The sequence below is a fragment of the Leifsonia sp. PARNA 1/14 genome (genome assembly GCF_055720965.1).
On record NZ_JBVQSP010000002.1, the window covers coordinates 419,291 to 474,250 of the forward strand.

Annotated in this window: 58 protein-coding genes and 3 tRNA genes (1 of these 61 running past the window's edge); 30 read left to right on the forward strand and 31 right to left on the reverse strand. The window is 67.4% G+C overall.

All coding sequences use genetic code 11. From position 1 onward, the window contains the following. Both AC0HS0_RS06990 and AC0HS0_RS06995 read right to left on the reverse strand, forming a co-directional pair. On the reverse strand, positions 1-605 hold a 605-nt coding region (locus AC0HS0_RS06990), incomplete at its 3' end, for an ROK family transcriptional regulator (RefSeq protein ID WP_472962741.1). 105 nt (positions 606-710) lie between these two features. Continuing rightward, the gene (locus AC0HS0_RS06995; RefSeq protein WP_472962742.1) at positions 711-1,646 is read right to left on the reverse strand and encodes a LysR family transcriptional regulator; all 936 of its coding nucleotides are present in this window, start codon (positions 1,644-1,646) and stop codon (positions 711-713) included. 72 nt (positions 1,647-1,718) lie between these two features. On the opposite strand from AC0HS0_RS06995, the gene AC0HS0_RS07000 reads away from it, so the two are divergent. From AC0HS0_RS07000 to AC0HS0_RS07010, 3 genes are all read left to right on the forward strand, one after another. Continuing rightward, positions 1,719-2,702 (forward strand): DMT family transporter, encoded by a 984-nt coding sequence (locus AC0HS0_RS07000; protein ID WP_472962743.1) that lies wholly within the window; start codon positions 1,719-1,721, stop codon positions 2,700-2,702. Between the two features lie 179 nt (positions 2,703-2,881). Continuing rightward, positions 2,882-4,069, forward strand: a complete 1,188-nt coding sequence (locus tag AC0HS0_RS07005) for a MarP family serine protease (RefSeq protein WP_472962744.1) — start codon at positions 2,882-2,884, stop codon at positions 4,067-4,069. A gap of 33 nt (positions 4,070-4,102) precedes the next feature. Further along, complete coding sequence (locus tag AC0HS0_RS07010) at positions 4,103-5,122, forward strand: NADPH:quinone reductase (RefSeq protein ID WP_472962746.1); 1,020 nt, start codon at positions 4,103-4,105, stop codon at positions 5,120-5,122. On the opposite strand, the gene AC0HS0_RS07015 is transcribed toward AC0HS0_RS07010, so the two are convergent. Next, positions 5,106-6,416, reverse strand: coding sequence for an MFS transporter (locus tag AC0HS0_RS07015; protein WP_472962748.1), 1,311 nt, complete (start codon positions 6,414-6,416; stop codon positions 5,106-5,108). The genes AC0HS0_RS07010 and AC0HS0_RS07015 overlap by 17 nt on opposite strands. Before the next feature lie 90 nt (positions 6,417-6,506). Between AC0HS0_RS07015 and AC0HS0_RS07020 the strand changes: the two genes are divergently transcribed. From AC0HS0_RS07020 to AC0HS0_RS07040, 5 genes are read left to right on the forward strand one after another with little or no spacing between them, the layout of a single operon-like run. Next, on the forward strand, positions 6,507-7,070 hold the full coding sequence (locus tag AC0HS0_RS07020; RefSeq protein ID WP_472962750.1) for a TetR/AcrR family transcriptional regulator: 564 nt from the start codon (positions 6,507-6,509) through the stop codon (positions 7,068-7,070). 10 nt (positions 7,071-7,080) lie between these two features. Next, a complete protein-coding gene (locus AC0HS0_RS07025; RefSeq protein ID WP_472962752.1) occupies positions 7,081-7,821 on the forward strand; it encodes an AzlC family ABC transporter permease in 741 nt (246 codons plus the stop codon). Further along, positions 7,818-8,123 (forward strand): AzlD domain-containing protein, encoded by a 306-nt coding sequence (locus AC0HS0_RS07030; RefSeq protein ID WP_472962754.1) that lies wholly within the window; start codon positions 7,818-7,820, stop codon positions 8,121-8,123. Before AC0HS0_RS07025 ends, AC0HS0_RS07030 begins: the two co-directional genes overlap by 4 nt. Positions 8,124-8,174: 51 nt before the next feature. Next, a complete protein-coding gene (locus AC0HS0_RS07035) occupies positions 8,175-8,579 on the forward strand; it encodes a hypothetical protein (protein WP_472962755.1) in 405 nt (134 codons plus the stop codon). Between the two features lie 5 nt (positions 8,580-8,584). After that, entirely contained in the window at positions 8,585-9,085 is a 501-nt protein-coding gene (locus AC0HS0_RS07040) for a DUF6328 family protein (protein ID WP_472963533.1), read from the forward strand. Here the strand turns inward: AC0HS0_RS07040 and AC0HS0_RS07045 are convergent. Beyond that, entirely contained in the window at positions 9,057-9,740 is a 684-nt protein-coding gene (locus AC0HS0_RS07045) for a GntR family transcriptional regulator (RefSeq protein WP_472962756.1), read from the reverse strand. The genes AC0HS0_RS07040 and AC0HS0_RS07045 overlap by 29 nt on opposite strands. Positions 9,741-9,844: 104 nt before the next feature. Here AC0HS0_RS07045 and AC0HS0_RS07050 point away from each other — a divergent pair, with 104 nt between their 5' ends. Continuing rightward, positions 9,845-10,495, forward strand: coding sequence for a GntR family transcriptional regulator (locus AC0HS0_RS07050; protein WP_472962757.1), 651 nt, complete (start codon positions 9,845-9,847; stop codon positions 10,493-10,495). 164 nt (positions 10,496-10,659) lie between these two features. Here AC0HS0_RS07050 and AC0HS0_RS07055 read toward each other — a convergent pair whose 3' ends face one another. The 4 genes from AC0HS0_RS07055 to AC0HS0_RS07070 all read right to left on the reverse strand — a co-directional run bounded on the left by AC0HS0_RS07055 (position 10,660) and on the right by AC0HS0_RS07070 (position 16,159). Continuing rightward, positions 10,660-11,751 (reverse strand): substrate-binding domain-containing protein, encoded by a 1,092-nt coding sequence (locus AC0HS0_RS07055; protein ID WP_472962758.1) that lies wholly within the window; start codon positions 11,749-11,751, stop codon positions 10,660-10,662. Positions 11,752-11,808: 57 nt separating this feature from the next. Further along, positions 11,809-13,158 carry a multiple monosaccharide ABC transporter permease gene (gene mmsB, locus AC0HS0_RS07060; protein WP_472962759.1) on the reverse strand — a complete coding sequence of 450 codons (1,350 nt, stop codon included), beginning with the start codon at positions 13,156-13,158 and terminating at the stop codon, positions 11,809-11,811. After that, entirely contained in the window at positions 13,158-14,720 is a 1,563-nt protein-coding gene (gene mmsA / locus AC0HS0_RS07065) for a multiple monosaccharide ABC transporter ATP-binding protein (protein WP_472962760.1), read from the reverse strand. The genes mmsB and mmsA overlap by 1 nt, the downstream gene beginning before the upstream one ends. Before the next feature lie 248 nt (positions 14,721-14,968). Further along, complete coding sequence (locus tag AC0HS0_RS07070) at positions 14,969-16,159, reverse strand: ROK family transcriptional regulator (RefSeq protein WP_472962761.1); 1,191 nt, start codon at positions 16,157-16,159, stop codon at positions 14,969-14,971. Positions 16,160-16,284: 125 nt separating this feature from the next. Here AC0HS0_RS07070 and AC0HS0_RS07075 point away from each other — a divergent pair, with 125 nt between their 5' ends. From AC0HS0_RS07075 to AC0HS0_RS07090, 4 genes are all read left to right on the forward strand, one after another. After that, entirely contained in the window at positions 16,285-17,100 is an 816-nt protein-coding gene (locus tag AC0HS0_RS07075; RefSeq protein ID WP_472962762.1) for a shikimate 5-dehydrogenase, read from the forward strand. Positions 17,101-17,208: 108 nt separating this feature from the next. Continuing rightward, positions 17,209-17,622: a MerR family DNA-binding transcriptional regulator gene (locus AC0HS0_RS07080; protein ID WP_472962764.1), complete on the forward strand. Its 414-nt coding sequence runs from the start codon at positions 17,209-17,211 to the stop codon at positions 17,620-17,622. Positions 17,623-17,762: 140 nt separating this feature from the next. Next, positions 17,763-17,984 (forward strand): hypothetical protein, encoded by a 222-nt coding sequence (locus AC0HS0_RS07085; protein ID WP_472962766.1) that lies wholly within the window; start codon positions 17,763-17,765, stop codon positions 17,982-17,984. A gap of 55 nt (positions 17,985-18,039) precedes the next feature. Beyond that, a complete protein-coding gene (locus AC0HS0_RS07090) occupies positions 18,040-18,615 on the forward strand; it encodes a dihydrofolate reductase family protein (RefSeq protein ID WP_472962767.1) in 576 nt (191 codons plus the stop codon). Here AC0HS0_RS07090 and AC0HS0_RS07095 read toward each other — a convergent pair. Genes AC0HS0_RS07095 through AC0HS0_RS07105 form a run of 3 tightly spaced genes read right to left on the reverse strand, consistent with a single transcriptional unit; the run spans position 18,596 to position 21,037 of the window. Beyond that, positions 18,596-19,159 (reverse strand): hypothetical protein, encoded by a 564-nt coding sequence (locus AC0HS0_RS07095; RefSeq protein WP_472962769.1) that lies wholly within the window; start codon positions 19,157-19,159, stop codon positions 18,596-18,598. The two genes, AC0HS0_RS07090 and AC0HS0_RS07095, sit on opposite strands and share 20 nt — an antisense overlap. 37 nt (positions 19,160-19,196) lie before the next feature. Then, positions 19,197-20,600 carry an MFS transporter gene (locus tag AC0HS0_RS07100; protein ID WP_472962770.1) on the reverse strand — a complete coding sequence of 468 codons (1,404 nt, stop codon included), beginning with the start codon at positions 20,598-20,600 and terminating at the stop codon, positions 19,197-19,199. Continuing rightward, a complete protein-coding gene (locus AC0HS0_RS07105; RefSeq protein WP_472962772.1) occupies positions 20,597-21,037 on the reverse strand; it encodes a MarR family winged helix-turn-helix transcriptional regulator in 441 nt (146 codons plus the stop codon). The genes AC0HS0_RS07100 and AC0HS0_RS07105 overlap by 4 nt, the downstream gene beginning before the upstream one ends. 70 nt (positions 21,038-21,107) lie before the next feature. Between AC0HS0_RS07105 and AC0HS0_RS07110 the strand changes: the two genes are divergently transcribed. Then, positions 21,108-22,385, forward strand: a complete 1,278-nt coding sequence (locus AC0HS0_RS07110) for an APC family permease (protein WP_472962773.1) — start codon at positions 21,108-21,110, stop codon at positions 22,383-22,385. On the opposite strand, the gene AC0HS0_RS07115 is transcribed toward AC0HS0_RS07110, so the two are convergent. The 3 genes from AC0HS0_RS07115 to AC0HS0_RS07125 form a co-directional block, all read right to left on the reverse strand. Next, on the reverse strand, positions 22,375-23,892 hold the full coding sequence (locus AC0HS0_RS07115) for an FG-GAP repeat domain-containing protein (protein ID WP_472962775.1): 1,518 nt from the start codon (positions 23,890-23,892) through the stop codon (positions 22,375-22,377). The two genes, AC0HS0_RS07110 and AC0HS0_RS07115, sit on opposite strands and share 11 nt — an antisense overlap. A 38-nt stretch (positions 23,893-23,930) precedes the next feature. Next, positions 23,931-25,517 carry an FG-GAP repeat domain-containing protein gene (locus tag AC0HS0_RS07120; RefSeq protein WP_472962776.1) on the reverse strand — a complete coding sequence of 529 codons (1,587 nt, stop codon included), beginning with the start codon at positions 25,515-25,517 and terminating at the stop codon, positions 23,931-23,933. Between the two features lie 162 nt (positions 25,518-25,679). Further along, positions 25,680-25,763 (reverse strand) — tRNA-Leu (locus AC0HS0_RS07125). 154 nt (positions 25,764-25,917) lie between these two features. On the opposite strand from AC0HS0_RS07125, the gene AC0HS0_RS07130 reads away from it, so the two are divergent. From AC0HS0_RS07130 to pknB, 7 genes are all read left to right on the forward strand, one after another. Continuing rightward, a complete protein-coding gene (locus tag AC0HS0_RS07130; RefSeq protein ID WP_472962777.1) occupies positions 25,918-26,631 on the forward strand; it encodes an FhaA domain-containing protein in 714 nt (237 codons plus the stop codon). Beyond that, entirely contained in the window at positions 26,628-27,233 is a 606-nt protein-coding gene (locus AC0HS0_RS07135) for an FHA domain-containing protein FhaB/FipA (RefSeq protein WP_472962778.1), read from the forward strand. The genes AC0HS0_RS07130 and AC0HS0_RS07135 overlap by 4 nt, the downstream gene beginning before the upstream one ends. Positions 27,234-27,236: 3 nt before the next feature. Next, positions 27,237-28,481: a PP2C family protein-serine/threonine phosphatase gene (locus tag AC0HS0_RS07140; RefSeq protein WP_472962780.1), complete on the forward strand. Its 1,245-nt coding sequence runs from the start codon at positions 27,237-27,239 to the stop codon at positions 28,479-28,481. Further along, positions 28,468-29,862: an FtsW/RodA/SpoVE family cell cycle protein gene (locus AC0HS0_RS07145; protein ID WP_472962781.1), complete on the forward strand. Its 1,395-nt coding sequence runs from the start codon at positions 28,468-28,470 to the stop codon at positions 29,860-29,862. The genes AC0HS0_RS07140 and AC0HS0_RS07145 overlap by 14 nt, the downstream gene beginning before the upstream one ends. Positions 29,863-29,865: 3 nt before the next feature. Further along, entirely contained in the window at positions 29,866-31,320 is a 1,455-nt protein-coding gene (locus AC0HS0_RS07150) for a peptidoglycan D,D-transpeptidase FtsI family protein (protein ID WP_472962782.1), read from the forward strand. After that, complete coding sequence (locus tag AC0HS0_RS07155) at positions 31,317-33,026, forward strand: protein kinase domain-containing protein (RefSeq protein ID WP_472962783.1); 1,710 nt, start codon at positions 31,317-31,319, stop codon at positions 33,024-33,026. Before AC0HS0_RS07150 ends, AC0HS0_RS07155 begins: the two co-directional genes overlap by 4 nt. Positions 33,027-33,132: 106 nt before the next feature. Beyond that, positions 33,133-34,827 carry a Stk1 family PASTA domain-containing Ser/Thr kinase gene (gene pknB, locus AC0HS0_RS07160; RefSeq protein ID WP_472962785.1) on the forward strand — a complete coding sequence of 565 codons (1,695 nt, stop codon included), beginning with the start codon at positions 33,133-33,135 and terminating at the stop codon, positions 34,825-34,827. 25 nt (positions 34,828-34,852) lie between these two features. Here pknB and AC0HS0_RS07165 read toward each other — a convergent pair whose 3' ends face one another. Genes AC0HS0_RS07165 through AC0HS0_RS07175 form a run of 3 tightly spaced genes read right to left on the reverse strand, consistent with a single transcriptional unit; the run spans position 34,853 to position 36,459 of the window. Continuing rightward, positions 34,853-35,491, reverse strand: coding sequence for an anthranilate synthase component II (locus AC0HS0_RS07165; RefSeq protein WP_472962787.1), 639 nt, complete (start codon positions 35,489-35,491; stop codon positions 34,853-34,855). After that, positions 35,488-35,646, reverse strand: coding sequence for a hypothetical protein (locus AC0HS0_RS07170; protein WP_472962788.1), 159 nt, complete (start codon positions 35,644-35,646; stop codon positions 35,488-35,490). Before AC0HS0_RS07170 ends, AC0HS0_RS07165 begins: the two co-directional genes overlap by 4 nt. 3 nt (positions 35,647-35,649) lie before the next feature. After that, positions 35,650-36,459, reverse strand: coding sequence for a class E sortase (locus AC0HS0_RS07175; RefSeq protein WP_472962790.1), 810 nt, complete (start codon positions 36,457-36,459; stop codon positions 35,650-35,652). Positions 36,460-36,567: 108 nt separating this feature from the next. Here AC0HS0_RS07175 and AC0HS0_RS07180 point away from each other — a divergent pair, with 108 nt between their 5' ends. Next, positions 36,568-36,828: a cell division protein CrgA gene (locus tag AC0HS0_RS07180; protein WP_208038690.1), complete on the forward strand. Its 261-nt coding sequence runs from the start codon at positions 36,568-36,570 to the stop codon at positions 36,826-36,828. 172 nt (positions 36,829-37,000) lie between these two features. Here the strand turns inward: AC0HS0_RS07180 and AC0HS0_RS07185 are convergent, their stop codons facing one another. Further along, positions 37,001-37,852, reverse strand: coding sequence for a rhomboid family intramembrane serine protease (locus AC0HS0_RS07185; protein WP_472962791.1), 852 nt, complete (start codon positions 37,850-37,852; stop codon positions 37,001-37,003). 46 nt (positions 37,853-37,898) lie between these two features. Beyond that, complete coding sequence (locus AC0HS0_RS07190) at positions 37,899-38,438, reverse strand: peptidylprolyl isomerase (RefSeq protein ID WP_472962793.1); 540 nt, start codon at positions 38,436-38,438, stop codon at positions 37,899-37,901. Positions 38,439-38,562: 124 nt separating this feature from the next. Here AC0HS0_RS07190 and AC0HS0_RS07195 point away from each other — a divergent pair, with 124 nt between their 5' ends. Then, the gene (locus tag AC0HS0_RS07195; protein ID WP_472962794.1) at positions 38,563-39,117 is read left to right on the forward strand and encodes a hypothetical protein; all 555 of its coding nucleotides are present in this window, start codon (positions 38,563-38,565) and stop codon (positions 39,115-39,117) included. 87 nt (positions 39,118-39,204) lie between these two features. Next, on the forward strand, positions 39,205-39,408 hold the full coding sequence (locus AC0HS0_RS07200) for a PspC domain-containing protein (RefSeq protein WP_472962795.1): 204 nt from the start codon (positions 39,205-39,207) through the stop codon (positions 39,406-39,408). A gap of 7 nt (positions 39,409-39,415) precedes the next feature. On the opposite strand, the gene AC0HS0_RS07205 is transcribed toward AC0HS0_RS07200, so the two are convergent. Beyond that, complete coding sequence (locus tag AC0HS0_RS07205; RefSeq protein ID WP_472962797.1) at positions 39,416-39,856, reverse strand: NUDIX hydrolase; 441 nt, start codon at positions 39,854-39,856, stop codon at positions 39,416-39,418. A 48-nt stretch (positions 39,857-39,904) separates the two neighbouring features. Between AC0HS0_RS07205 and AC0HS0_RS07210 the strand changes: the two genes are divergently transcribed. Then, positions 39,905-40,768, forward strand: a complete 864-nt coding sequence (locus AC0HS0_RS07210) for an Fpg/Nei family DNA glycosylase (protein WP_472962798.1) — start codon at positions 39,905-39,907, stop codon at positions 40,766-40,768. On the opposite strand, the gene AC0HS0_RS07215 is transcribed toward AC0HS0_RS07210, so the two are convergent. Further along, positions 40,769-41,203, reverse strand: a complete 435-nt coding sequence (locus AC0HS0_RS07215) for a rhodanese-like domain-containing protein (protein WP_472962799.1) — start codon at positions 41,201-41,203, stop codon at positions 40,769-40,771. Positions 41,204-41,296: 93 nt separating this feature from the next. On the opposite strand from AC0HS0_RS07215, the gene AC0HS0_RS07220 reads away from it, so the two are divergent. Beyond that, complete coding sequence (locus tag AC0HS0_RS07220) at positions 41,297-41,758, forward strand: Lrp/AsnC family transcriptional regulator (RefSeq protein WP_472962800.1); 462 nt, start codon at positions 41,297-41,299, stop codon at positions 41,756-41,758. Positions 41,759-41,780: 22 nt separating this feature from the next. On the opposite strand, the gene AC0HS0_RS07225 is transcribed toward AC0HS0_RS07220, so the two are convergent. From AC0HS0_RS07225 to dnaA, 10 genes are all read right to left on the reverse strand, one after another. Next, positions 41,781-41,853: transfer RNA gene (locus AC0HS0_RS07225), tRNA-Ala, on the reverse strand. Between the two features lie 30 nt (positions 41,854-41,883). Next, positions 41,884-41,960: transfer RNA gene (locus tag AC0HS0_RS07230), tRNA-Ile, on the reverse strand. A gap of 66 nt (positions 41,961-42,026) precedes the next feature. Continuing rightward, positions 42,027-42,440 carry a DUF3566 domain-containing protein gene (locus AC0HS0_RS07235; protein ID WP_295126427.1) on the reverse strand — a complete coding sequence of 138 codons (414 nt, stop codon included), beginning with the start codon at positions 42,438-42,440 and terminating at the stop codon, positions 42,027-42,029. Then, positions 42,430-44,988, reverse strand: a complete 2,559-nt coding sequence (gene gyrA, locus AC0HS0_RS07240; protein ID WP_472962801.1) for a DNA gyrase subunit A — start codon at positions 44,986-44,988, stop codon at positions 42,430-42,432. Before gyrA ends, AC0HS0_RS07235 begins: the two co-directional genes overlap by 11 nt. 43 nt (positions 44,989-45,031) lie before the next feature. Further along, entirely contained in the window at positions 45,032-47,041 is a 2,010-nt protein-coding gene (gene gyrB / locus AC0HS0_RS07245; RefSeq protein WP_472962802.1) for a DNA topoisomerase (ATP-hydrolyzing) subunit B, read from the reverse strand. 123 nt (positions 47,042-47,164) lie between these two features. Beyond that, positions 47,165-47,611, reverse strand: coding sequence for a DciA family protein (locus AC0HS0_RS07250; protein WP_472963534.1), 447 nt, complete (start codon positions 47,609-47,611; stop codon positions 47,165-47,167). Positions 47,612-47,637: 26 nt separating this feature from the next. Beyond that, positions 47,638-48,792 (reverse strand): DNA replication/repair protein RecF, encoded by a 1,155-nt coding sequence (gene recF / locus AC0HS0_RS07255; protein WP_472962803.1) that lies wholly within the window; start codon positions 48,790-48,792, stop codon positions 47,638-47,640. 6 nt (positions 48,793-48,798) lie between these two features. Continuing rightward, positions 48,799-49,686 (reverse strand): phosphogluconate dehydrogenase (NAD(+)-dependent, decarboxylating), encoded by an 888-nt coding sequence (gene gnd, locus AC0HS0_RS07260; RefSeq protein WP_472962804.1) that lies wholly within the window; start codon positions 49,684-49,686, stop codon positions 48,799-48,801. Positions 49,687-49,721: 35 nt separating this feature from the next. Continuing rightward, the gene (gene dnaN, locus AC0HS0_RS07265) at positions 49,722-50,867 is read right to left on the reverse strand and encodes a DNA polymerase III subunit beta (RefSeq protein ID WP_472962805.1); all 1,146 of its coding nucleotides are present in this window, start codon (positions 50,865-50,867) and stop codon (positions 49,722-49,724) included. 428 nt (positions 50,868-51,295) lie between these two features. Next, on the reverse strand, positions 51,296-52,720 hold the full coding sequence (gene dnaA / locus AC0HS0_RS07270) for a chromosomal replication initiator protein DnaA (RefSeq protein ID WP_472962807.1): 1,425 nt from the start codon (positions 52,718-52,720) through the stop codon (positions 51,296-51,298). A gap of 442 nt (positions 52,721-53,162) precedes the next feature. Here dnaA and rpmH point away from each other — a divergent pair, with 442 nt between their 5' ends. The 4 genes in view from rpmH to yidC are tightly spaced (at most 23 nt apart) and all read left to right on the forward strand, a layout consistent with a single transcriptional unit that may run on beyond the window. After that, a complete protein-coding gene (gene rpmH, locus AC0HS0_RS07275; RefSeq protein WP_055922080.1) occupies positions 53,163-53,300 on the forward strand; it encodes a 50S ribosomal protein L34 in 138 nt (45 codons plus the stop codon). Positions 53,301-53,323: 23 nt separating this feature from the next. Continuing rightward, entirely contained in the window at positions 53,324-53,740 is a 417-nt protein-coding gene (rnpA, locus tag AC0HS0_RS07280) for a ribonuclease P protein component (protein WP_472962809.1), read from the forward strand. Beyond that, positions 53,737-54,048 (forward strand): membrane protein insertion efficiency factor YidD, encoded by a 312-nt coding sequence (gene yidD, locus AC0HS0_RS07285; protein WP_472962810.1) that lies wholly within the window; start codon positions 53,737-53,739, stop codon positions 54,046-54,048. Before rnpA ends, yidD begins: the two co-directional genes overlap by 4 nt. A 9-nt stretch (positions 54,049-54,057) precedes the next feature. Continuing rightward, a protein-coding gene (yidC, locus tag AC0HS0_RS07290) for a membrane protein insertase YidC (RefSeq protein WP_472962811.1) crosses the window boundary here: on the forward strand, positions 54,058-54,960 show its 5' portion. The gene runs 66 nt beyond the window's last position; only the first 903 of its 969 coding nucleotides appear in the window; its start codon is at positions 54,058-54,060; its stop codon lies beyond the right edge, outside the window.

Consider the following 54,960-nt stretch of genomic DNA (forward strand, 5'->3'; position numbering starts at 1 on the left):
CTCGCGACGGCCGCGCTGATCACGTCCTTGGCCACCAGCGACGGCAGTCCGGTCGCGCTGGTGAGCTCGTCGCGCAGGTGGAAGTCGTTCCAGCCCGGGATCAGCGGAGGACGCACCACCACCCCGGTCTCGGCGTCGATCGGCCCCGGCGCCGCGACTCCCACCCCGATCACGCGGCCGGGATCGACACCCGGCGTCGCGAGCACGGCCCGGATGGCCTCCAGGATCACCGCCAGTGTCGCCTCCGCGTCACCGTCCGGAGGCGACGGCCTCCGCTCGTGCTCGACCACCTCGCCCTCGAGGTCGAGCAGCACGCAGGTGATCACGGTCGGGTCGAGATGCACGCCGACGGCATAGGCGCCGGCGGGGTCGAGTCGCAGGAGCGTGCGCGGCTTGCCGGGGCTGCCCTCGCTCTGCTTGCCGGCCTCCCGGATGAGCCCCTGCGCGAGCAGCCGGCGCGTGACATTGGTCACCGTCTGCGCCGACAGTCCTGTGACCGAGGCGAGCTCGACCCGGCTCAGGCCGCCTCCGGAGCGGCGCACCGCGTCGAGCACCACCGTCTCGTTGAACGCGGCGATCGCGGGGAGGTTCGCTCCCTTGGGCACGGCTCCTCCTCCGCGTGGGGCTTCGGGCACCCGGCGCTTCCTCGTAATATACCCACGCGCCGGTCGGTCTCTGCGCGCGGGCTCAGCAGCGGGGCAGCAGCGGGCTCAGCGGCGGGCGGAGGTCCGCTCCCGCTCGGCGAGCACGCGGCCCGCGGTCTCGGCCAGCAGTGCCCGCACGCGTGCCAGCCCGGGGTCGGTCGCGGAACCTGCCCGGATGACCGCGTAATCGTTGCGTACGACCGGGACCGCGAGCGGGAGCAGTCGCACGCCCTCGGGGACCTGCGCGATGGTCAGCTCGGGCACGAGCGCGACGCCGACGTCTGCGCCGACGAGCGCGAGGAGGACGGCGAAGTCGGTCGCCTCCGCCACCGACCGCGGCGCGAACCCGGCGAGCCCGCACGCCCGCTCGGTCATCTCGTAGCAGGTCCATCGCCGGTGGGGAACGACCCAGTCGTACTCCGCGAACGCCCGGAGGTCCGCCGGGCCGCTGGTGACGGCCGGATGACCGTCGGGCACCGCGAGCCAGACCGGCTCGACCGCGATGAGCGTCGCGACGAACCCGGGGCCGGCCGTCTCGCCCATGTTCGAGTAGGCGTGCGTGAGGGCGACGTCCACTTCGCCTGCGGCGAGCGCCGACAGCGCGTCGCGTGGTTCGAACTCGAGCAGCTCCATCCGGAGGCCGAGGTCGCCGTCCCCGCGCAGCGTCCGCCAGGCGTCGGCCACCACGGTGCGCGCGATCGAGGGGAACGCACCCACCCGGTACGTCCCCACCGCGCCGTCGCGCAAGGCGGCGACCTCCAGCTCGGCGAGCGAGAGCAGGTCGGAGACCGCGCCTCCGTGGGCGGCGAGCGTGCGGCCCGCCGCGGTCAGGGCGAGACCGCGGCCCCGGCGCTCGGTGAGCGGGACGCCCAGCTCGCGCTCGAGGGCCGCCAGCTGCATCGACACTCCGGGCGGCGTCAGGTGCAGTTCGGCGGCGACGGCAGCGACCGTGCCGAGCCGGTCGAGCTCGGACAGCATCCGGAGTTTCCGTGCGTCCAACACATCATTGATTCTTACGCGTTCCACCATGCAAAGTAAATGGATTTTTCTGATCGTTGCCCCGAGGGTGGAGTCATGAGTTCGGCAACCATCGCCCGCGTCCGCATCGTGACCGCCGGGATGCTCGTCGTCGTGCTGTGGGCCAGCGCCTTCCCCGCGATCCGCGCCGCCGCACCCGAGCTCGGCCCTTTCGGACTGGCCCTCGTGCGCACTGCGACCGCGTGCGTCGCCCTGCTCGCGGCCGCGCCGTTCGCCGGCGTGCGCTGGCCGGCTCGACGCGACCTGCCGCTCATCGCAGCCTGCGGCGTGATCGGGATGGCCGCCTACCAGGTGCTCCTGACCGCCGGGGAGCTGACCGTGCCGGCCGGCACGGCGAGCCTCATCGTCGCCGCCGCACCTCTCGTGAGCGTGGCCATCGCCGCCGGCGCCTTCGGCGAGCGTCTCACCCCGCTCAAGCTGATCGGCAGCGGCGTCGCCCTGGGAGGCGTCGCGATCGTCTCGGTCGCGCGGTCGGGCCTCACGCTGAGTGGGGCGGTGTGGCTGGTGCTGGCGGCGATGGTCGTGCAGGGCGTCTACCACCCGCTGACGAAGCCGCTCCTGCGCCGCTACTCAGGGCTGGAGGTCGCCACCTACGCGATGGTCGCCGGCCTGATCCCGCTGCTCGCAGCGATCCCCTGGTCTTCGCCGGCGCTGGCGTCGGCCGGCCCGGAGGCGTGGCTGGGCGCGGCCTATCTCGGCCTGCTCCCGTCAGCGGCCGGGTTCGTGCTCTGGGGTTACGCGGTCGCACGCCTGCCGATGGCGACCGCGACCTCGCTGCTCTACCTGGTGTCGCCTGTCGCGGTGGCGATCGCCGCGGTCTGGCTCGGCGAGGTTCCGCAACCGGCGGAGCTGCTCGGCGGGGCCGTGGTGATCGCAGGCGTCGCGGTGATCGGCTTCAGTCCGGCGCGCCGCCGGACGCCGTATCCTCGTCGGTCTCGGCGTCGTGGTGGCGCTGCTGCGACGGCTCGTCCCCGTCCGGCCGATCCGGCTCCTGTCCGTGCTCCGCGTCGTGCGCCGTGAGGTCGGCGCTCGTCATCTCGCGCTCATCGGGGTCCAGGTCGCCCCGTTCCGTCGGATCCGTCATCGCAACTCCCTCCGTGAACCTCGCACGGTAGACCTGAGCGACCCGGAGGAGAACCACCGCCGACTTCCACCGGCACCCCAGCACGCGCTCAGCCTGGTGGGGCAGGGTGAGTCGCGTGGAGATCGTGGTCGACGTCGTGCTGCTGGTGCTCGCCGTTCTCGCGGTGGCCGCAGGCTGGAGCAACGGCGCCATCCGGGCCGCCGGAGCGCTGATCGGCCTCGGCGTCGGCCTGGCCATCGGCCTCCTGCTGGCACCGATGGTCGTCGATTGGATGGCGTCCTCCGGACTCACCGGGGTGAGTCAGCGATCCATCGTCGCCGCCGTCGTCCTGCTGGTGTGCGCCGCCGTGGTCTACGCCCTCGCCACCGCCGCGGCGTCGGTGATCGGCAAGGTGCTGCGGCGCGGGCCGATCCGCTGGGTCGACTCGCTGATCGGCGCCGTGCTCGGCTTCCTCACGTGGGCCGTGGTCGTCTGGCTCGTCGCCGGCTTCGCGATGGCGACCAGCCTCGCGACCGTCGTGCAGGCGGCCAACTCCTCCCGCGTCGTCTCCACCCTGAACGGCATCGCGCCGCTCCCCTCCTCGACCGTCCTGGGCGCGGTCGACGACGCGCTCGCGGGGGCCGGCCTCCCGAAGGTGTTCGAGGGCGGCGAGTCGATCAAGAGCATCGCGCCGCCGGACTCGACCGTCCCTCCCGGAGTGGCGAAGTCGCAGCAGTCCGTGGTGACGGTCCTGGCCTCCAAACCCGCGTGCGGCGTGGACTCCGAGGGCAGCGGCTGGGTGGTCCAGCGCGGCCGCGTGGTCACCAACGCGCACGTCGTGGCCGGCGCGTCGTCTGTCGTCGTGCGCGAGTCCGGCGGCACCACCGTCGACCGCGCGACGCTCGTGGCCTTCGATCCGGAACGCGATCTGGCGGTGCTCGATGTCACCGACCTGAGCGCGCCCGCACTCGACATCGGCCAGGATCTCGGCGCCGGCGACCAGGCGTACGCCGCCGGCTACCCCGGCGACGGCCCGTTCACGATCACGCCGCAGCGCGTGCGCGACCAGCTCACCGCCCGCGGTACCGACATCTACCAGAGCGGGGTGGTCGAGCGGCAGATCTATTCGCTCCGCGGCTCCATCCGTCCCGGCAATTCCGGTGGCCCGCTGCTCGATCAGACCGGCGATGTCGTCGGTGTGGTCTTCGCACGGTCGACCGTCGACCCCGAGACCGGCTACGCGCTGACGCTCGACGAGCTGCGCCCGGTGCTCGGCTCGGTCGGGCCGACGCCGATCAGCTCCGGAGCGTGCACAGCGGGCTGACGGCGCGGCCTCCCGCGTGGTTGGCTTGGTCGCATGAAGGCTGTCAGCTACGCGTCCACCGGTGATTCCGACGTCCTCGAACTCGGCGAGCGCCCCGAGCCGCATGCCGGAAACGGCGAGGTGCGCGTGCGCATCCACGTCTCCGGCGTCAATCCGACCGACTGGAAGGCCCGGCAGGGTTCCGGTCCGTCCGAGCTCCCGCGCCCGCAGGTGCCGAATCAGGACGGCGCCGGGGTCGTCGACGAGGTCGGGCCCGGAGTCACCGACCTCGCACCCGGCGATCGGGTGTGGGTGTGGGACGCCGCTTATCAGCGGCCGGACGGCACGGCCCAAGAGCTGGTCGTCCTCCCGCGGAACCTGGTCGTGGCGCTCCCGGACGGCGTCGGCTTCGACGTCGGGGCGTCGCTCGGGATCCCGGCCCTGACGGCCCACAGGGCGCTCACCTCGTCCGAGTCGGTTCCGGACGAACTGGCACCGGGCGCCCTCGAGGGCCGGACCGTCCTGGTCGCCGGCGGCGCCGGCGCTGTCGGTCACGCCGCCATCCAGCTGGCCGTCTGGGCCGGAGCGACCGTCATCGCGACCGTCAGCAGCCACGACAAGGCCGAGTTCGCGCGTGCCGCCGGCGCCCACCACGTCGTCAACTACCGCGAGCCCGACACGGCGGAGGCGATCGGTGCGCTCGCGCCGCGCGGCATCGACATCGTGGTGGAGGTGAACGTCAGCGCCAACGCCGAGCTCGACACGAGGGTCGCCGGCCGCAATGCGACGATCGCGAGCTACGCGGACGCGCCGGGATCGACTGAAGTCACGATCCCGATCCGCCCGTCGATGCAGAAGAACCTGCGATGGCAGTTCCTGCTGACCTACACCGTGACGCCGGAGGCGAAGGAGGCCGCCGTGCGCGCCGTGTCTGCGGCGGCCGCCGCCGGCGCCCTGCCCGTCGGGGCGGAGCACGGCCTCCCGATCACGCGTTTCACGCTCGAACAGACGGCCGCGGCCCACGACGCCGTGAAGGACGGCATCGTGGGCAAGGTGCTCATCGACCTGACGTGACCGGCTCCATCGCTCGCGCCGAGCGGGCGAGGCGGACGATCTGCACCACCATGGCGACCGCCGCGGCCACTGCGATGGCCGCCGCGTAGCCCAGAGCGGTCGGCAGGAGGCCGATCGCCCCGATCAGTTCGCCGGCTGCGAGCGCGGGCACTCCGTAGGCCAGGTAGCTGACGAGGAACACCCCGGCGAAGAGTTCGGCGCGCTGATCGTTGGGGGCGAGCGGCGCGATGATCCGGAGCATCGCCGAGAAGCCACCGCCGAACCCCGCGCCCGCGACGACGGCGCCGGCGAACAGCACGGGGAGCAGACCGCCGGCGATCCCGACCGCGGCGATCGCGACTCCGATCATGACGGCCGCCATCGACCACACCGTGGTCGTGCGCGCCGGCGCTCGCGTCAGCAGCAGTCCGGCCACGGCGCCGACCGCGGGCGGAACCGCCACGATCGCGCCGTTCAGCAGTCCGGAGTCGAGGTGGAAGATGCCGTGCAGGATGGAGGGCGACAGTCCGATGAAGAGCCCGGCGAGCATCCAGGTCGCGATGAACAGCGGCAGGGCCGCCACGAACTCCCCGCGCGCAGCCCGAGGGATGAACAGACGCGGCGTGAGCGACCGCAGTGCGCCCGGTCGCGGCGAGACGGTCTCGGGCGACGCCACCACGACGACGATCCCGGCGACGAACAGCAGCGCGAGCGTCACGAAGACGAGCGTGGTCGGCTGCGCGGTGAACTGCACGGCAAGGCCGGTGAAGAAGGCGCCGAGCGCGATGCCGCCGACCGGGGCGGTGGACCCGATCGTGGCTCCGAGCTTCTTCTGGCGCTCCGGTGCGAGTTCGACGAGCGCCGCGGTGAAGGTGCTCATCGCCGCCCCGGTCGCCACACCCTGAACGGATCGGGCGGCGATGATCGCGCCGATGTCCTTGGAGAAGAGGAACATCAGCATGGCCGCGGCCTGGAGGACGAGGGCGCCGATCAGCACCGGGCGTCGGCCGATGTGGTCGGAGAGCGACCCGGCGACGAGCAGCGTGATCAGCAGCGTGACGGCGTAGATGGCGAACGCGACGGTCAGGAGCCACGACGGGAAGCCCCACTCCTGCTGGTAGAGCACGAAGAGCGGGCTCGGCGCGCCGACGGCCAGCGCTACGGCCACGAACGCGAGCGCGGTTCCGGTGAAGGCGGCGACCGGGCGGAGCCGGACCGCGCGAAGCCGGGCTGGCCGAGCCGCGGCCTGGGCCCGGGCGACGACGGCGATTCCGCCCGTGGCGTCGGTCGGGCAGGCGTCTCCTGCAGTGGACATCTGAGCCTCCTAAAAGCAAATTAAATTGCTTTAATGGACTATAAAGTGGGATCTGTCAAAAAGCAACAAGATTTGCTTTAAGCTATTCCCATGACAACGACCACACCGTCGAAGCGGACGGGCGGACGCAGCGCCGCGGTCATCCACAGCGTGCGCACCGCCGTCGAGGAGCTCGTCAGAGAGAAGGGCAGCGAGCGCGTCACCGTGCCGATGATCGCCGAACGCGCGGGCGTCAACCCGACCAGCATCTACCGCCGCTGGGGCGACCTCCCCACCTTGCTCAACGACATCGCCACCTACCACCTCGACCCCGACCGCCCCCTGGCCGAGCGCGGCGACCTCCGCGACGACCTCACCGACTGGGCGAGCGGGATCGTCACGCACTTCCGCAAACCGGTCAACGCAGCGCTTCTGCGCGGCGGCGCCGGCGCAGCGGGAGAGCGCACGTCCGACTGCCTGCGCAACCGGCGGGTGGAGGCCGCTGCGCTGATCGCGCGTCACCCCGAGACCTCCGTCACCGAAGACGACGTCATGGACGTCGTGATCGCGCCGATCGTCAACCGCGTCATCTTCCAGCCGTGGACGCTCGGCGACTCCACAGCGGACGACATGGTCGCTCGACTCTTCCGCGCGGGAGCGGGCGCGGCCGACTAACCTCGACAGGGTGTCCAGCCCCCGTACCTCCCAGGAGCGTGCGGCCGCGCGCTCCGGCTGGGCGGTCGGCATAGCGACCGCCCTCTACGGCATCTCCTTCGGCGCGCTCGCGACCGTATCCGGGCTCGACGTGTGGCAGGCCTGCGTCCTCAGCCTGGTGATGTTCAGCGGTGGGTCCCAGTTCGCGCTCATCGGGGTCCTCGCCTCCGGTGGCGTCGCGGCCGGGGGCACGGCGATCGTGAGCGCTGCCCTCCTCGGCGTCCGCAACTCGTTCTACGCCCTCCGCCTCTCCCGCATCATCGGCCCGGGCTTCTGGAGGCGAACAGCAGCGACTCAGCTCACCATCGACGAGTCGACGGCCGTCGCGACGGCCCAGACCGAGCCGCGCGCGCAGCGCATCGGCTTCTGGGTGACGGGTCTCGTCGTGTACATCGGCTGGAATCTCATGACTCTCGCCGGCGCCCTGCTCGGCAATCTGATCGGCGACGTCAAGGCGTACGGCCTGGACGCGGCGGCCGCAGCGGCGTTCCTCGGGCTTCTCTGGCCGCGGCTCCGCGCGCGCCAGACGCAGGCCGTCGCGGTCGCCGCCGGCTTCGTCGCCACCCTGCTGACTCCGTTCCTCATGCCCGGCCTCCCGGTGCTCGCTGCGGCGGTGGTCGCGATCGTCTTCGGCGCGTTCAACCTCTTTGGCAGACGCGACGACGGTCAGCACCCGGACCCGATCCCGATGGAGCGGGAGGTCGAGCCATGACCACCTGGAACATCATCCTGCTCGGGTCCATCGCCGTGCTCGCCCTGAAGGCCGCAGGCTGGCTGGTCCCGCCCAAGGCGCTCGACCACCCGACGGTCGCGCGCACGAGCGATCTGCTCACAGCGGCGCTGCTCGCGGCGCTGATCTGCGTGCAGACGCTCGGCGCCGGCCAAGCACTCGAACTGGACGCCCGGCTCCCCGCGATCGCCATCGCCGCGGGCCTCTACGCCCTGCGCGTCCCGTTCATCATCGTGGTACCTGCCGCGGCCGTGGTCGCGGCCCTCATCCGGCTGCTGACCTGATTCGGCAGCGCCGGTGGGACGGGTGTCGGCGGCTCTCCCTAACGTTCTGACGTGAGCGCATCCTGGCACCCCGTGGCGAACGCGCAGCCGACGGAGTGGCTGCTCAGCCAGGGCGCACTCGGCACGCCGTACGCGGTGGTGCGCCGGTTCGCGTTCGGCGATCCGAACCGCCCCGACATCTGGTTCCGAGTCGTCACCTGGGCTCCCCGATCGGAGGGTCGTGAGCTGATCGGCTGGTGCCGCACCCTGGAGGCTGCGACGGCCGTCGGATGGGACCACCGCTGCGCCGCGGAGTCCTGGCGCCACCACATGGCCAAGCGGCGATCGGACACCGCCACGATGGCCGCACAGCGTCCCAGCGCGGCCGAGCTGGTGCGCTTCTACCGCGCAGCGCTCGCGGCGCGAGGAGCGCGCACATTGCGCCCCTCGCCTTCGAGGGCGACCATGGGGCAGTGAGCGAGATGCCCGAGAGAGACGACGTCGACCCCGCCGACGGCCGCCCGGAGTCCGAGGAACAGCGGGCGGATCGCAACTGGAGCGAGATCCTGCAGGAACTGCGCGTCACGCAGACCGGCACGCAGCTCATCAGCGGCTTCCTGCTCGCCATCGCCTTCCAGCAGCGTTTCGGAGCGCTGTCTTCGTTCCAGGTCGGCTTCTATCTCGTCCTCGTGATGCTCGCCGCGGGCTGCACGGCGCTCGGCCTCGCGCCGGTCGCCCTGCACCGCCAGCTCTTCCGTCACCACGAGAAGGTCCAGTCGGTCTCCATCGCCAACCGATTGTTACGCATCACGATCGCGTTGGTCGCCTTGCTCACATCCGGAGTCGTCTTCTTCGTCTTCGATGTGACGCTCGGCCTGGTGGCAGCCCTGGTCGCCGGGGCGGGGATCCTCGTTGTTCTCGTGCTGCTGCTGCTCGTCTTTCCGGCGAGCGTGCTCAGCCGGCTCCGCCGGCGCTCGGCGTGAGGGTCGCGAGGAGGTCGCCGAGGATCCGCTCCATCAGCTCGATCGCCGAATGGTCGGAGGCCGCGAGGGCACGTGCGAAAGCGAGCACCCGCTCGCGGGATGCGGCAGCGGCGCCGACCTCGGACAGCGCGACGTAGCGGATGAACCGCGGAAGCAGCGCCTCGATCGTCTCCGCGAGCACGCGGTCGTGGATGCCACCGAGGAACGCGCTCGTCGCGCGCTGAAGCGAGTCGATCGTCGATGTGGACGACTCCCGCTCGAGCCGTTCGGCGATCACCGTCAGCTCGAGCTCGGTGTCGACGTCGAGTTCGTCGAGCGACATCCGGATGGCCGCGGGCAGCAACAGTCCCAGCACACCGATCACGCTGCGGATCTCCCCGTCGTCCAGGGGCGCCACCAGCGTGTAGCGGTTCGGCGCAGTGTGGATGAGGCCGACCTGAGAGAGGCGGCTCACCGCCTCTCGCACCGGGGTTCGCGAGACGCGCAGAGCCTCGGTCAGCTCGGCGTCTTTGAGGCGTTCGCCGGGAGCCAGGTCGCCGGCGATGATGCCCGCCAGAAGGATCGCGTAGACATCGTTTCGCAGGAGGCGCCTGTCTGCCGCGAGCGAGGGGAACCGCGCGCGGAGTTCGTCGAGGGTCATAGAGGCTCGTTTCATGAACTCAGTGTTTGATCTGGTATATTTGAAGTTTAGCAAGAGGAATCAGAACTGAGCAAACCGATCGTTCCACCCCCGATCCTTCCCCGAGGAGACCCGACCCCATGCCGATGCCCACCGATCACGTCGCCCGCATCTCGCTGTCCGACGAGGCCTATGTGAGAATCGAGGCCGCCATCATGGACGGCACACTCGAGCCGGCCGAGCGGCTCCGCGACTCCGACCTGGTCGAGTGGCTCGGCATCTCGCGCACTCCCATCCGTCACGCGCTCGACCGACTCGCCGAGCAGGGTCTGGTCGAGATGGAGCGCAACCGGTTCACGCGCGTCGCCGCTTTCGACACCGTCGGCGTGCTCGAATCGGTCCAAGTGGCCGGCGACCTCTGGGCCGGTGCGGCCCTCCGCGGCATCGCTGTGTGGGACGACGGAGACGACGACCTCGTCGGCGACATCCAGACCGACCTCGTGGAGGCCGCGACGAACGACGACGCCGTCCGCTTCGTCACGATCTTCGAGCACCTCGTCGTCGCGTTCGCGCGCATCGAGGGCAACAACGTCCGCATCCGCGCGCTCGGCAACGTCCTCCCCCAGGTACGCCGCCTGGGCCGCAAGCTGCACGGCCGGCTCGACCCGCTGGCGGTCGCCCGCTTCACCCGCGAACTGCGCGAGGCCACCGCGAAACGCGACGGCGCGACCGCTGTCACGCTCATCGACGACTACGTGACCCGCATCGGAGAAGTCCTCGCCGAGCTCTGACGGACCCGTGGCACCACGGCCCCGGCATATCCGTGACAGCCCGGATGCCACCCCTCCGCACCGGTCCTAGCCTGGAGACACGCTCGGCCAGGGGGAATGTCCAGGGGGGACGACAGAAGGCCGGTCCCAGGGGGGACCGGCCTTCTGCCTCGTTCAGACGCTGATTACTTGGTCAGCGGCTCCAGGGTCGGGTCGTTGGCGTACGCCTCCGCCGCGTTCTCCTTGGTCACGATGACCGGCTTGAGGAGGTAGGCCGGGACGACCTTGACGCCGTTGTCGTACGACTTGTCGTCGTTCGTCGCCGGCTTCTTGCCTGCCTGCAGGTCCTTGACCATGTCGATGGCCTGCTTGACCAGGTTGCGGGTGTCCTTGTTGATGGTCGAGTACTGCTCGCCCGCCATGATGGACTTGACCGACTCGGCCTCCGAGTCCTGACCGGTGACGATCGGGACCGGCTTGCCTGCACCCTTCACCGAGGTGATGATGGCGCGGGCCAGGGTGTCGTTCGGCGAGAGGACGCCGTCGAGCTCGGCCGAGCCGTAGTTGCCGGCGAGCAGGGTGTCCATACGGGTCTGCGCGTTCTGCGGCAGCCAGCCCTGCGTGGCGGTGGCCTTGAGCTCGGTCTGCTTGGAGACGACCGTCAGCGTGCCGTCGTCGATCTTCGGCTTGAGGACCTTCATGGCGCCGTCGAAGAAGACCTTCGAGTTGGCGTCGTCGGGCGAGCCCGAGAACAGCTCGATGTTGTACTTGGTCTTGCCCGGGTACTTGGCCTTCATGCCGTCGAGCAGGGCCTGACCCTGCAGCTCGCCGACCTTCTCGTTGTCGTACGCGACGTAGTAGTCGACGTCCTTCGAGTTGAGGATGAGGCGGTCGTAGGCGATGACCGTGGCGCCGGCGTCGTGCGCGGCCTTGGCCTGCGCGGTCAGCTGGCCGCCGTCGACGGCACCGATGATGATGACCTTGGCGCCGTTGGTGATCATCGACTGGATCTGCGACTGCTGGTCGGAGACACCGGAGCCACCGGCGTACTGCACGTCGCCCTTGAAACCGGCCTCCTTCAGGCCGTCGGTGAACAGGCCACCGGCGAGCACCCAGTTCTCCGACGTCTTGGTCGGGAGGGCGACACCGATCGTCGCGTCCTTGGCGAAACCGGACGCCGTCGACGAGCCGGACGAGCCGTCACGGCTCGAGCAGCCCGACAGGGCGAGCGCGGCGGCAGCAGCGACAGCCACTGTCGCGAGTGCGAATTTGCGCATTGCGTTCTCTTTCTCTGTGTTGGATGGTGCAGGGGTAATCGGGTAATGAACTGCAGGTCAGGAGGTCAGGGAGCGCGAGGAGTCCTCGGCGCTGTCCGACGTGGGGACGACGGCGGGCTGGTCCGCACCGGCGGCGTCCAGACCGGACTCCCGCTTGCGGCCGCCGCCGAAGAGTCTGCCGATCAACGACGGGCCTCCACGGCGGTGCGAGTAGACGTCGATGCCGACGGCGATGAGGAGGACGAGGCCCTTGATGATCTGCACCTTGTCGCTGGTGACGCCGAGCAGCTGGAGGCCGTTGTTGAGGACGGCGATGACCAGACCACCGACGATCGAGCCGGCGACGGTTCCGATGCCTCCGGAGACCGCGGCACCACCGATGAACACGGCGGCGATCGCGTCGAGCTCCCAGCCGAGGCCGTCCTGCGGGCCGGAGGAGACCGACCGCGCGACCGCGATCATGCCGGCCAGCGCGGCGAGCACCGACATGTTCATCATCACGTAGAAGTTGACGCGACGGATCTTCACGCCGGAGAGCTCAGCGGCGTGCGAGTTGCCGCCGACCGCGTAGATGTGGCGGCCGAAGATCGTGTTCCGCGTGACGAACGAGTAGAGGATGATCAGCACGCCGAGGATGATGCCCGAGACCGGGAACGAGGTGCCGACGCGGCCGCCCGCGAACAGGAAGGTCGCGTAGAGCACGACGGCGTCGAGCACGATGACCTTGAAGACGCTGACCCAGAGCGGCGCCTTCTCGGAGCCCATCTTGCTCTGGTTGCGACGGGTGCGGACCTCGAGCAGGGCGATGACGACCGCGATGATCAGGCCGAGCAGAAGCGTCGAGTTGTTGAAGCCGGTGTCCGGGCCCCACTCGGGCAGGAACCCTCCCCCGATGAAGGTGTAGGCGTCCGGAACCGGGATGGTGTTCGCGTTTCCGATCAGCTGGTTGAGGCCGCGGAAGATGAGCATTCCGGCCAGGGTCACGATGAAGGCCGGGACCCCGACGTAGGCGACCCACCAGCCCTGCCAGGCGCCGATCACGACGCCGACCAGCAGGCCGAGGATGATGGCGACCGGCCACGGGAAGTGCCACTCGGTCATCGACTTGGCGACGATGATGCCGACCAGGGCGGCCACCGAACCGACCGACAGGTCGATGTGCCCGGCGATGATCACCATGACCATGCCGATCGCAAGCACCAGCACGTAGACGTTCTGGTTGACCAGGTTGATCAGGTTCACCGACTCGAGCGTTTTGCCGCCGGTGAGGATCTCGAACAGCACGATGATGACGACGAGGGCACCCAGGATGCCGAACTGCCGTCCGGTGGACTGGCCGCCGCCGAACATCTTGCCGAGGTCGCGGATCCCCCCGGACTTCTTCTTCTCTGCGATCTGAGTGGTCATTATCGGGAACTACCCTTCGTGGCGGGGCTCTTCTTGGCGGAGGTCATGCTCTTGAGGAGCGTTTCGGGGGTCGCCTCCGCGATCGGAAGCTCGTTGGTGATCTGGCCCTCGAAGATCGTGTAGATGCGGTCCGAGATGCCGAGGAGCTCCGGCAACTCGGAGGAGATGACGATGACGCCCTTCCCCTGGGCTGCGAGCGCCTGGATGATGCCGTAGATCTCGTACTTGGCGCCGACGTCGATGCCTCGGGTGGGCTCGTCGAGGATCAGGATGTCCGGGTCCGTGAACATCCACCGGGCGAGGACGACCTTCTGCTGGTTGCCGCCGGAGAGGGTCGCGACGCCGCGGTCGACGTCGGGCGTCTTGATCCGCAGGCTCTTGCGGTACTCCTCGGCGACCGCGTACTCCTGCTGGTCGTCGACGACGCCGCGCTTCGCGATCTTCTTCAGCTTGGCCGCGACGATCGACTGCTTGATGTCGTCGAGGAGGTTCAGGCCGAGCACCTTGCGGTCCTCGCTCACGTAGGCGAGACCGTTGTCGATCGCCTCGGAGACGTTGCGGACCTGGATCTCCTTGCCGTCCTTGTAGACCTCGCCGGAGACGAACGTGCCGTACGACCGGCCGAACACGCTCATCGCGAGCTCGGTGCGGCCGGCGCCCATCAGGCCGGCGAAACCGACGATCTCGCCGCGGCGCACGGTGAAGCTCGAGTTCTTGACCACGAGGCGGTCGGCGATCTGCGGGTGCTGGACGACCCAGTTGCGCACCTCGAAGAGGGTCTCGCCGATGTTCGGCGTGCGCTCCGGGAAGCGGCTCTCGAGCGTACGGCCGACCATCCCGCGGATGATGCGGTCTTCGTCGACGCCGTCGCCCTTGACGTCGAGGGTCTCGATCGCGCGGCCGTCACGGATGATCGTGATCTCGTCGGCGACCTTCTCGATCTCGTTGAGCTTGTGGCTGATGATGATGGAGCTGACGCCCTTGTGCTTCAGGCCGACGATCAGATCCAGGAGGTGCGCGGACTCCGCCTCGTTGAGGGCGGCCGTGGGCTCGTCGAGGATGAGGAGCTTGACGTCCTTGTTGAGGGCCTTGGCGATCTCGACCAGCTGCTGCTTGCCGACGCCGATGTTCTTGATCTGGGTGTCGGGGTCGTCGCTCAGGCCGACGCGGGCGAGCAGCTCGACGGCGCGGCTCTTCGCGTCGCCCCAGTTGATGACGCCTCCACGACCCGGCTCGTTGCCGAGGAAGATGTTCTCGGTGATCGAGAGCTCGGGGATCAGCGCAAGCTCCTGGTGGATGATCACGATGCCCTGCTGCTCGGACGACTTGATGTCGCGGAAACGCATGACCTCGCCCTGATAGACGATGTCTCCGCTGTATGTCCCGTACGGGTAGACACCCGACAGGACCTTCATCAGCGTGGATTTGCCTGCGCCGTTCTCGCCGCAGATCGCGTGGATCTCGTTCGCGTGGACGGTGAGGGAGACATTCTCGAGCGCCTTCACGCCGGGGAACTCTTTGGTGATGTCGCGCATCTCCAGGATGACTGCGTCCGACGGCATCGTCGCTCCTTGGTGTGCTGATCGGGGTGAGCTGGCGCGTGCACGTTGTATGCATGCGCCTAAGTAGTAAACGCTAAGTTCAGTATTGGCGTCAAATAGTGAAGACAACAGATCGGTAACGGTCGGCAGACCGCACGGTACACCGATGGCGGCCAGTGGCCCACCGGATGCGACCGTCAGCAGCCTACAGCAAAATATCGACCCTCACATATCAGCGACGAACTGTAGCCGACGCTCGGCGGGGCGCCCTACTCGTTGCCGGCGAGCGCGCCCTGGATGACCAGGGCCGCCGCACCGAGGGATTCCGCGCGGTCGCCGAGCGACGAGACGCGCACCGCCGTCGTGTCGGCGATGACGGGGATGGCGTTGTGCTGGATGCCGCGCCTGATCGGATCCAGGAGAGCATCCCCGAGGCCGACCAGCGGTCCGCCGATCAGCACGAGCTCGGGGTTGATGACGTTGGCGATGTTGCCGATCGCCTGGCCGATCGCGACTCCGGCGTCGCTCACCACGCGGAGTACCGCCGGGTCGCGTTCACGTCCGCGCTTGAGGATGTCCGCAGTGCTGACGGGTGCGTTCACGCCGTGCCCGAGCGTCTCGATCATCACGCTGGTCGACGCGATCGTCTCCAGGCAGCCCCGGTTGCCGCAGCGGCAGATGACGCCCTGCTCGGTGACGGGCGTGTGGCCCAGCTCGCCCGTGATCCCGAGGAAGCCGTAGTACGGCAGCCCGTTGAGGATCAGGCCGGCGCCGATGCCCGTGCCGATCTTGACGAAGATGAGGTTGCGCACCCCACGATTCGCGCCCCACGTCACCTCTGCGAGAGCGCCGAGGTTCGCGTCGTTGTCGAGGACGACCGGAAATCGGAACACGTCCTCGAGGTCACGCAGGCGAACACCCACCCATTCCGGGAGGATGGCGCCCTGCAGCACGGTCCCGGTGCGCCGGTCGATCGGACCGGGGATCCCGATCCCGACGGCGAGGACCGCCTGACGGTCGTGTGCTCCCGCGGCGAGCATCCGGTCGAGCAGCTCTGCGGCCTCCCGCACCGCACCGGCGACGTCGTAGCCCAGCGGAAGCGGCACCTCCTCCTCCGCGATGACCTCGTAGCCGAGGGTGCAGAGGACGATCCGCACGTGCCGGCGCCCGAAGTCGACGCCCACGGCGATGTCGCCCGTGTCGGTCAACTGCACCAGCAGTGCGCGCCGGCCGCTGGAGGTCACCGGAGAGGTCTCCACGACGCCCTTGGTCGTCATGTCGCGGACGATGTTGGACACGGTGGCGGTGGACAGGCCCGTCCCGCGCGCCAGCTCAGCCTGGGTGGACGGGCCGGTGGCGAGCAGGAACTCGACGAGCCGCTCCTGATTCAGGTGCCTGAGTGCGCCCTGAGACCCGGGATTGCGTGCGCCACGCGGGGGAAGACCCGGAGTGGCGGTCATAGCGATAAGCGTGAATGATCGCTGAGTTGTAGTCAAGTTGTGAACGTAACGGTTGGGCCAGCGTTGCTTCGAGTGCGTTCAGGGAGGCAGCCTCCGCCCGCCCGGCCCCCTGTCACAATGGATCCATGCCCATCCTGAACAAGGACATGCAGGTCTGCATCTCCCTTTCCGGCCGACCCAGCAACCTCGGGACGCGGTTCCACAACTTCCTCTACGACGAGCTCGGACTGAACTTCGTCTACAAGGCGTTCACCACGGACGACCTGGAGGGCGCTGTCCGCGGGATCCGAGCGCTCGGCCTGCGCGGTTGCTCGGTGTCGATGCCGTTCAAGGAGGCGATCATCCCGCTCGTCGACAACCTCGAGCCGTCGGCGCTGGCGATCGAGTCGGTGAACACGGTCGTCAATGAAGACGGGCTGCTCACGGCCTCCAACACCGATTACGAAGCAGTGGCCCAGCTGCTCGACGAGCACGCAGTCGACCCGACGTCGCGCGTGCTCGTGCGCGGTTCCGGCGGCATGGCGAAAGCGGTCGTCGCGGCGTTCCGCGGTGCGGGCTTCGACGACCTGACCGTGCTCGCCCGCAACGAGCGGGCGGGCTCGACACTCGCGGACAAGTACGGCTATGCGTGGACGGCCCAGGAGCCGGACCCCGATTACGACGTGATCGTCAACGTGACCCCGCTCGGGATGAGCGGCGCGGAGGCGGACGCACTCGCGTTCGACGACACCTTCATCGAGCGCGCGTCCGTCGTCTTCGACGTGGTCGCGTTTCCGGCGGAGACGCCGCTGATCGCGGCGGGCCGCGCGGCGGGCAAGCGCCTCATCACCGGCGCCGAGGTCGTCGCGCTCCAGGCCGCCCGCCAGTTCGAGCGCTACACCGGTGTCGCCCTGACGCCCGAGCAGGTCGCCAGGGCGTCGGAGTTCTCGCGCGCGGAGTGATCCGCTGGTCGACCCGCCCGTCTTTCGGGCAGCTTGACCCTGCCCCACGGGTCAGGGGCTACGCTTGCCGCGGAGCGGCGTGATGGCGCCGCCGTGGAGGTACGTCCGATGCAGATCAGCGAGCTGGCCGACAGGGCCGGCGTGACGGTGAAGGCCGTGCGCTACTACGAGCGTCTCGGACTGCTGGCCCCGCAGCGTCTGGCCAACGGCTACCGCGACTACGACGACGGCCAGCTGCGGGCGGCGCGGGAGATCCGCGAGCTCGCCGCCGTCGGGATCCCGCCCAGGAAAGCGGCGCCGTTCATCGCGTGTCTCGGCTCCGGTCACGCCCGCAGCGACGAGTGCCCGGCCTCCGTCGTCGCGTACGCCGACGGGATAGCCGAGCTGGACGCCGCGATCGCCGCTCTCGAAGGGCGACGCGAGCAGCTCTCGCGCCGGCTGGCCTCCGCCACCGACGCCGTGCCTCCGTCGCCCGACCAGGGCACCGGCTGCACAGTGGTCGAGTCCCTGCTCGCGCACTGAGTCCCCCTTCGGTCCTCCATCGACCGGGGGCGGGTCATCCCTCGGGATGACCATGAGCCGACCACCGGCCGATGTCCCGACGCACCGTCCCGGCTTGACTGGAGGTCGTGGCCGAGGGGTTGGCCACGGAGGGGAACGAGATGACCACGCTGGAGCACCGCCACCCGGGGGAACTGTCGCGAGCCCGGGGGGCGCTCACGACGGTGGCGGAGAACGTCTACCTCAGGCTGTTCGCGACGCTGGTCGTCCTCGCGGCCGGCGCCGCAGTCCTCGCCTTCGTGATCGGCTTCGCGCTCGACATCGTCGTGCCGCTGATCTTCGGCGACGAACTGCGCGCGCTGGCTGCGCTCCTCCCCCACTGATCGACTGCCTGCGCTGGCCCTGTTCCCACGACGCGCCGAGGCCTAGAGTCGCGGCATGTCTCTCGTGTTCTCGGCGATCGCCTCGCTCGACGGTTACACCGCCGATACCACCGGCTCCTTCGACTGGGCGGCGCCCGACGAGGAGGTCCACGCCGTCGTCAACGCTCGCGAGCGTGACGTGTCCACCTACCTCTACGGGCGCCGCATGTTCGAGACGATGCGCGTCTGGCAGGACATCGGACTGGAGAACGGCGGTGAGGACGTGCCGTCGGTGATGCGCGAGTACGCGGACATCTGGCGCGCCGCCGACAAAGTCGTCTACTCGTCGACACTGACCGGTGTGACGACCCCGCGCACACGCATCGAGTCCGCCTTCGATCCGGCAGCGGTGCCCGCGCTGGTCGCCTCAGCGCCAGGCGATGTCTCCATCGGCGGCCCGACATTGGCGGCCGAGGCCTTCCGTGCCGGACTGGTCGACGAGGTCGCCCTGCTCCTCGTCCCGGTCTCCGTCGGCGGCGGCACCCCGGCCCTGCCGACGGACCTGATGCTGCGGCTGGAGCTGCAGGAGGAGTACGCCTTCGCCTCCGGCGTCGTCCTGGTGCGTTACCGCGTCATCGCACCCGGAGCGTGACGCTCGGCCGGTCCAGTGCGGCCTCCAGATCGTGCAGGGTGACGCCGTGCTCAGCGAGTAGCGCGACAGGGTAGAAGAACACGTCGAGTCCGGTTCCGGTGTTCGGGACGTCGATGCCATCGGCCTCGAACGGAAGCGGGTGGCCGGAAGTGCGCGTGATCAGGTCGCCGTCATCGCCGAGTTCGACCGAGACGGAGCGGGTGGGCGCACCGCGTTCGAGGAAGGCCCAGCTCATGGCGGGAAGTCGCACGTCGATGGTCGCGCGATAGACGTCTCGTTGCTCGCTGAGCAGGCCGGCAGCCCAGCCGACCGTCTCGTTCGCGCCGTGCAGCAGCATCCAGCCGTTCATCGCCGAGGTGAGAACCAACAGGCCTGCACCCTCGCCGAGGTGCGGGTTCTCGCACCACGAGAACTGTTCGTCGAGGATCTCGGCCTCCAGTTCGGCCGCGAGACCTCGCGCGGGAGCGGCGGGCAGGAAGATCCAGCTCCCGCTCGCGAACACCTCGATGAGCGAATCGCTCAGCACCGGGACGTCCTCGGACACGCGAAGATTCTATTGCGCTGGGCTGCCCAGGGTCCTGTCAATCCTCTTGGCCGGTGGCGAGTCGATCCACCCGCCGCAGCGAACGGTCGACGAGAGTGATCACGAGGAAGAGCACGGCTGCGGCGAGCATGAACCACGCCAGGTCGTGGAGGCCGGCGGTGTTCGCTGTCGTGTGGAAGAACGCCCCGGTTGCAGCGGAGGCGAGCATGGCCCCGAGGTACATGAACGTGCGCAGCAGCCCGGAGGTGGCGCCCATCCGCGCCGGGTCTGCCTGGTGGAAGAGCGTGTTCTGGATCGCCAGGCTCACGATGCCCTGCGGGACGCCGACCACCACCGCGATGAGCAGGAGCGCCCAGAGCGCAGCCTCCGCGCCGACGAAGAGCAGCAGCACCGCCATCACGACCTGCCCGAGCGCTCCGACGATGAGCTTCCAGCGGATCTCCGGCCGACGCCCGAAGACCGAGGCCACGACGATGCCGACGCCGAACGTCGGCAGCAGCACGAGCCCGGCCAGTGCAGGCGAGAGCCCGCGGCCGCCCTCCAGCCACTGCGTGAAGCCGTAGAGGTAGCAGTAGCTCACCGTCGCGGCGAGCACGGATCGCGCGTATGTGACGAGCAGCGGCACGTTGCCGGCGAACACCCGTACGTCGATGAACGGATCGGGCCGATGCAGCTCCCACAGCGCGAACCCCGCTCCGAAGACCGCAGCGAGTCCGAGCAGCCAGAGCTGCGCCAGGTGGATGTTCATGAGGAAGAGGAGCAGGGAGACCAGCGTCGCGGCGAACAGCCCGACCCCCAGGAAGTCCAGCCGTCCGCGCGTCGGACGCGTCGCGTCGAGGGCGGTCCGGCGCGGTAGGAACAGCAGCGTGAGCACGAGCGACGCGAGCGCCAGCGGGATGTTGACGGCGAAAGTCGCCCTCCACCCGCCGAACTGGATGAGCAGGCCGCCGAGGGTCGGGCCGATGACGGCGATCGTTTGGGTCGTCACCGAGAGCGCCGTCAGAACACCGGCAGGGCTCCGCATCCCCGTGCGCGTCGCTTCGCTGCGGATCAGGTACATGGCGGCGGGATAACCGGCACAGGTTCCGAAGCCCAGGATCACGCGCGCGACGACGAGCACCGCGATGTTCGGGGCGAGCACACCGATCACGCCAGCCAGCCCGGTGAGGATCGCACCGGCGATCGAGAGCCGCCGCGGCCCGAACATGTCGACCAGCCGACCGACGAGCGGCTGGCCGATGGAGGTCGCGAGATAGAGGGAGGACACCAGCCAGGCCGTCTCTGAGGCCGGTGCTCCGAGCGCCGTCGCGATCGGAACCAGCGCGACCGCGATGATCGACGAGTTGATCGGGTTCAGCACCGCGCCGATCATCATCGGCGCCAGCAGCCGGCGGTCGAAGCGATCGGCCGGACCCGGCTTGGCGGCGATCAGGTCGATCACGCGCGCACCAGCTTGTCGATCAGGGCGGTCGCCGCCAGGATGGTCTGCCGCTCGTCTTCGGTCAGCAGGTCCTCCATCGCGTGCGCGAGCCACTCCCTGCGGGCGTCGAGGTTGCCGCTCTCGGCGCTGCGCCCTGCCTCCGTGAGCGCGACGAGCTGCCGTCGACCGTCGGTCGGATCGGGGGTGCGCGAGACGAGGCCGAGCTCCTCGAGCGACGCGATCGTCGTCGCCATCGACTGCGGGCGCACCCCTTCGAGCTCGGCCAGCCGTGAGGCCGTGCTGCCCTCGCCCTTGCCGATGCGCGCGAGCGCCGACGACTGCTGCGCGCTGAGTCCGGCGGGCTCGGTCGCGACCTCGCGGAGGCGGCGCCGGAGCCGGGCGAACGCGACCCGGAGGTCGAGAGCGGCACGAACGGAGGACGGCGATGGATCGGGCATATCGACAGCCTAACTGTTCAGTCTGGACTGTGTAGTTTCGACGACAGATTTCCCGCCGCTCGGGCTCACTATGCTTGCGCCCGTGACAGCCTCCCCGAACCCGTCGCCCGGTGCGCTGGCGCGGCGCCTGAACCTCGGCGATGCGGTCGTGATCGGTCTCGGCTCGATGATCGGCGCAGGGATCTTCGCCTCCTTCGCACCCGCTGCTGCCGCTGCCGGTGTCGGCCTGCTCGTCGGTCTCGTCATCGCCGGATTCATCGCGTTCTGCAATGCGACCTCCTCAGCGCAGCTCGCCGCGCAGTACCCGACCTCGGGTGGCTCCTACGTCTACGGTCGGGAACGCCTCGGCGAGTGGCCCGGCTTCTTCGCCGGCTGGTCTTTCGTCGTCGGCAAGACCGCGAGCTCGGCGGCCATGGCGATCACGTTCGCGACCTACGCGGTGCCGACCGCCTGGGTGAAGCCCGTGGCCATCGTGGCGGTGGTCCTCCTCACCATCGTGAACACGCTCGGCATCACACGAACAGCTCTGCTCACCCGAATCCTGGTCGCCGTCTCGTTGATCGCGCTGACGGTCGCCATCGTCATCGGCTTCACCCACACTGCGGCGAGCGCCGCTGAGCCCGGCGCCCCCGTGTCCGTCTACGGCGTGCTTCAGGCGGCGGGCTTCCTGTTCTTCGCGTTCGCCGGCTATGCCCGCGTCGCGACCATGGGCGAGGAGGTCGTCGACCCGGCTCGCACGATCCCCCGCGCCATCACCGTCGCCCTCTCGATCGCACTGGTGGTCTACGCGCTGGTCGCCGTGTCCGCCCTCCACGCGCTCGGCCCCTCCGGTCTCGCGTCGGCGGCGGCACCGCTGAGCGACGTGGCCGCGACGACGGGAGCCGACTGGCCCGGGGTGGTCGTCCGGATCGGCGCGGCGACCGCGGCGCTCGGAGCCCTGCTGGCGATGATCGCGGGCATCGGGAGGACGAGCCTCGCCATGGCGCGCAACCGCGACCTCCCCTCGTGGTTCGCGGCCGTGCACCCCCGCCTCCATGTCCCGTACCGAGCTGAGCTCGCGCTTGGGCTGATCGTCTGCGTGCTCGTCGCCGTGACGGACCTCCGGGGCGCGATCGGCTTCTCGTCGTTCGGCGTACTCCTTTATTACTTCATCGCGAACGTCTCCGCATGGACGCAGCAGCGGGCCGACAGGAGATACCCGCGGATGCTGTCGGTGGCGGGCGCCATCGGATGCCTCGTGCTGGTGGTCGCACTGCCCGTCTGGTCGATCGTCGCGGGAGTCGCCGTGCTCGTCATCGGAGTCGGCTACCGGTTCGCCCGGCTTCGCGTGAGCGGCGTCAAGGGATGAGCTGGTAGATCGCCTGCCAGCCTGAACCGATCACCTTCGAGTTCTGCGAGGGGCTCTCGATCGGTGTCTTCACTGCACGCAACGTACCGTCGCCGAACGGGTTCGCCACCAACATCGTGTCTTTGCCCGAGCCATCGTAGTCGCCGAGCGTCCAGCCCGCCTCGGCGGCGAAGGCCTCGGACGTCGTCGGGACGCTCTGCGAGAAGGGCGAACCGCCCGCGGATGTCCGGTTCGGGTCGAACCAGTGCGCGGGATAGTACAAGTCGGCATAGCCGTCGCCGTTGAGGTCGCCCGCTTGGAAGCCGTCCAGGTTCTGGACGCCGGCTGCCGGCAGTTGAACCCCGGTTGTGAAGGGGACGTGGCCGGGATTCGTGGCGAAGTGGTTGAGATACAGCCACATCGTCCCGTTGTAGTTCTCCGCGACGATGTCGGCGTAGCCGTCGCCGTTGACATCCGCCAACGTGATCGGCCAGAACGCGTTCCAGCCGCTGCCGACCACGGTCCCGGAGGTGTACGGGACGTGGCCGGGATTGGAGCCCATGTTGTTGTAGTAGGCCACAAGCGTCCCGTCCTGGCGCCGGGCCAGCACTTCGGCATAGCCATCGCCGGTGAGGTCGCCCATCGCCATCGGGCTGGTTCCTTGATCGTACGACCAACCCGAGCCGATCACGGTGCCGCTCGTGAATGGGAGGCCACCCGGGTTGGTGCGGTACGCGTTCTTGTAGAAGACCAGGCGGCCGCTCTTGTCGACCGCGAGGAGGTCCCCCAGTCCGTCACCGTCGACGTCGCCGTCGTGGGATAGCCTCGCCGGTTTGGGGGCCCGAACCAGGGCAGGGCAGGGGTCGGCAGGAGCGAAGGTCTCCTGCGCGACCGGTGACCCTTGGCTGGACGTCGTGATCTGCGCTGTCAGGGAAGCGAGGTCGCCGCCGGCCACGAAGTCGAACGCCAGCGCACCACTCGTATCGGCGACGGCGGAGGTCTGGAACGGCGACGTGCCGCTGATGGACAACCAATAGGTCGTTCCGGGGACGAATCCGGTGAGTGCACCATGCACCCGGAACGACGAATCGTCGAGTAGTCCGGAGTCGGAGAGGAATCGCGTAGCGCAGACCATGTCCGCCGTGAGCTGTCCGGCAGCGGACACGCCCGAGGCGCACGCGCTGGTCGGAGCGAGGTCGGTCCATACGAGCGCCGTGGTCGTCGTCGCGCTGATGTTGTACAACCTGCCCGCCACGATCGCCCCTGTGACCGGAATGTCGATCGCTGCCGCTCCGTCCGCGTCGGCAGTGATCGGTTGTGTCGCCCCGGCGAAGGTCCTCATCGCGACGCTGTACTGGCCCCCCGGCGTCAACCCGGTCAGAGAACCGGTCACGTGCATCGACCGGTAGTACCCGTTCTGAAGCGAGGCGCAGTCGACGGTCGCCGCAATGTTGCTCGCCTCGATCGTCGTCGCGGCGGCCACGGGAGCGACGGTGGTCCCCAGCGCTGCGGCGAGAGCCAGACTCACGACAACAGCCACCCTCAGGCGCAACCTTCTCAGGTACGTCACGAGATGATCTGCCGAATCGTCTGCCAACCCGAGCCGATCACCTTCGCGTTCCCCGGCCCGGTCAAGCCCTCCACATAGACCAGAGAGCCGTCGCCGTTCGGGTTGGCGATCACCATTCCCGTGAAGATGTCCCAGGAGTTGTACCGTCCGGCGGCCCATCCGGCCCGAGGGTCGTACGTGGGGAGGTTCTTCACGATGTCACCCTGCGGCCCCTTGGCGTCGATGAACATCTGAGGACTACCCGCACCGGCACGGTTGAGGCTCGTCCAGCCGGCCGAGCTCACGATGTCGGCGAAGCCGTCCCTGTTCACGTCGGCCGCGACGAAGGTGTCGGTGCTCCCGAGTCCAGGGATCGTCAGCGGCACGCCCGACGAGAACGGCAGATGGCCGGGGTTGGTGCGGAAGTGATTGAGGTACAGCCACACAGTGCCGTCAGACTTGCGGGCGATGAGGTCGGCTAAGCCGTCGTCGTTGACGTCACCGAGGGTGATCGCCGTGAACGGCTGCCAGCCGCTGCCGATGATCGTGCCCGAGGTGAACGGCATGTTGCCCGGATTGGACTTGATGTTGTTGTAGTACGCGACCAGCGACCCGTCGGAGCGGATCGCGACGAGATCCGCGTACCCGTCTCCCGTGAGGTCGCCCTCCGTCTGCATGCGGATGCCGTACTGCGGCCCCCATCCCGATCCGATGACCAGAGGGGTGGTGAAGGGGAGACCGCTCAGTCTTAGCCAGGAGTCGTTCTCGTAGTAGAGCAGCCGTCCGCTGAAGTCGATCGCCAGGAGGTCCGATAGTCCGTCGCCTTGGATGTCCGTCGCGGTCGGTGAAGCCGGAAACGAGTTGCGCAGGGCGGGACAGGTGTTGGTCGCGACGACATTGGCCCAGTCCAGCCGCTGCGCCTGGCTCGTCGAGAAGACTTCGGCGTAGGGGCTCGCCTCCAGAGCGTCGCTCATGAAGTCCAGCTGCACCGCCCCGGTGGCGTCGGCGACCGCTGTGATCGTTGTCGGGGGCGAGGACTCGCGGAAAGCGAGGCTGTAGGACTCAGCGGGCACGAACCCGGTGAGGGTCCCGTGGACGTGTCGGGTCGTCGCCCGCTCATCGCCCATGGGCGTGAGGTAGCGCGTCGGGCAGATCGCATCGGCGCTCAGGCTTCCCTTGACCGCGACTCCCGAGGCGCAGCTGCTGAACCAGACTTGTGTCGTGAACACCTGCGTCGCGCCGGAGTAGAGCTCGACGACGCCGGAACCGCCAGAGACGAACGCCCCCGCGAGCGTGGTGTCGATCTTCGCCGCCCCCCGCGCGTCGGCCACGACCGGCGCGCCGAACGCGATGCTGGCTTGCGGAGTCGTCTGCTGCACATCACCGGTGTACTGGGCGCCCGCGGCCAGGCCGATAAACGTCCCGGTCACGTGCACCGAGTGGTAATAGCCGTCGTGCAGGGTGGTGCAGTCGGTGGTCATGCCCGCGCCGATGAGCTGGATCCCCGCAACGGCACTCGCATTCGCCGGCGCCGAAACTCCGATCACTCCCGCGATCACCGCCGCGATCGCGACGACCGCCACCCGCAGACGCAGTCTCCCCACGTCGTCCTCCTCCGCACAGAACAGGCACGGAGAGCGTAGTCACTGCCCGGCGCGATCACTCTAGTGATCGCGCACCTGTCGTTCTGCCACCCGAATGAGGGGCAATTCAGAGGAACCAGAAAGGGCCGCCCCGACATGTTGTCGGTGCGGCCCTCTCGTTCGTGCGCGAGGGGGGACTTGAACCCCCACGCCCTTGCGGGCACTGGCACCTGAAGCCAGCGCGTCTGCCAATTCCGCCACTCGCGCGAACCAAGGAAGACTAACACGACCGCGTCTCCGCCGACGAATCGGCCGCAGCCGCCAACCCGTGATCTTCACCGGTTCACCAGGCGTCCGGGGGTGTCTTCCCGGGCGTTCCGACTAACATGCATGTAGCTGGCAAGCCGGGAGCGGGAGACTAGTGGGCATTCTGGACAACTTCGAGCGGGGGCTCGAGCGCGCTGTCAACGGCGCGTTCGCCAAGACCTTCCGGTCTGGGCTTCAGCCTGTCGAGCTCACGAGCGCCATCCGCAAAGAGATGGACACGAAGGCCGCTGTGGTCGCGCGCGACCGGGTCCTCGCCCCGAACCGGTTCGTCCTGCGGATGTCCGCCGCGGATTACAAGCGCATGCGCTCTATGGGCGCCGCGCTCACCGACGAGCTCGTCTCGTTCGCGCAGAAGCACGCGACCAGCCAGCACTACCAGTTCGCCGGCGGCCTCTCCATCGAACTGGTGGAGGACGACGACATCAGCGTCGGAATGCTGCAGATCGACTCCGAGAACGTCAAGGGCGACGTGGCCTGGACGCCCGTGCTCGACGTCGACGGACGTCACTACCCGCTCACCGGCGGCCGGACCGTCGTGGGCCGCGGCAGCGACGCCGACATCACCGTCGACGACACCGGCATCTCCCGCCGTCACGTCATGATCACCTGGGACGGACACCGCGCACAGGTGGAAGATCTCGGATCCACGAACGGTTCGAAGCTGAACGGGCAGCCGGTGAAGAAGGCGATCCTCGAACCCGACTCGGTCGTGACCATCGGCCGCACCCGTATCGTCTTCCGCGTGCTCCCGCAGGCCTCGCCCTCCCCGCACTCGGCCCAGGGCGACAACTTCTGGAGCACCTCGTGAACCCGAGCGAACTCACGCTGCTGGTGCTGCGGTTCGGGTTCCTCCTGCTCCTCTGGCTCTTCGTCTTCGGCATCGTGTACGCGCTGCGCACCGATCTGTTCGGCCAGCGCGTCCGCAAGCTCCCCGACGCTCAGGCAGCATCGGCGCCGGCCTCCCCGTTCCCGGCCGCGGCTCCGGCTCCCGCGCCCGTTCCAGCCGGCGCGCCCGTTGGCGTCGCCGGACCCACCGAACCGGTCATGAAGCACGCCCCCGTGTCCAACCTCCCCGCCGGCGCGAACACCGCGGGCGGCGGCACGAACGCGAGCGTCCAGACCGCCCATCGGCTCGTCATCACGTCGGGTCCGCGCTCCGGCACGGAGCTCGCCCTCGGCCGCGAGCCGATCACGATCGGACGATCGAGCGAGTCGGGCCTCGTCATCCGCGACGACTACACCTCCACCCATCACGCCCGCCTGCTGCTCTGGAACGACGAGTGGATGATCCAGGACCTGGACTCCACCAACGGCACGTTCCTCGACGGCCGGCGCGTCACCGTCCCGACTCAGGTACCGCTCGACACACCGATCAAGATCGGGACGACCACGTTCGAGCTGCGACGGTAACCGGTGGCAGCGAACCGTGCAGCGGCCGTCTCCCACACCGGGAAGATCCGCGCGAACAACCAGGACTCCGGCTACGCCGGACGTGAGTTGTTCGTGGTGGCCGACGGTATGGGCGGACACGCCGGCGGAGACGTCGCCAGCGCGATCGCCGTCAACCGGATCCGGGAGGCTGACGGCGAGTACGAAACCGCCTCGGAGGCCGAGTTCGCGCTCCAATCCGCCCTGATCGCCGCGAACTCACTCCTCGCCGAGACGGTCTTCGAGCACCCGGAGCTCACCGGCATGGGCACCACCGTCAGCGCGCTCGTTCGGGTGGGCGACGAGGTGGCGATCGCGCACATCGGCGACTCGCGCATCTACCTCTTCCGTGACGGCGAGCTCAGCCAGGTGTCTGTCGACCACACGTTCGTACAGCGGCTGGTCGACAGTGGCCGCATCACCGAAGAGGAGGCGATGGTCCACCCCCGCCGTTCCGTGCTCATGCGTGTGCTCGGCGACGTCGATGCCTCCCCCGAGATCGACACCCTCATCCTCGCGACCCGACCGGGCGACCGCTGGTTGATCTGCTCCGACGGGCTCAGCGGCGTCGTCAAGAACGACGACCTCCTCGGCGCCCTGGCATCCAAGGACGCCCCGAAGCAGGTAGCCGACCGGCTGGTCAAGCAGAGCCTCGACGCCGGAGCCCCCGACAACGTCACTGTCGTTATCCTCGACATCGGCGACGTGAGCCGCGGCGACGTCGTCAAAGACCCGGTGACGGTAGGGTCGGCCTCCGCACCGCTGCAGTTCGGGGAGCCGAAGCCCACCACCCGCGCGGCCCGCCTCCCCACGTTGCGCCTCCACCCGGTCCGGCCGGCGACCGGACCGACCCACTTCGAGCCTGAGTCCGACGACTACCTCGATGAGCTGATCGAGGAGGACGAGCGCCGAGTGCGCCGTCGGCGCCTCACCTGGATGATCGGGCTGGCGGTGCTTGTTGTCGCCATCGTGCTCGCCGTGCTCTTCGGCTACCAGTGGACGCAGTCGCGCTTCTTCGTCGGCGCGTCCCCGGCGGGCAAGGTCGCGATCTACCAGGGCGTGCAGCAGAACCTGGGGCCGATCGTGCTCTCGCACGTGTACGAGGAGACCGACGTGCCGGTCAAGAGCCTCCCCCAGTACGACAAGCAGCTCGTGCAGCAGACCATCAACGCCGACGACCTGGCGGCTGCCCGGGCGATAGTGGATCAATTGACCGATGCCGCCAAGTGACGTGAAGGAACGCAAGCAGGCCAGGCCGGCCACCGGCCCGGTCAAACGGCTGCGCCTGCCCGCAAAGCTGCGGAACCTCGAACTGCTCCTGCTGCTCATCGCGTGCGGCATCAACGCGGCCGCGGTGGTCCTGGTGCAGCTCGGCGCCCTCGGGCACGTCGATCTGACGCTGGTCTACCTCGGCGCCGGGCTGTCCGTCCTCGTGATCGGCATGCACATCGCCCTCCGGTTCGTCGCACCGCAGGCCGACCCGTTCCTGCTGCCGATCGCCACCGTGCTCACCGGTATCGGCATCGCGGAGATCTACCGGATCGACATCCACTACAAGGACTCCGGCTGGGATAGCGCCGGCGTCAAGCAGATCGTCTGGGCGGCGCTCGCCATCGCCTGCGCCATCGCCGTGGTGATGATCATCCGCAATCACCGCGTGCTGCAGCGCTACACCTACATCTTCGGTCTGGCAGCGCTCGTCCTCCTGCTGCTGCCGATGCTCCCGGGCATCGGGCGCGAGATCTACGGCGCGCGGGTATGGATCGGCATCGGCCCGTTCAGCTTCCAGCCCGGCGAGATCGCCAAGCTGTGCCTGGCGATATTCTTCGCCGGCTACCTCGTGCAGGCACGAGACTCGCTTTCCATGGTCGGCAAGAAGTTCCTCGGCATCCGCTTCCCCCGCGCCCGCGACCTCGGACCCCTGCTGATCGTCTGGCTGATGTCTATGGCCGTCATCGTCTTCCAGCGCGACCTGGGCACCGGCCTCCTGATCTTCGGTCTGTTCCTGGTGATGGTCTACGTCGCGACGGCGCGGATCAGCTGGGTCATTCTCGGTCTGCTGCTGATCGTCGGAGGCGCCGTCGTCGCCAGCCAGCTGCTCACCTACGTCAACGACCGCTTCGCGAACTGGCTCGAGCCGTTCTCGCAGAAGGTCTACGACGCGCAGGGCGGCAGCTTCCAGCTGGTGCAGGGGCTCTTCGGGTTGGCGCACGGAGGTCTGATCGGCACCGGGCTGGGACAGGGCCAGCCGTGGGTCACGCCGGTCTCGCAGAGCGACTACATCATCGCGAGTCTGGGCGAGGAGCTCGGGCTGGCCGGGCTGTTCGCGATCTTCGCCCTGTATCTGATCTTCGTGGCCCGGGGGCTCCGGATCGGGTTCGCGGGTCAGGACGACTTCGGCAAGCTGCTCGCCGTCGGCCTCTCGTTCACCCTTGCACTGCAGTGCTTCATCGTCATCGGAGGAGTCACCCGCGTCATCCCGCTCACCGGCCTCACGACGCCGTTCCTCGCGGCCGGCGGTTCGTCGCTCGTGGCGAACTGGATCATCGTCGCGCTCCTGCTGCGACTCTCCGACACCGTCCGCAACCAACCCCGTCTGGTGGTGAGCTGAGCGATGAACCGCGAGATCAAGAGAGTGAGCACGATCGTGCTCGCCATGTTCCTCGCCCTGCTGGTGTCGACCTCCATCCTCCAGGTCGTCCAGGCGGACACCCTGGCGGGAGACGCCCGCAACACCCGGGCCCGCAACGACAGCTACGCCGCGCAGCGCGGCGCGATCCTTGTGGGTGGCCAGCCGATCGCCCAGTCCGTGCCGTCCAGCGACGTCTACAAGTGGCAGCGCGTCTACAGCAACGGGCCGCTGTACTCCGCCGTCACCGGCTTCTACCCGGTCAACGGTGAGGCGACGGGCTTGGAGGGCGCGCTCGACGACAAGCTCGCTGGCACCTCCAACTCGCAGTTCTTCGACCGCATCAACGCGATCCTCACCGGCAAGAACCCGCAGGGCGCGAGCGTCGAGACCACCATCGATCCGAAGGCGCAGCAAGCGGCATGGGATGCGCTCGGTGACTACCAGGGCGCCGTAGTGCTCCTCGAGCCGAAGACCGGCAGGATTCTCGCGATGGTGTCCAAACCGACCTACGACCCGAACGTCCTGGCGTCGCACGACACGACGGCCGTCAACGCGACGTATCAGCAGCTGCTCGACGCGTCGGGCTCCCCTCTCATCAACCGCACCATCGGCGGCAACCTCAACCCGCCGGGGTCGACCTTCAAGCCGGTGATGAGCGCTTCCGCATTCGGCACCGGCGACTACACGAAGGACAGCCAGCTCCCGAACCCGGCGTCGCTGCCGCTTCCCGGCTCGCCGACCGTCGTGAAGAACGACTCTCTCACCACCTGCGGACCCGGCGAGACCGTCTCGATCGCGACGGCTCAGATCCTCTCCTGCAACATCCCGTTCGCCGAGCTCGGAATGCAGCTGAAGCCGCAGGTGATCAAAGATCAGGCCGACAAGTTCGGCTTCAACCAGTCGTTCAGCATCCCGATCCCCGTCGAGAAGAGCGTGTACCCGCTCTACACAGATCCCGCCGAGCGGGCCCTGGGGTCGTTCGGCCAGAAGGAGGACCGGGCGACTCCTCTGCAGATGGCCATGGTGTCGGCGGCGGTCGCCAACGGCGGCAAGCTGATGACGCCCAACCTGGTCGATGCGATCCGGTCATCCGATCTGCAGACCATCGAGAGCTTCACGCCCACGCAGTTCTCCCAGCCGATGAGCCAGGAGAACGCCGACACCATCAAGCAGATGATGGTCGACGGCGTCGATCACGGCGTGGCGAGCAATGCAAGAATAGACGGGGTTCAGGTCGGCGGTAAGACGGGGACGGCGCAGAACGGGGCGAACGACCCCTACACGCTGTGGTTCACGGGGTTCGCACCGGCCAACGATCCTCAGTTCGCTGTAGCGGTTGTCGTTGAAAATGGCGGTGGACGCGGTCAGAGCGGCACGGGTAACTCCATCGCCGCGCCGATCGCGAGGAAAGTACTAGAGGCGGTGCTGAATAAATGAGACCCACAGCAGGGCTCACCTTCGGAGGACGTTACGAGTTGCAGTCGCGCATCGCGATCGGCGGCATGGGCGAGGTCTGGCAGGCGACGGATCTCGTCATCGGCCGCACGGTCGCGATCAAGATCCTCAAAGACGAGTACCTCGGCGATCCGGGCTTCCTCGAGCGGTTCCGTGCGGAGGCCCGCCACGCCGCGCTCGTCAACCACGAAGGCATCGCGAACGTCTACGACTACGGCGAGGAGGAGGGCAGCGCCTACCTCGTGATGGAGCTCGTGCCCGGTGAGGCACTCTCCACCATCCTCGAGCGGGAGCACGTCCTCAGCACCGATCGCACCCTCGACATCGTCGCGCAGACCGCCGCCGCCCTGCACGCCGCGCACGCGGCCGGCCTCGTCCACCGCGACATCAAGCCGGGCAACCTCCTGATCACGCCGGACGGCCGGGTCAAGATCACCGACTTCGGAATCGCCCGTATCGCCGACCAGGTCCCGCTCACCGCCACGGGTCAGGTCATGGGCACCGTGCAGTACCTGTCTCCGGAGCAGGCGTCCGGGCACCCGGCGTCGCCGACCACCGACATCTACTCGCTCGGCATCGTCGCCTACGAGTGCCTCGCGGGCCGTCGGCCGTTCACCGGCGAGTCGCAGGTAGCCATCGCCATGGCGCAGATCAACGAGGCCCCGCCCGAGCTGCCCGCGACGGTCGCAGAGCCGGTCCGCAACCTGGTCTTCGCGTGCATCGCGAAAAACCCGGCCGACCGGCCGGCGTCGGCCGCGCACCTCGCTCGCGCCGCGCAGGCACTGCGCCGCGGCGACATCCGCGCGGCGGCCGCCTCCGTGCCCGCAGTGCTCGGCGCCGCCGCGGCGACCGACGCGGCCACCGTGCTGATGACCTCCCCGAACGTCGCGCCCACCCAGGCCACCACCGTGCTACCCGCGGCTGCTGCAGGGCAGGCCGTGGAGGAGGAGACCACCGAGGAGCCGGTGGAGGAGAAGAAGCGTAGCCCGTGGACATGGCCGCTGATCGCGCTCATCGCCCTCCTCGCGCTCGTTCTCATCGGCACGATCATCGCGCTGCTCGCGCAGCCCAAGACGCCGGCGCCGACAACGACCACGACCTCGGCGCACACCCCGAATTCGCCGACGCCGACGCCGACGCCGACCGAAACCAGCACGACGGTCCAGATCTCCGAGGGCGACTACCTCGGCCTCACTGCCGACCAGGCCCGCCAGAAGCTGCAGGCCGCCGGCATGGTCGCCGACGTGCAGACCGGTTCGGCCGCATCGTCCGCGGGCGAGGTCAACACGGTGTATTCGGTCAACCCGACCGGCCCGGTTCAGAAGGGCTCGACCATCACGGTCAAGGTATACGGCCCGGTGACGCCGATCCCGACGCCGTCCGACACGGTGTCGGCGAACCCGCCGTCGGGGCAGGGCGCCGCCAACTCGCAGATCGCGGTCTCCTTCGGCTCGGCGACGTGCCCTGCCGGCCAGAATCTGACCGGACGCCGCCTGTTCGTCAACGGCCAGCCGCAGGCTCCCGTCAACGACACCAAGTTCACGTGGTCCCCTACCGCAGCCGGCGACTACACCCTCAGCTACTCGATCTTCTGCAACCAGGGCGAGTCGGTCGAGTCCGCGCAGTCGCCCACGGTGCCGTACACGGTCGTGGCCTCCGGCGGCCCGACGTCCACTCCGAGCCCGTGAGCGATGCCGCTCCACGCGGCCGTTGAACACCCGTGCCAGCACGGGGGAGACATCCAGAGTCGGCCCGCTACACTATCCGGAGCCCGTCACCCGAGAAGGAGTCGTCTTGAGCCCAGATAGCCGCCTGCTCGCAGGCCGATATCAGGTGGGCGAACTCATCGGCCGCGGCGGCATGTCCGACGTGCACCGCGGCGTCGACACCCGGCTCGGACGCACAGTGGCCATCAAGTTGCTGAAGCCGTCGCTCGCCACCGATCCGGCATTCCGCACGCGGTTCCGCCAGGAGGCGCAGGCCGCCGCCCGCATGACGCATCCGACGATCGTGCGCGTGTTCGACGCGGGCGAAGAGACGGTCCGTGAGCCGAACGGCCACGAAGCGCAGCTCCCCTTCATCGTGATGGAGTACGTCGACGGCGTTCTTCTGAAAGATCTCATCAAGCGAGGGCCGCTCGAGGTCGCGGAGGCCGTCCGTATCACCGAGGGCATCCTGACGGCGCTCGAGTACTCGCATCGCGCCGGCGTCGTGCACCGCGACATCAAGCCGGGCAACGTCATGATCACCACGACCGGCCAGGTCAAGGTGATGGATTTCGGCATCGCTCGTGCCATCAGCGACTCGTCGGCGACGGTCGCGCAGACGACAGCCGTGCTCGGCACTGCCAGCTACTTCTCGCCCGAGCAGGCCAAGGGCGAGACGATGGACGCACGCACCGACCTCTACTCGACCGGCGTCGTGCTGTTCGAGATGCTCACCGGTCGGCCCCCGTTCCGCGGCGACACCCCGGTCGCGGTCGCCTACCAGCACGTCAGCGAGACCGCCGTCGCGCCGAGCACGATCAACCCCAAGGTCTCCCCGGCCATGGACGTCGTCGTGGCCCACGCGCTCACCAAGGATCGCTTCGAGCGCTACCAGACGGTCGCCGACTTCCGCCACGACCTCGACGAGGCTGCGGCAGGACGTGTCCCGGTCCATAAGAAGCAGGACGAGTTCGCGGAGACGCTCTTCGGTGCGCCGCCCAGCTCTGTCTCGGGCCCGGAGGCCGCCTTCCGTCAGCTCGCCGAAGACCAGACGCTGGTCCGCACGCAGCGACGCCCACCGGTCATCTGGATCTGGGCGGGTATCGCCGTCATGGCCGTCGTCATCGTCGCCGTGCTCGCTTGGGTGCTGAGACTCGCACCGAGCACCACGATGCCCGACACGTCGCGCCAAGTCCCCAACCTCTCCGGCCAGACGCTCGACAAGGCCACGAAACAGCTGGAAGACCTCCACCTCAAATGGACGCAGACCAGCGAAGAGAGCTCGACATACGCCGCGGGCCAGGTGACGCGCACCGACCCCGCCGCGGGCATCGTCGTCGCCACAGGAGACACGATCAACGTCTACGTCTCGACCGGCAAGAAAGCTGTCGCCGTCCCCGATCTCACCAACATGACACAGGATGCGGCCAAGCAGGCGTTGCAGACGGCAGGGCTGATGCTCGGACCGGTGACGACCGAGAACTCCGCGACTGTTCCGGCCAACGTGGTCATCCAGACGAACCCGGCAGCGGGTGGAACGGCACACGAGGGCGACGCGATCGCCATCACGATCTCCAGCGGCAAAGTCACGTTGACCGACCTGACCGGTCAGTCGCTCACCGCGGCTACGGCGCTCCTCTCGCAGCTCGGCCTGACGGCGGACCCGAAGGCCGACTCGACGTGTCCGCAGAACTCCGGCGCCCCGCTGGTGCACACGCAGTCGGTCGCGCCCGGGGATGTGCCGCAGGGCAGCACCGTCGGGCTCACGTACTGCTCGGGCTAGCCGATCCGCGCCACCGTGCGGTGGATCAGCCCAGCTTGACCAGTGGGTTCAGCGAACGGGAGGCCTCGGCCGCGCCCGCGAGCCCGGCGTCCTCGAGCCAGTTGCCGAGCATCCGGTAGCCACCCTCGGTGAGCACCGACTCGGGGTGGAACTGGACCCCGTAGATCGGCGCGTCGCGGTGCTGCAGCGCCATGATGACTCCACCGGCGGTGCGCGCCGTGACGATGAGCTCGTCGGGCAGCGTACCGTCGACCACCGCAAGGGAGTGGTACCGGGTGGCGGTGAACGGCTGGGGAACGCCGTCGAAGAGCATGCTGTCGTCGTGCTCGACCTGCGACGTCTTGCCGTGCATCAACTCCTCGGCGTTGGTCACGACACCGCCGAACGCCTCCGCGATCGCCTGGTGACCGAGGCAGACGCCCAGGAGCGGCGTACGCGTCGCGAGTGCGAGCTCGACCACCGGGATGGACACGCCCGCGTCGGCCGGCTTGCCCGGACCGGGCGAGACCAGCACCGCATCGTAGTCGGCCACGCGGCCGGCGAGGTCTTCGGTCGCGATGTCGTCGTTGCGTACGACCTCCGTCGCGGCGCCCAGCTCCCGGAGGTAACCGTTGAGCGTGTAGACGAAGCTGTCGTAGTTGTCGATGACGAGTACGCGGGTCACGGGCCCACGGTACCTTCCTGGGGACCCAAGAGCGAATCCACCCAAGGGAATACCCAGGTGACCAGTGCCCACAGCACGACGACCGCGAGGACGATCAGGATCAGGATCCGCAACCACACCGGTCCGGGCAGAATCCGCCACAGCGCTCCGTACACGAGTCAGCCTCCCGTCACCGCAGCGCGGATCTCGTTGGGCACGTCCTGCGTCGGCGAGAACCCTTGGAACACGTTGTAGGCGATCAGCCGTTCGCCCGCGTGGAACGGCGGATTGCATGTGGTGATCGTCATCAGTCGGTCGATCGGCTGCACATCGGGATGTCGCGGCACGGCCGCGATCACCTGTACCTGCGTAGGTTGCACGTACTCGAAGTTGCGGAAGAGATAGGTGTACCAGCCGTCTTTGGTCTGCACGTAGATGCGGTCGCCGACGCGCAGTTTGGACAGGTCGATGAAGGTGTTGCCCCAACCGGAGTCGTGGCCGGCGACCGCGAAGTTGCCCACCTCGCCCGGCATCTGGGTGTCGGAATAGTGACCGACGCCCGCGGTATAGCTGTTGAGCACCTGCTCCACGTCGACCGTCTGGCGGATGGTGCGCTTCCAGTCCGTGCCGAGACGCGGGATGTAGATCACCGCGAACGGCTCGTAGTCCGCCGGTTGCGCCATGACCGGAGGGTCGACGGACACCGGCTCCGTGGAATCGGTCGGCGTGGGCCGCGGCGTGGCCGTGGCCTCGTCGATCCACTTCTTGCTCTGCTCTTGGGCCGCCGATGTCTGCTGCCCGGACAGCACCAGGTTGTTCCACCAGACCTGCCAGCCCAGGAACAACCCGACCAGGATGCCCGCGGTGATCAGCAGCTCCCCGATCACGCCGATCGTCGTCTCGACGGGTCCGCGCCTACGCCTTGACTTCTGCCGTGCTCGCCGCCGGCCGGCGCTGCGGTGGCGCTCGGATTCGGCGGGTGAAGTCATATGACAGATTCTAACGGCGGCGGCGAACGGTGAAGCCGGGTGTTTCCCGGGAACCGCACGCCTTCGTCGCCACGAACGTTCAGATCCCTCCCGCTACACTTGTGTGCTATGGCACGCACCAAGTCCAAGACCAAGCTCGAGCGCTCAGCCCGTACCGAGCGCAGCTCGGCCGCAACAGGCGAGGACACCCCGAACCCCGTCTGGTTCAAGCCCGTGATGTTCGGCTTCATGCTGCTCGGGCTCATCTGGATCATCGTCTTCTATGTCAGCCAGAACCAGTACCCGATTCCCGCCCTGGGCGCCTGGAACATCCTGGTCGGCTTCGGAATCGCCTTCATCGGATTCCTTATGACGACCCGCTGGCGCTGAGCGGTTCCCGCCGGCGTTCATCCACTTATCCACAGCAGTTCTCGCCCCGACCCTGCCGCCGACATCCGGCTTCTCCCCAGTGTTAATAAGCCTGTGGAGAGTTACACCGGTGTAATTATCCCCACTGTTAATAAGGGTGTGGATAACTTATCCACGCACTGTGGGAAGCGGTTCAGGCGCCGACCGGCTGTGCGTAGTGCACCAGGCTCAGCCCGATCAGCACGACGCAGAGCACGACGATGAGCGGCCACTGCCAGCGTCGCCGCGAGGGCTTGCGCGTCTCGACGAAGATCAGCCCGACCAGCACACCTCCGACGAGTCCGCCGACGTGGGCCTGCCAGGCGATGTTCATCCCCGGAAGGAAGCCGATCGCGAGGTTCAGCGCGACGAGCACGAGGATCTGAGTGGCGTTGCCGCCGAGCCGGCGCTGGATGATGAAGAATGCGCCGAACATGCCGAAGATGGCGCCGGATGCTCCGACGACGGGCACGCGGGGATCCGCCAGCAGGAGCACCCCGACCGAGCCGGCGAACCCGCTGATCAGGAACAGCGCCAGGAACCGCGCGCGACCCAGCATCGGCTCGAGGAGCATGCCGAAGATCCACAACGTGTACATGTTGAGGGCGATGTGGATGATGCTCGCGTGGGCGAAGATCGATGTGAGCATGCGCCACGGCTCGAAGACGATCGACGTCGAGTAGAGCCCCGCGTACTGGATCGCTCCGGTGACGGCGCCTCCGATACCCGGGAGGCTCTGCGCGATGAAGACGATGATGCAGACGGCCATGATCCCATAGGTGACCACAGGAGCCCCGGGCCCGGTCGCGCGCGAGATCCACGCGGGCCGGGTGCGCGGCGCGGTCGCCCGCTGCTGGGCCATGCACTCCGGGCAGATCACTCCGACGGCGGCGGGAGTCTGACATTCACCGCAGATCGCCCTCCCGCAGCGCTGGCAGCGTACGAAGGTCGAGCGATCGGGATGCCGGTAGCAGACGCTCGCCGGCGCATCGACGGGCTGAGACATCCTTACTCGCTCTCCGCCCGCTCCTTGGTTCCCGGCTCCAGCCGGGTCAGGCCTGTTCGATCTCGACCGACTCGATCACCACGTCGTCGAGCGGACGGTCGCGAGCGTCGGTCGGCAGGTCGGCGAGCTTGTCGACGATCTTGCGCGACGCGTCGTCGGCCACCTCGCCGAAGATGGTGTGCTTGCCCTGAAGCCACGTGGTCGGTGCGACCGTGATGAAGAACTGCGAGCCGTTCGTGCCGCGGCCGCCCTGGATGCCCGCGTTGGCCATCGCGAGGATGTACGGCTGGGTGAAGTCGAGCTCCGGGTTGATCTCGTCGTCGAACTGGTAGCCCGGACCACCGATGCCCTGGCCGAGCGGGTCGCCGCCCTGGATCATGAAGCCGGGGATGATGCGGTGGAACACCACACCGTCGTACAGCGGAGTGTTGGTCTTCTCGCCCGTGGCCGGGTGCGTCCACTCGATCTCACCGGTCGCCAGACCCACGAAGTTACGGACCGTCTTCGGCGCGTGGTTGCCGTAGAGGTTGACCTTGATGTCTCCGTAGTTAGTGTGGAGCGTGGCGACAGCGGTGTGCTTAGACATGGCACCAATTCTTGCACAGCGCCATACCGGGTTTCGGGAAGGCCCCGAGGCTCTCGGGCCATCCTCAGGCCTTTCGGTGGCAAGATGGAGTCAGTTCGCCCAGCCGACGCAATGGAGGTCCAGAATGAGCCTGACGAAGAAGCGCAAGAAGGAACTCGACCGTCTGCGGAGTGACGCGCAGGACCTGTGGGGGCAGCAGCAGGAGGTGCTCGCGAACGCGAACGCCTTGGCCGCGGCCGCCCGCAAGCAGGCCGCCTATTACTCTCGCGAGGAGATCGCCCCTCGAATGCGCGACGGATACGAGTCCTATGTACGCCCGGCGGCGCAGACCGCCAAGGAATCGGCCGGACACTACGCGGGCGTTGCGCGCGATCGTCTCGTGGGCGACGTCATCCCCGCGGTCGGCACCGCGGTCGGCACTGCTCTCTCGGTCGTCGACCACGCACGTGCGGCGCGCAGCGCGGCTTTCAACGGCGACTTCACCAAGGCGCGCAAAGAGCTCACCAAGCGTGCGAGTGCGGCAACGCAGAAGTCAGGACCCGGAGCCGGCACGGTCATCGCGGTCGGACTGGGCGTCATCGCGGCCGCGGGTCTGCTCTACGCCGTCTGGCAGACGTTCCGTGCCGACGACGAGCTCTGGGTCGCCGACGAGGAGCCGGCAACGCCCTCTGCCGAGTAGTCCGCTCTGCTCCCGGAGGCTGACCTCCGGGACGAATCGGGGGTTTCCCCGATGGTGCCTTCACTCCGACCGCGCGAGGCTGGAGGCATGAACAACCTGGAACGGCCGGTCGACGGCCGAATCATCGCCGGCGTATGCGCCGGGCTCGCCCACCGCTTCGGCATGAAGCCGTGGACGGTGCGCGTGCTCTTCCTGCTCTCCTGTCTGCTTCCCGGACCGCAGTTCATTGCGTACATCGCGATGTGGATCATCATTCCGGCCGAGAAGCCGGGCGTAGTGCGCGTGGCCTGAGCCGCGGTCACGCGCGCTCGGGTCGGGACAGCTCTCCGAGCCCCGCCATCCGCAGCGCGACGTCGACCAGATCGACCCGGCGGTTCGGGATGGCGGCGAGCGAGAACCATGAGGCTTCATCGGTGGTGCCGTCGAGTTCGTTACGCAGGCTCCCGCCGGTCACGGTGGCGCGGTAGACGATGCGGAGCGCATGGAGGGGCCCGGCGTCCGGCACGAACCGGGCCTCGGCGGGAACCACCTTCGAGTCGATCCCGAGCAGCTCGTCGGCACGCGCCTCGAAGCCCGTCTCCTCGGCGATCTCGCGAACCACGGCGTCCTGCGGATCCTCGCCCGCCTCGATCCCGCCTCCGGGCAGCGTCCAGCCGGAGCGGCCGTTCTCATTCCAGTGCGCGAGCAGGATCCGTGACCCGTCGACGATGACGCCGTACGCGGCGACCCTGATGTCCATTCCGACACCCTACTGCCGCTCGTCGGCGGAGCGCGGCAGTATGGGGTGGTGCCCGAACTGCCGGAAGTCACCGCCCTCGCCGCCGACCTCGGCGAGCGTCTGAGCGGCCGCGTCATCGACCGGCTGACGATCGTCGCGTTCTCCGCGCTCAAGACGTTCGATCCACCACCGGAGGCGCTCAAAGGCACGACCATCTCCGGCGTGAAGCGCCATGGCAAGTTCCTCGACATCGCCGCGGGCGACCTCCACCTCGTCATCCATCTCGCCCGCGCGGGCTGGATCCGCTGGCGCGACTCCGCTCCCCCACCGCCGACCGGGAGGCCGACCAAGGGACCCCTCGCCGCCCGACTGGTGCTCGACGACGGCAGCGGCCTCGACATCACCGAGGCGGGCACGAAGAAGAGCTTGGCCATCTCCATCGTCCGCGATCCCGCCGAAGTCCCCGGCGTCGCACGACTCGGCCCCGACCCGCTCGACCCGGGCTTCACGCGCGACGCGTTCGCGGCGATCCTCGCCGGTCAGGGCCGCGCGCAGATCAAGGGCGTCCTCCGCAACCAGGGCCTCATCGCCGGCATCGGCAACGCGTACTCCGACGAGATCCTCCATGTCGCGAAGATGTCACCGTTCAAGCCGGCGTCCATGACCGACGAGGAGGTCGACCGCCTCTACGAGGCGCTCGAGTGGACGCTGCACGAGGCGCTCTCCCGCTCGGAGGGGCTGGCGGCGTCCGAATTGAAGAGCGAGAAGAAGTCCGGGATGCGCGTCCACGGACGCACAGGTCAGCCCTGCCCGGTCTGCGGCGACACGATCAGGCAGGTGATCTTCGCGGATTCCACGCTGCAGTATTGCCCCACCTGCCAGACGGGTGGCAAGCCGCTGGCGGATCGTGTGCTCTCGCGCCTGCTGAAGTGATCAGCAGGCGCAGTTCACCCCGTCCACCGGCGCAGTGAGCGGATCCGCAACCCGGATCACCTCTCCGTTGTCGTCCTCCACCGGAAGACCCTCGCGCGCCCAGTACTCGAATCCACCGATCATCTCGCGCACCTCGTACCCGAGAAGACTGAACGCGAGCGCCGCTCGGGTCGACCCGTTGCAGCCCGGCCCCCAGCAGTAGGTGACCACCGGAACATCCAGCGGGACGATCGAGCGAGCCCGCTCGGTGATCTCCGCTGTCGGGAGATGGAGGGCGCCGGTTATGCGGCCCTGCTGCCAGGCCGCCAGGCCCCGGCTGTCGACGAGCACGAACCGCTCCCCCTCGTCCAGCGCCGCCTTCACGTCCGACGGGTCCGTCTCGAACCGGAGCTTGCGAGCGAAGTGGCGGGAGGCCTCAGAGGTCGTTGTCGTCATGTGACCAACAGTAGGGAGGTTGATCCGTGATCTGAACAGACGATTCACGGCATCCGCGCGACCTGACCGTGATTCTCATGCCAGAATCGCCACATGCCCGCGAATCTCCCATTCAGCGCGGATGGCGTCGATCGTGCCCTCCTCGCCGAGCTGCAGCGTGACGGCCGGCAATCCGTCGCAGAGCTCGCCCGAACCGTGCACATGTCCAACAGCGCCGTAGCCGACCGGATCCGTCGGCTGGAGGACGCAGGGGTCATCTCCGGGTATCGCGCGATCATCGATCCCGAGCGTCTCGGGTATGGCGTTCTGGCCTTCCTCCGACTGCGCTACCCCAGCAGTAGGTACGAGCCCCTGCATGACCTCCTGGCACGGACGCCGGAAGTCGTCGAAGCGCACCACGTAACGGGCGACGACTGCTTCATCCTGAAGGTCGTGGCGACATCGATGCGGCATCTGGAGCAAGTCAGCGGAACGATCGGAACACTGGGCAGTGTGACGACGAGCATCGCCTACTCGAGCACGGTTCCGACGAGAGCGATCGAGCCGCCCGCCTAGGCGGATCGGATCAGATTGACTGTGGAGCCTAGGAGATTCGAACTCCTGACATCCTGCTTGCAAAGCAGGCGCTCTACCAACTGAGCTAAGGCCCCGTGTGGAGGGGAAGCCTCCGGTCAAAGGAATGGTGGGGATACGAGGACTTGAACCTCGGACCTCTTCGTTATCAGCGAAGCGCTCTAACCGCCTGAGCTATATCCCCGAATGGGCAACAGATAAGAGGGTACCTGATCTGGCCCGCAGTGTGAAATCGAGTGCACCCCGCCGGTCAGTTGTTCGTGAAACCGACGAGCAGGCCTCCGGTGATCTTCACCGAGAGGTTATAGAGGAGTGCGAAGACGGCGCCGAGCGCGGTCACCACGACGATGTCGAGGATGCCCACCACGAGCGAGAAGCCCATCACCTGGCCGAGGCCGAGCACCGACCGGAGGTCGCCACCGCCGGCACCGGAGATGTCTTTCACCAGGCCGTTCAGCTGGTCGAAGATGCCGGTGCGGTCGAGGACGGTCCAGATCAGGAACGAACCCACGATCGCGATGATCGCCAGGCAGATGCCCGCGAGGAACGAGAGCTTCACTGTCGACCAGAAGTCGATGTACACCAGCTTCAACCGCACCTGCTTGGCGGATGCGGGTCGTCGTGTCGACTTCCTCGCGAGTTTCTCGGCGACGCTACTGCTCATCTACGACTTCATCCTTCCCGGCACGACCGGTCTCATCGTCGGCATCCGATTCTGCATCAGGAACCTGGGAATCAAGGTTGCGCTCGGTGTTCTTCGCCAGAGCGATGATCTTGTCGGACTCGGCGAAACGTGCAAAAACGACACCCATGGTGTCTCGGCCCTTGGCGGGTACCTCGGCCACGGCAGAGCGTACCACCTTGCCGCTGGCAAGAACCACCAGGACCTCGTCGTCTTCGTCGACGATGAGAGAACCCACGAGGTCCCCCCGGTCATCGCTCAGTTTCGCGACCTTGATGCCGAGTCCGCCGCGGTTCTGCAGGCGGTACTGGTCGGCCGAGGTGCGCTTGGCGTAGCCTCCCTCGGTCACGACGAAGACGTAGCCCTCGTCGGAGACCACGGCTGCGTCGAGCAGGCTGTCATCTCCACGGAAGTGCATTCCGATCACGCCGGACGTCGACCGGCCCATCGGGCGGAGGGCGTCGTCGCTCGCGGTGAACCGGATCGACATGCCCTTGCGGGAGACGAGGAGCAGGTCGGAGTCCTCCTCCACGAGCAGTGCGGAGACGAGTTCGTCATCCTCGCGCAGCTTGATCGCGATGATGCCGCCGGAGCGGTTGGTGTCGTACTCCTCGAGCGCGGTCTTCTTGATCAGGCCATCGCGCGTGGCGAGCACCAGGTACTTCGCGGCCTTGTAGTCGCGGATGTCGAGGATCTCGGCGATCTCCTCGTCCGGCTGCATGGCGAGCAGGTTCGCGACGTGCTGGCCCTTGGCGTCACGGCCGGCCTCCTGCACCTCGTATGCCTTGGCGCGATAGACCCGGCCCTTGTTCGTGAAGAAGAGGAGCCAGTGGTGCGTCGTGGTCACGAAGAAGTGGTCGACGACGTCCTCGCCGCGCAGCTGGGCGCCCTTGACTCCCTTGCCGCCGCGGTGCTGACTGCGGTAATTGTCGCTGCGGGTGCGCTTGATGTAGCCGCCGCGGGTGACGGTGACCACCATCTCTTCTTCGGGGATGAGGTCCTCGACGCTCATGTCGCCGTCGAAACCGAACATGATCTCGGTGCGGCGGTCGTCGCCGAAACGGTCGACGATCTCGGTGAGCTCCTCGCTGACGATCGTGCGCTGACGCGTCGGGTCTTCGAGGATCGCCTTGAGGTCGATGATCTCGATCTCGATCTGGTCGTGCTCCTCGATGATCTTCTGACGCTCGAGAGCGGCGAGACGACGCAGCTGCATCGCGAGGATGGCGTCGGCCTGCACGTCGTCGACCTCGAGCAGCTGCTTGAGGCCGTCGCGCGCGTCCTCCACGGTCGCCGAACGGCGAATCAGCGCGATGACCTCATCGAGTGCGTCGAGCGCTTTGAGGTAACCGCGCAGGATGTGCGCCCGCTCTTCTTTCTTACGGAGGCGGAACCTGGTGCGGCGCACGATGACGTCGATCTGGTGATCGACCCACGCCGTGATGAACCCGTCGAGCGCCAGCGTGCGCGGGACGTTGTCGACGATCGCGAGCATGTTCGCGCCGAAGTTCTCCTGAAGCTGCGTGTGCTTGTACAGGTTGTTCAGGACGACCTTGGCGACGGCATCGCGCTTCAGCACGATGACCAGGCGCTGTCCGGTGCGGCCAGAGGTCTCGTCGCGGATGTCGGCGATGCCGCCGACGCGGCCGTCTTTCACGAGTTCGGCGATCTTGATCGCGAGGTTGTCGGGGTTGACCTGGTACGGCAGCTCGGTGACGACCAGGCAGACGCGGCCCTGGATCTCCTCGATGCTGACGACGGCTCGCATGGTGATCGAGCCACGTCCGGTGCGGTAGGTGTCCTGAATGCCCTTGATGCCGAGGATCTGGGCGCCCGTCGGGAAGTCCGGTCCCTTGATCCGTTTGATCAGCTCCTCGAGGAGCTCCTCTCGCGGAGCCTCCGGGTGCGCGAGGTGCCAGAGGGCACCGTCGGCGACCTCCCGGAGGTTGTGCGGCGGGATGTTCGTCGCCATGCCGACCGCGATGCCGACCGAGCCGTTGACCAGCAGGTTCGGGAAGCGGCTCGGGAGGACGGCCGGCTCCTGGGTGCGACCGTCGTAGTTGTCCTGGAAGTCGACCGTGTCCTCGTCGATGTCCCTGACCATCTCGAGGGCGAGCGGCGCCATCTTGGTCTCGGTGTACCGCGGGGCCGCGGCGCCGTCGTTACCCGGCGATCCGAAGTTGCCCTGGCCGAGCGCCAGCGGGTAGCGGAGGCTCCACGGCTGCACGAGTCGCACCAGTGCGTCGTAGATCGCGGAGTCACCGTGCGGGTGGAACTGTCCCATGACGTCGCCGACCACGCGAGCGCACTTCGAGAACGCCTTGTCGGGGCGGTAGCCGCCGTCGAACATCGCGTAGATGACGCGACGGTGCACGGGCTTCAGCCCATCGCGTACCTCGGGCAGGGCGCGCCCGATGATGACGCTCATCGCGTAATCGAGGTACGACCGCTCCATCTCCTTCTGCAGGTCGACCTGATCGATTCTGCCGTGGATGCCGAAGCTCTCGCCGGTGGGGGTCTCGTCCGTCACAGTGCTCTCTTCTCGTAACCGAGGTGTCGTCTGGTTGCGGTCCTCAGATGTCGAGGAACCGCACGTCCTTGGCGTTCTTCTGGATGAACGAACGACGCGACTCGACGTCCTCACCCATCAGGGTGGCGAAGATCTCGTCGGCAGCGGCGGCGTCGTCAAGGGTGACCTGGAGGAGCGTGCGCGTTTCCGGGTTCATCGTGGTCTCCCACAGCTCCTTGTAGTCCATCTCGCCGAGACCCTTGTAGCGCTGCACACCGTTGTCCTTGGGGATGCGCTTACCCGCCGCGAGACCCTCCGCAAGGAAGGCGTCGCGCTCGCGGTCGGAGTACACGTACTCGTGCTCCGCGTTCGACCACTTGAGGCGGTAGAGCGGCGGCTGTGCCAGATACACGTAGCCGAGCTCGACGAGCGGCCGCATGTAGCGGAACAGCAGCGTCAGCAGCAGGGTCGTGATGTGCTGACCATCGACGTCGGCATCGGCCATCAGCACGATCTTGTGGTAGCGCGCCTTCTCCGGATTGAAGTCCTCACCGATGCCGGCGCCGAACGCCGTGATCATGGCCTGAACCTCGTTGTTGGCGAGGGCGCGGTCGAGCCGAGCCTTCTCTACGTTGAGGATCTTGCCGCGCAGCGGGAGGATCGCCTGGGTCTCGGGGTTGCGGCCCTGGACAGCCGAGCCGCCCGCCGAGTCTCCCTCGACGATGAAGATCTCGGAGACCGTCGGGTCCTTCGACTGGCAGTCCTTGAGCTTGCCCGGCATGCCGCCGCTCTCGAGGAGGCCCTTGCGGCGCGCCGTCTCGCGCGCCTTGCGGGCGGCGATACGCGCCGTGGCGGCCTGGAGCGCCTTGCGGATGATCTCCTTGGCCTGGTTCGGGTTGCGGTCGAACCAGTCGCCGAGCTGATCGCCGACGACCTTCTGCACGAAGGCCTTGGCCTCCGTGTTGCCGAGCTTCGTCTTGGTCTGGCCCTCGAACTGCGGCTCGGACAGCTTGACCGACACGACGGCGGTGAGGCCCTCGCGCACATCCTCGCCCGAGAGGTTGTCGTCCTTCTCTTTGAGGATGTTCTTCTCGCGCGCGTAGCGGTTGACAAGCGTCGTCAGCGCAGCGCGGAAACCCTCTTCGTGAGTGCCGCCCTCGTGCGTGTTGATGGTGTTGGCGTAGGTGAAGACCGACTCGTTGTAGCTCGTCGTCCACTGCATGGCGACCTCGAGCGCGATCTTGCGCTCGGTGTCCTCCGACTCGAACGAGATGATCTCGTCGTTCACGACATCGGCCTTCTTGGCCGAGTTGAGATAGTGCACGTAGTCGGTCAGCCCGCGTTCGTAGAGGAAGACGTCGCTTCGCGAAGCGAACACCTCGCCCTCTTCTTCGATCTCGCCTTCGACGGGCTCGACCTCGGGCGCGCGCTCATCCGTGATGGAGATGCGCAGGCCCTTGTTGAGGAATGCCATCTGCTGGAAGCGGGTGCGAAGGGTGTCGTAGTCGAAGACCACGGTCTCGAACGTCTCGGGGCTGGGCCAGAAGGTGATGACCGTACCCGTGCGCTCGGACTCCTCGCCCTGTTCGAGCGGAGCCTGCGGTACGCCGTTGCGGTAGCTCTGGCGCCACACATGACCCTGCCGGTACACCTCGACGTCGAGCCGGCTCGACAACGCGTTCACGACCGAACTTCCGACTCCGTGCAGACCGCCGGAGACCGCGTATCCGCCGCCACCGAACTTTCCGCCGGCGTGGAGGATCGTCAGCACGACCTCCACCGTCGACTTCTTCTCTGTCGGGTGCTCGTCGACCGGGATGCCTCGGCCGTTGTCGTCGACCCGGACTGCACCGTCGGGGAGGATCGTCACCTCGATATTGTCGGCGTGCCCGGCCAGCGCTTCGTCGACGGAGTTGTCGACGATCTCGTAGACCAGGTGGTGAAGCCCGCGAGGGCCGGTGGAGCCGATGTACATTCCGGGTCGCTTGCGGACGGCTTCGAGACCCTCGAGGATCTGGATCTCATTGGCGCCGTAGTCGTGTTCCGCCTCGGCCCTGTTCGGTTCCATCGTCATATGAAATTAGGCTCCTGACCGCACTCAATAGTGACTCTCCATTCTACCAAGCGCGCGGAGCCGAATTGCCCGGAATCGCCCCTCTGAGGCGTTTTCTTTGCTCGGGCGACCTCTTTTGTGCAGTCAGCCGTAAGTATCGCGCGGACCGCGCCCTGGAATCGACCTGGGACCGCGTTTCCAGGAGGGGGCGTCCGGCCCCTGAAATCGGATCGACTCGATCTCGGCGCCCGGGAACCTCTCCCCGATGCGCACGAGAAGCTCCGAACGCATCATCCGCAGCTGCGTCGCCCACGCCGTCGACTCGCATCGCACCACCAGCACGCCGTCGACGATCTGGTCCGGGATGGCGTGCCGAGCGGTCTCCTCGCCCGCGAGCTCCTCCCAACCCTCGAGGAGGTCGGACTTCGCGAGAGCACCGGTCCAGCCGAGCTGCATGGCGAGGGCGTCCACGACGTCTCCGAGGCCACGCGGGTCGCGGCCGGCGCCGAACGGCTTCGACGCGGTGGGGTCGTCCGCCGACCGCTTCGCCTTGCGGCCGCGGGACGGAGTTCCGGTGAAGAGCTCCTTCATCCGCAGGTAGACCGCCGCCGCCTCGCTCACGATCCCACGATAGTCCCGGCTTCGATCCGCACCGTGTGCGCGGCAAGGGCCTCAGGCACATCGTCCAGGACGGCCGCGGTGATGAGCACCTGCTCGTAACCGGCTACGGCGGTTGCGAGCATCCTCCTCCGAGCCTGATCCAGCTCGGCGAAGACGTCGTCGAGGATCAGCACGGGGTCTCCGGTCGACGACTCGCGCCGCAGCAGCTCCGCGGAGGCCAACTTGAGCGCGAGTGCGAACGACCAGGACTCGCCGTGGCTCGCATACCCCTTGGCCGGGAGTCCGTTGAGCTCGAAAAGCACGTCGTCGCGGTGCGGACCGACGAGCGTCAGCCCGCGCTCCAGCTCCTTCACACGAACACCGGCCAGCGCGCCGCGGAAGACCTCCGCAGTGTCACCGGACGAGGTGGTTACAGCGGCGTCGGCGTCATCATCGTAGTCGTCGATGTGGGCGCCTCGAATCGTGAGCTGTGGGAGCAGCTTCGGATGATGGTCGTCGCCGGCCACCGATCGGTACGCGGCGACCAAGGGATCGCTCAAGCGCGCGACGAGCTCGAGCCGGGCATCCACCAGCTCGGTGCCGAGCGCCACGAGACGTTCGTCCCAGATGTCGAGCGTCCCGAGCTGGTCGGTCTTGACCCGGGAGGCTCGCGCCGACTTGAGCAGCGTGTTCCGCTGCTTGAGCACGCGCTCGTAATCCGCGATGACCGCGGTGAATCGGGGATTTCGCTGCATCAGCAATTGGTCGAGGAACCGCCTGCGGATGCCCGGCTCTCCACGGACGAGGGCGAGATCCTCCGGAGCGAAGAGCACGCTGGAGAAGTACCTCGGCAGCTCGCGCGGCTTGATCGCTCCGCGGTTGACCTGTGCACGGTTCGGCGACGACCGGTTGAGCTGGAGCTCCACGAGGAGCTCGCGACCGTCGTGCTCGATGCGCGCCCGGACGATCGCCGAGTCGGTGTCCTTGCGGATCATCGCCTGGTCGCTCGACACCCGGTGCGATCCCAGGGTGCTCAGGTAGCCGAGCGACTCGACGAGGTTGGTCTTGCCCTGACCGTTGCGGCCGACGAACAGATTGGCGCCGGCCGCGAACGGGACCTCCGCGGTGCGATAGTTGCGGAAATCAGTCAGGGAAAGATGCGTAACTCTCAAGGAGGGTTAGTCCACGGCCTTCACAGCGTGGCCGCCGAACTGGTTGCGGAGAGCGGCGACAGCCTTCATCGCCGGCGAGTCCTCCTGCCGCGACACGAAGCGAGCGAAGATCGATGCGCTGATCGTGGGCACGGGGACGGCGTTGTTCAGCGCCTCCTCGACGGTCCACCGACCCTCGCCGGAATCCTGGACGAATCCCTCGATGTGCTCGAACTCCGGGTCTTGCTCGAGAGCGCGGACGAGGAGATCGAGAAGCCACGAGCGCACGACGGTGCCGCGCTGCCACGCCTTGAACGTGCCGGTGACGTCCTTGATGATGTCCTTGCGGGTGTCGAGCAGTTCGTATCCCTCGGCGTACGCCTGCATGAGCGCGTACTCGATGCCGTTGTGCACCATTTTGGCGTAGTGGCCGGCGCCGACCTCGCCCACGTGGACGAAGCCTTCATCGCGCGGGCCTTCGGGACGAAGGGCATCGAAGACCGGCATGACGCGCTCGACCTGCTCCTTGGAGCCGCCGACCATCAGGCCGTATCCGTTCTCGAGACCCCAGATACCGCCCGAGACACCGGCATCCATGAAGTCGATGCCCTTGGGTGCGAGCATCTCGGCGTGCTTGAAGTCCTCGGTGAACTTGGAGTTGCCGCCGTCGATGATCAGGTCGCCCTTTTCGAGCAGCGGCTCCAGGTCGGTGATCACGCTGTCGGTGATGGCACCGGCCGGCACCATGACCCAGACGGTGCGGGGCGTAGGAAGCGCCGCGACGAGGTCGGCCAGGGTCGCGACGTCCGACACCTCGGGATTTGTGTCGTAGCCGGTGACCTCGATGCCCTTCTTCTCCAGGCGGGCGCGCATATTGTTGCCCATGCGTCCAAGACCGATGAGGCCGATGTGCATGATTGTCCTTCTTCTCTCGTGGAGCGGGACCGGGTTCAGCGCAGCAGCAGGTTGGGCTGCAGCAGGTACTTGTACGAGTCCGAACCGGACTGGTCCTTCGACGTCTGGCTCGTGATGAGCACCGGACCCGGCTTGTTGGGATTCTCGGTCTTGGTGAAGGAGATGCGCACGAATTCCGAGTGCACGGCACCGAGACCATCGAGCAGGAACTGCGGCTTCAATGAAACCACCGTCTCCTGGCCAGTGAGGAGAGCGTCGATGCTCTCGGATGCTTGAGCCTGCTCCGAGCCGATCGCTTCCAGCGTCAGTCCGTCTGCAGTGAAGGTGTAGCGGAGCGCTGCTTCGCGCTCGAGGACGAGCGCGACACGACGGGTCGCCTCGATGAGCTCGCCGGTGTTGATGACGGCGTAGTTGTCGACCTGCTCGGGGAACAGCCTGCGCACCGGCGGGAAATTGCCCTTGATGAGCAGGGAGGTCACAGTCTTCTTTTCCGCCGTGAACGCGATGAGCTCGCGATCGTCGCGGTTGGTGATCGCAATCGAGACGGTGCCTGAGTGACCGAACGTCTTGCCGATCTCGGTAAGGGTGCGCGCTGGCACGAGGGCGGTCTGAGCGTCACCGGAGGTCGTGCCGTTGTCCCAGTCGATCTGTCTGACCGCAACCCGATAGCGGTCGGTGGCGACGAGTCCGAGGGTATTGCCACCGACCTCGAGCTGCACGCCCGTGATGACGGGGGTGACGTCGTCGCGGGACGCAGCGACTCCGACCTGTGCGACAGCTTCTGCGAATTCCTCGGCGGGCACGAGGCCGGCCTCGCCCGACACCTGCGGGATGCTGGGGTATTCCTCGACCGGCATGGAGAGCAGCGTGAAGTTCGCCGATCCGGCTCGGACGACGATCTTGGACTCCTCCGTCGAGAACTGCACGGGCGCGTTGGGCAGCTTGGCCGCGATCTCGGCCAGAAGACGCCCGGAGACCAGCACACGTCCGGGTTCCTCGACCTCGGCGGCGATCTCCGTCTGCGCGGAGACCTCGTAGTCGAACGAGGAGAGCTGGAGTCCGCTGTCGGTCGTCTCGATCAGCACACCGCTCAGGATGGGAAGGGTCGTGCGCTGTGGAAGAAGCTTCACGGCGAAGGACACGGCCTCACTGAAGACATCCCGATTGGCTTGGAACTTCACGAAGTCTCCCCTGGCTCTGCGCTCGGATACGGAACGACACAAATCCTAGCGCTTGGCCTCTAGCGGAGAAGTTGTCATTCGAGCAACCGCTTGAGGTTGTCGGCCGGCCTTAACTCAGAAGAGTTAATCATTAATGGTGTTAACCGCTGTGGAAAATGTGGATAACTCGGTGGAAACCAGGAAATCAGCGGGAACTACACCCTCGTGACTTGTTGATGAGCCGTGGAATCCCGGTGTTGACAGGTTCTGCGTGCCAAAGCGCTTCGAGCGGCTTTTCACAGGGCCGGGCTGTCCGTCCCCATTAATCGAGCCACTTTCCGGATCTTCTCCACAAGTTATCCCCAGGTGTTAATAACGAACTCTCCCCACTCTGGGGATCAATCTGTGGATAACTTTCCGGAGGCGATCCGGCGTGGCGCGCTGCGGCGCTACTTTCCGTAGCGGTGGTTCTGCTTGATCCTGCTGGTGAGCTCGGTCACCTGGTTGTAGATCGAGCGCCGCTCCTTCATGAGCTCGCTGATCTTCTTGTTCGCGTACATGACCGTCGTGTGGTCGCGGCCACCGAAGAGCTGTCCGATCTTGGGCAGCGAGAGGTTGGTGAGCTCACGGCACAGGTACATCGCGATCTGACGTGCGGTTGCGACGGCCTGCGAGCGGCTCGAGCCGTACAGGTCGTCGACGCTGAGCTTGAAGTACTCGGCGGTGTTGGTGATGATGTCGGTCGGCGCGATGACGTTGTCGTCGTCGAGCGTGATGAGGTCCTTCAGCACGGTCTGCACGAGAGGCATGTCGACCGGCGTGCGGTTGAGGCTGGCGAACGCGGTGACGCGGATGAGCGTTCCCTCGAGCTCGCGGATGTTGCTGGAGACCTTCGAGGCCATGAACTCCAGGATGTCGTCCGGAACCAGGATCTTCTCGCTCTGCGCCTTCTTGCGCAGGATCGCGATGCGGGTCTCGAGGTCGGGGACCTGGACGTCGGTGATGAGGCCCCACTCGAAGCGCGAGCGCATCCGGTCCTCGAAGCCCGTCAGGTGCTTCGGGGGCAGGTCGCTCGTGATCACGACCTGCTTGTTGTGGTCGTGAAGCGTGTTGAACGTGTGGAAGAAGGCCTCCTGGGTCTCGACCGCACGCTGGAGGAACTGGATGTCGTCGATCAGGAGGATGTCGATGTTCCGGTACCTCGCCTGGAAGGAGGAGCCGCGGTTGTTGGCGATGGAGTTGATGAAGTCGTTCGTGAACTCCTCGCTCGACACGTATCTGACGCGGATGCCCGGGTAGAGACTCATCGCATAGTGGCCGATGGCATGGAGGAGGTGGGTCTTGCCCAGGCCCGAGTCGCCGTAGATGAACAGCGGGTTGTACGCCTTCGCGGGCGCCTCGGCCACGGCGACTGCCGCGGCGTGGGCGAATCGGTTGGACTGGCCGATGACGAAGTTGTCGAAGCTGTATTTCGCGTTGAGGCGGGTGTCGCCGTTCCGCGGAGGAGCGGTGATCTCGGTAGGGGGCGCCACCATCGGTGGGACCCCGTCGAGGTACGGTGCCGGCTCCGGGTCGGACGGACCGGCCATCGACTCCTGCTGGATCTCCGGATTCACGACGATGGCGAAGGTGTTCACCTCGAGCGTCTGGTCGAGCGCGCCGATCGCATTGAGGAGTGGGACGCGGCTGCGCTGCTCGATCATGCCGCGGGTGAACTCGTTGGGCACCTCCAGATAGAAGGTGCCGGCCATGATGCCCTTGGGCTCGACCAGACTGAGGAAGCCGTGGAGCTGAGGTGTGATGCGGTCGTCCGTCTCGAGCTTGTCGAGCACGTTCTGCCATGCCGCAGAAATGGACTCTTCGCCGCCTGCCATCGTTCCCCGTCTTCAAATCGTGGATGCCGTCGGCCCGGCGCGAGACGAGTCGTCCCCCGTGTGACTCACGTCGGGCTGGCGGCAAGGGATGCCGCCCTGGGGTATTCACAGAGTTATCCACCGCTGTGTGTGCAATACCGTAGCGATCTCCGGCCGCTTTTGGGATGGGCTGGGGATAACTTTCGACCTCACGCTAACTTGTCCACAGGTGGGGATCAAATTCGATTGGCGGAATACTCCGGCGCGTCGTCGGGCCGGTTCCTGCTAATCCCGTGCATAATCAAGGGTTTCAGGACGATCGGTTTGACCTCGGTCGGCCTCAGGACGTAGTTTTAATCAGTTGACTTCAGCCGTTTCGGCTGCCCAGAAACTTTCCTGGCCTCCCCGTGCTGGCCTTTTTCCTTCAGCACCGGCCTGTGAAGAGACCACCACGGAGATTGATATGAGCAAGAGAACGTTCCAGCCGAACAACCGCAAGCGCGCCAAGACCCACGGCTTCCGCCTCCGCATGCGCACGCGTGCCGGCCGCGCCATCCTGTCGGCCCGCCGCGCCAAGGGCCGCGAGAAGCTCTCGGCCTGATCCTTCCCGGATAGGCGCAGCGCGTGCTCGCGAAGCCACATCGCATCACGCGGGGCGCGGACTATCGGGGGACCGTGCGACGAGGTGCCCGCTTCACTGGAGCGAACACCATCGCCTACGTTCGCCTGAACCGCGACTCCGACGTGGTGCGATTCGGTTTCATCGTGAGCAAGGCTGTGGGTAACGCGGTGGTTCGCAACCGCGTCCGGAGGCGGCTCAAGGCAGTTGCGTACGAGGTGCTTCCGCGACTCGAATCCGCAGCTGCTGCCGGTCCAGGCATCGACGTCGTCATCCGTGCATTGCCAGCATCCGCCCAAGTGAGGTGGGCTACCCTGCACGAAGAGGTATCGGGTGCCGCAGACCGGTTCCTCAGCCGCCACACCACCAGTTCACACGAAACTCGTCGAAGCGCCACCACCGAAGGCAACGTCCGTCCATGAACACCGCGATCACAGCTGTGCTCCTCGTTCCGAGGAACGCCGCCGTGCTCGTGCTCCGGGCGTATCGGGCAGTCATCTCTCCGCTCTACGGCGATGTCTGCCGGTACTACCCGTCGTGCTCCGCGTATGCACTCCAGGCCATTCAGGAGCACGGACTGATCGTCGGGAGCGTTCTCGGCATCCGCCGGGTCATTCGCTGTCACCCGTGGGCGGCGGGCGGGGTCGATGACGTCCCCCTCAAGAAGAAGCGCCGTTACCGGGTCACCCCGTTCGGATTCGTCGTCGCGACAAGCCAGGGAAAGGCCTAGCAAGCAGACATGGACATCATCGGTACGATCCTCTGGCCCATCAAGTGGGTCGTGGAGCTCATCCTCGTCGCGTGGCACTGGCTGCTCACGACAATGGGCATGGACCCAGCGGCCGGCATCACCTGGGTGCTGGCGATTGTGGGTCTGACTGTGGTGGTGCGCGCTGCGCTCATCCCGATCTTCGTACGGCAGATCAAGAATCAGCGACGGATGCTGGAGATCGCGCCTCAGCTCAAGAAGATCCAGGACAAGTACAAGGGCAAGAAGGATCAGTTCTCGCGCGAGGCGATGTCCCGCGAGACGATGGAGCTCTACAAGAAGACGGGTACGAACCCGCTGAGCTCCTGCCTCCCTCTGCTGCTGCAGATGCCGGTGTTCTTCTCGTTGTTCCAGGTGCTCAACGGCGCCCAGAGCGGCAAGGCCGGCGTCGGCCCGCTCAACGCCACGCTCGCTCAGCAATTCGGCAATGCGACGCTCTTCGGGGTGGCGCCGCTCCACCAGAGCTTCCAGGGCGCGATGAACGCGCACCCCCCGCAGGTGGCCGTGATGGTCATCGCCGCCGTGATGGTCGTACTCATGACGGGTTCGCAGTTCCTCACCCAGCTGCAGATCGTGTCGAAGAACATGTCGCCGGAGACCAAGGCGAGCCCGCAATTCAAGCAGCAGCGGATCCTCCTGTACCTTCTCCCCTTCGTGTTCCTGTTCTCGGGTTTCGCGTTCCCACTCGGCGTGATGTTCTACTGGCTCACCTCGAACCTCTGGACGATGGGTCAGCAGTTCCTGGTCATCCGGAACATGCCGACTCCAGGTTCGGACGCCGCTAAGGCTCGCGAGGCCCGCCTCGCGCGCAAGGGCAAGCTCGTGCAGGATGGCGCTGTCGTGCTGACAGTGGAAGAGGCGCCCCAGCAAAAG

Excerpts from the sequence above, each read along its gene's own strand:
- gnd (WP_472962804.1), bottom strand. The coding sequence starts at position 49,686 with ATGCACATCGGCCTCATCGGTCTTGGACGCATGGGCAACAATATGCGC.
- AC0HS0_RS07235 (WP_295126427.1), bottom strand. The coding sequence starts at position 42,440 with ATGAGCAGTAGCGTCGCCGAGAAACTCGCGAGGAAGTCGACACGACGA.
- AC0HS0_RS07000 (WP_472962743.1), top strand. The coding sequence starts at position 1,719 with ATGAGTTCGGCAACCATCGCCCGCGTCCGCATCGTGACCGCCGGGATG.
- AC0HS0_RS07110 (WP_472962773.1), top strand. The coding sequence starts at position 21,108 with ATGCTTGCGCCCGTGACAGCCTCCCCGAACCCGTCGCCCGGTGCGCTG.
- AC0HS0_RS07200 (WP_472962795.1), top strand. The coding sequence starts at position 39,205 with ATGAACAACCTGGAACGGCCGGTCGACGGCCGAATCATCGCCGGCGTA.
- rpmH (WP_055922080.1), top strand. The coding sequence starts at position 53,163 with ATGAGCAAGAGAACGTTCCAGCCGAACAACCGCAAGCGCGCCAAGACC.
- AC0HS0_RS07070 (WP_472962761.1), bottom strand. The coding sequence starts at position 16,159 with ATGACCGCCACTCCGGGTCTTCCCCCGCGTGGCGCACGCAATCCCGGG.
- AC0HS0_RS07020 (WP_472962750.1), top strand. The coding sequence starts at position 6,507 with ATGACAACGACCACACCGTCGAAGCGGACGGGCGGACGCAGCGCCGCG.
- AC0HS0_RS07180 (WP_208038690.1), top strand. The coding sequence starts at position 36,568 with ATGGCACGCACCAAGTCCAAGACCAAGCTCGAGCGCTCAGCCCGTACC.
- AC0HS0_RS07085 (WP_472962766.1), top strand. The coding sequence starts at position 17,763 with ATGACCACGCTGGAGCACCGCCACCCGGGGGAACTGTCGCGAGCCCGG.
- mmsB (WP_472962759.1), bottom strand. The coding sequence starts at position 13,158 with ATGACCACTCAGATCGCAGAGAAGAAGAAGTCCGGGGGGATCCGCGAC.
- yidD (WP_472962810.1), top strand. The coding sequence starts at position 53,737 with ATGAACACCGCGATCACAGCTGTGCTCCTCGTTCCGAGGAACGCCGCC.
- AC0HS0_RS07055 (WP_472962758.1), bottom strand. The coding sequence starts at position 11,751 with ATGCGCAAATTCGCACTCGCGACAGTGGCTGTCGCTGCTGCCGCCGCG.
- AC0HS0_RS07155 (WP_472962783.1), top strand. The coding sequence starts at position 31,317 with ATGAGACCCACAGCAGGGCTCACCTTCGGAGGACGTTACGAGTTGCAG.
- AC0HS0_RS07090 (WP_472962767.1), top strand. The coding sequence starts at position 18,040 with ATGTCTCTCGTGTTCTCGGCGATCGCCTCGCTCGACGGTTACACCGCC.
- gyrB (WP_472962802.1), bottom strand. The coding sequence starts at position 47,041 with ATGACGATGGAACCGAACAGGGCCGAGGCGGAACACGACTACGGCGCC.
- AC0HS0_RS07075 (WP_472962762.1), top strand. The coding sequence starts at position 16,285 with ATGCCCATCCTGAACAAGGACATGCAGGTCTGCATCTCCCTTTCCGGC.
- AC0HS0_RS07015 (WP_472962748.1), bottom strand. The coding sequence starts at position 6,416 with ATGTCCACTGCAGGAGACGCCTGCCCGACCGACGCCACGGGCGGAATC.
- AC0HS0_RS07195 (WP_472962794.1), top strand. The coding sequence starts at position 38,563 with ATGAGCCTGACGAAGAAGCGCAAGAAGGAACTCGACCGTCTGCGGAGT.
- AC0HS0_RS07190 (WP_472962793.1), bottom strand. The coding sequence starts at position 38,438 with ATGTCTAAGCACACCGCTGTCGCCACGCTCCACACTAACTACGGAGAC.
- AC0HS0_RS07150 (WP_472962782.1), top strand. The coding sequence starts at position 29,866 with ATGAACCGCGAGATCAAGAGAGTGAGCACGATCGTGCTCGCCATGTTC.
- AC0HS0_RS07145 (WP_472962781.1), top strand. The coding sequence starts at position 28,468 with ATGCCGCCAAGTGACGTGAAGGAACGCAAGCAGGCCAGGCCGGCCACC.
- AC0HS0_RS07010 (WP_472962746.1), top strand. The coding sequence starts at position 4,103 with ATGAAGGCTGTCAGCTACGCGTCCACCGGTGATTCCGACGTCCTCGAA.
- mmsA (WP_472962760.1), bottom strand. The coding sequence starts at position 14,720 with ATGCCGTCGGACGCAGTCATCCTGGAGATGCGCGACATCACCAAAGAG.
- dnaA (WP_472962807.1), bottom strand. The coding sequence starts at position 52,720 with ATGGCAGGCGGCGAAGAGTCCATTTCTGCGGCATGGCAGAACGTGCTC.
- AC0HS0_RS07220 (WP_472962800.1), top strand. The coding sequence starts at position 41,297 with ATGCCCGCGAATCTCCCATTCAGCGCGGATGGCGTCGATCGTGCCCTC.
- AC0HS0_RS07080 (WP_472962764.1), top strand. The coding sequence starts at position 17,209 with ATGCAGATCAGCGAGCTGGCCGACAGGGCCGGCGTGACGGTGAAGGCC.
- AC0HS0_RS07175 (WP_472962790.1), bottom strand. The coding sequence starts at position 36,459 with ATGACTTCACCCGCCGAATCCGAGCGCCACCGCAGCGCCGGCCGGCGG.
- AC0HS0_RS07185 (WP_472962791.1), bottom strand. The coding sequence starts at position 37,852 with ATGTCTCAGCCCGTCGATGCGCCGGCGAGCGTCTGCTACCGGCATCCC.
- AC0HS0_RS07045 (WP_472962756.1), bottom strand. The coding sequence starts at position 9,740 with ATGAAACGAGCCTCTATGACCCTCGACGAACTCCGCGCGCGGTTCCCC.
- AC0HS0_RS07040 (WP_472963533.1), top strand. The coding sequence starts at position 8,585 with ATGCCCGAGAGAGACGACGTCGACCCCGCCGACGGCCGCCCGGAGTCC.
- AC0HS0_RS07215 (WP_472962799.1), bottom strand. The coding sequence starts at position 41,203 with ATGACGACAACGACCTCTGAGGCCTCCCGCCACTTCGCTCGCAAGCTC.
- AC0HS0_RS07030 (WP_472962754.1), top strand. The coding sequence starts at position 7,818 with ATGACCACCTGGAACATCATCCTGCTCGGGTCCATCGCCGTGCTCGCC.
- AC0HS0_RS07105 (WP_472962772.1), bottom strand. The coding sequence starts at position 21,037 with ATGCCCGATCCATCGCCGTCCTCCGTTCGTGCCGCTCTCGACCTCCGG.
- AC0HS0_RS07250 (WP_472963534.1), bottom strand. The coding sequence starts at position 47,611 with ATGAAGGAGCTCTTCACCGGAACTCCGTCCCGCGGCCGCAAGGCGAAG.
- AC0HS0_RS07050 (WP_472962757.1), top strand. The coding sequence starts at position 9,845 with ATGCCGATGCCCACCGATCACGTCGCCCGCATCTCGCTGTCCGACGAG.
- AC0HS0_RS07205 (WP_472962797.1), bottom strand. The coding sequence starts at position 39,856 with ATGGACATCAGGGTCGCCGCGTACGGCGTCATCGTCGACGGGTCACGG.